This window comes from Thermococcus sp. (assembly GCF_026988555.1).
Lineage (GTDB): Archaea > Methanobacteriota_B > Thermococci > Thermococcales > Thermococcaceae > Thermococcus.
In genome coordinates, this window is sequence record NZ_JALSLB010000038.1 from 1 (window position 1) to 53,363 (window position 53,363).

At 52.3% G+C, this 53,363-nt stretch carries 60 protein-coding genes; 29 read left to right on the top strand and 31 right to left on the bottom strand.

What is annotated here, in order from left to right:
* Positions 1-535: hypothetical protein (locus MVK60_RS05485; protein ID WP_297437280.1), on the top strand; the 535-nt coding region annotated here is incomplete at its 5' end.
* Positions 536-539: 4 nt separating this feature from the next.
* Positions 540-836 (top strand): transcriptional regulator, encoded by a 297-nt coding sequence (locus tag MVK60_RS05490; RefSeq protein ID WP_297437282.1) that lies wholly within the window; start codon positions 540-542, stop codon positions 834-836.
* Positions 837-845: 9 nt separating this feature from the next.
* Here MVK60_RS05490 and MVK60_RS05495 read toward each other — a convergent pair whose 3' ends face one another.
* Both MVK60_RS05495 and pcp read right to left on the bottom strand, forming a co-directional pair.
* Positions 846-2,867, bottom strand: coding sequence for a DUF460 domain-containing protein (locus MVK60_RS05495; RefSeq protein ID WP_297437284.1), 2,022 nt, complete (start codon positions 2,865-2,867; stop codon positions 846-848).
* Positions 2,868-2,915: 48 nt separating this feature from the next.
* A complete protein-coding gene (gene pcp / locus MVK60_RS05500; RefSeq protein WP_297437287.1) occupies positions 2,916-3,518 on the bottom strand; it encodes a pyroglutamyl-peptidase I in 603 nt (200 codons plus the stop codon).
* Positions 3,519-3,578: 60 nt separating this feature from the next.
* Here pcp and MVK60_RS05505 point away from each other — a divergent pair, with 60 nt between their 5' ends.
* From MVK60_RS05505 to MVK60_RS05515, 3 genes are read left to right on the top strand one after another with little or no spacing between them, the layout of a single operon-like run.
* Positions 3,579-4,691 (top strand): NAD(P)/FAD-dependent oxidoreductase, encoded by a 1,113-nt coding sequence (locus MVK60_RS05505; protein ID WP_297437290.1) that lies wholly within the window; start codon positions 3,579-3,581, stop codon positions 4,689-4,691.
* 9 nt (positions 4,692-4,700) lie between these two features.
* A complete protein-coding gene (locus MVK60_RS05510; protein ID WP_297437292.1) occupies positions 4,701-5,066 on the top strand; it encodes an ASCH domain-containing protein in 366 nt (121 codons plus the stop codon).
* Between the two features lie 33 nt (positions 5,067-5,099).
* Entirely contained in the window at positions 5,100-6,602 is a 1,503-nt protein-coding gene (locus tag MVK60_RS05515) for a prenyltransferase/squalene oxidase repeat-containing protein (protein WP_297437294.1), read from the top strand.
* 24 nt (positions 6,603-6,626) lie between these two features.
* Here the strand turns inward: MVK60_RS05515 and MVK60_RS05520 are convergent, their stop codons facing one another.
* Positions 6,627-8,123 carry a carboxypeptidase M32 gene (locus MVK60_RS05520; protein ID WP_297437378.1) on the bottom strand — a complete coding sequence of 499 codons (1,497 nt, stop codon included), beginning with the start codon at positions 8,121-8,123 and terminating at the stop codon, positions 6,627-6,629.
* Between the two features lie 147 nt (positions 8,124-8,270).
* Between MVK60_RS05520 and MVK60_RS05525 the strand changes: the two genes are divergently transcribed.
* A complete protein-coding gene (locus MVK60_RS05525) occupies positions 8,271-9,125 on the top strand; it encodes a carbohydrate kinase family protein (protein ID WP_297437380.1) in 855 nt (284 codons plus the stop codon).
* Here MVK60_RS05525 and MVK60_RS05530 read toward each other — a convergent pair.
* From MVK60_RS05530 to MVK60_RS05550, 5 genes are read right to left on the bottom strand one after another with little or no spacing between them, the layout of a single operon-like run.
* Positions 9,100-9,531 (bottom strand): hypothetical protein, encoded by a 432-nt coding sequence (locus MVK60_RS05530; RefSeq protein ID WP_297437296.1) that lies wholly within the window; start codon positions 9,529-9,531, stop codon positions 9,100-9,102. The two genes, MVK60_RS05525 and MVK60_RS05530, sit on opposite strands and share 26 nt — an antisense overlap.
* Positions 9,528-10,763, bottom strand: coding sequence for a DUF58 domain-containing protein (locus tag MVK60_RS05535; protein ID WP_297437382.1), 1,236 nt, complete (start codon positions 10,761-10,763; stop codon positions 9,528-9,530). The genes MVK60_RS05530 and MVK60_RS05535 overlap by 4 nt, the downstream gene beginning before the upstream one ends.
* A 12-nt stretch (positions 10,764-10,775) precedes the next feature.
* The gene (locus MVK60_RS05540; protein ID WP_297437298.1) at positions 10,776-11,729 is read right to left on the bottom strand and encodes a MoxR family ATPase; all 954 of its coding nucleotides are present in this window, start codon (positions 11,727-11,729) and stop codon (positions 10,776-10,778) included.
* Entirely contained in the window at positions 11,677-12,162 is a 486-nt protein-coding gene (locus tag MVK60_RS05545; RefSeq protein WP_297437300.1) for a hypothetical protein, read from the bottom strand. The genes MVK60_RS05540 and MVK60_RS05545 overlap by 53 nt, the downstream gene beginning before the upstream one ends.
* Positions 12,146-12,997 carry a DUF4129 domain-containing protein gene (locus tag MVK60_RS05550; RefSeq protein ID WP_297437302.1) on the bottom strand — a complete coding sequence of 284 codons (852 nt, stop codon included), beginning with the start codon at positions 12,995-12,997 and terminating at the stop codon, positions 12,146-12,148. Before MVK60_RS05550 ends, MVK60_RS05545 begins: the two co-directional genes overlap by 17 nt.
* A 56-nt stretch (positions 12,998-13,053) precedes the next feature.
* On the opposite strand from MVK60_RS05550, the gene MVK60_RS05555 reads away from it, so the two are divergent.
* Positions 13,054-13,548 (top strand): DUF2118 domain-containing protein, encoded by a 495-nt coding sequence (locus MVK60_RS05555; RefSeq protein ID WP_297437304.1) that lies wholly within the window; start codon positions 13,054-13,056, stop codon positions 13,546-13,548.
* 1 nt (position 13,549) lies between these two features.
* Here MVK60_RS05555 and MVK60_RS05560 read toward each other — a convergent pair whose 3' ends face one another.
* On the bottom strand, positions 13,550-13,843 hold the full coding sequence (locus MVK60_RS05560) for a hypothetical protein (RefSeq protein ID WP_297437306.1): 294 nt from the start codon (positions 13,841-13,843) through the stop codon (positions 13,550-13,552).
* Between the two features lie 143 nt (positions 13,844-13,986).
* Between MVK60_RS05560 and MVK60_RS05565 the strand changes: the two genes are divergently transcribed.
* Positions 13,987-14,466, top strand: coding sequence for a peptidylprolyl isomerase (locus MVK60_RS05565; RefSeq protein WP_297437308.1), 480 nt, complete (start codon positions 13,987-13,989; stop codon positions 14,464-14,466).
* Here the strand turns inward: MVK60_RS05565 and MVK60_RS05570 are convergent, their stop codons facing one another.
* The 5 genes from MVK60_RS05570 to MVK60_RS05590 are packed head-to-tail and all read right to left on the bottom strand — an operon-like array spanning position 14,467 to position 20,890.
* On the bottom strand, positions 14,467-15,372 hold the full coding sequence (locus MVK60_RS05570) for a type II secretion system F family protein (protein WP_297437310.1): 906 nt from the start codon (positions 15,370-15,372) through the stop codon (positions 14,467-14,469).
* 6 nt (positions 15,373-15,378) lie between these two features.
* Positions 15,379-16,443 carry a type II secretion system F family protein gene (locus tag MVK60_RS05575; RefSeq protein WP_297437312.1) on the bottom strand — a complete coding sequence of 355 codons (1,065 nt, stop codon included), beginning with the start codon at positions 16,441-16,443 and terminating at the stop codon, positions 15,379-15,381.
* Between the two features lie 11 nt (positions 16,444-16,454).
* Positions 16,455-18,410, bottom strand: a complete 1,956-nt coding sequence (locus MVK60_RS05580; protein WP_297437384.1) for a CpaF family protein — start codon at positions 18,408-18,410, stop codon at positions 16,455-16,457.
* A 9-nt stretch (positions 18,411-18,419) separates the two neighbouring features.
* Complete coding sequence (locus MVK60_RS05585) at positions 18,420-19,418, bottom strand: hypothetical protein (RefSeq protein WP_297437314.1); 999 nt, start codon at positions 19,416-19,418, stop codon at positions 18,420-18,422.
* Positions 19,419-19,429: 11 nt separating this feature from the next.
* On the bottom strand, positions 19,430-20,890 hold the full coding sequence (locus MVK60_RS05590) for a DUF515 domain-containing protein (RefSeq protein ID WP_297437316.1): 1,461 nt from the start codon (positions 20,888-20,890) through the stop codon (positions 19,430-19,432).
* A gap of 89 nt (positions 20,891-20,979) precedes the next feature.
* Here MVK60_RS05590 and MVK60_RS05595 point away from each other — a divergent pair, with 89 nt between their 5' ends.
* The 11 genes from MVK60_RS05595 to MVK60_RS05645 all read left to right on the top strand — a co-directional run bounded on the left by MVK60_RS05595 (position 20,980) and on the right by MVK60_RS05645 (position 29,960).
* On the top strand, positions 20,980-21,312 hold the full coding sequence (locus MVK60_RS05595; protein WP_297437318.1) for a TIGR04076 family protein: 333 nt from the start codon (positions 20,980-20,982) through the stop codon (positions 21,310-21,312).
* Positions 21,269-22,342, top strand: coding sequence for a GTPase (locus tag MVK60_RS05600; RefSeq protein ID WP_297437320.1), 1,074 nt, complete (start codon positions 21,269-21,271; stop codon positions 22,340-22,342). Before MVK60_RS05595 ends, MVK60_RS05600 begins: the two co-directional genes overlap by 44 nt.
* A gap of 5 nt (positions 22,343-22,347) precedes the next feature.
* On the top strand, positions 22,348-23,445 hold the full coding sequence (gene trm14, locus MVK60_RS05605; RefSeq protein WP_297437386.1) for a tRNA (guanine(6)-N2)-methyltransferase: 1,098 nt from the start codon (positions 22,348-22,350) through the stop codon (positions 23,443-23,445).
* Positions 23,446-23,557: 112 nt separating this feature from the next.
* Complete coding sequence (gene pstS, locus MVK60_RS05610; RefSeq protein ID WP_297437322.1) at positions 23,558-24,697, top strand: phosphate ABC transporter substrate-binding protein PstS; 1,140 nt, start codon at positions 23,558-23,560, stop codon at positions 24,695-24,697.
* Positions 24,698-24,741: 44 nt separating this feature from the next.
* Complete coding sequence (locus MVK60_RS05615; RefSeq protein WP_297437324.1) at positions 24,742-25,521, top strand: sugar phosphate isomerase/epimerase; 780 nt, start codon at positions 24,742-24,744, stop codon at positions 25,519-25,521.
* Positions 25,518-26,234 carry a metallophosphoesterase gene (locus tag MVK60_RS05620; RefSeq protein WP_297437326.1) on the top strand — a complete coding sequence of 239 codons (717 nt, stop codon included), beginning with the start codon at positions 25,518-25,520 and terminating at the stop codon, positions 26,232-26,234. Before MVK60_RS05615 ends, MVK60_RS05620 begins: the two co-directional genes overlap by 4 nt.
* A gap of 1 nt (position 26,235) precedes the next feature.
* Complete coding sequence (gene pstC, locus MVK60_RS05625) at positions 26,236-27,150, top strand: phosphate ABC transporter permease subunit PstC (protein ID WP_297437328.1); 915 nt, start codon at positions 26,236-26,238, stop codon at positions 27,148-27,150.
* On the top strand, positions 27,137-27,976 hold the full coding sequence (gene pstA, locus MVK60_RS05630) for a phosphate ABC transporter permease PstA (RefSeq protein ID WP_297437330.1): 840 nt from the start codon (positions 27,137-27,139) through the stop codon (positions 27,974-27,976). Before pstC ends, pstA begins: the two co-directional genes overlap by 14 nt.
* Positions 27,973-28,749 carry a phosphate ABC transporter ATP-binding protein gene (locus tag MVK60_RS05635; RefSeq protein ID WP_297437332.1) on the top strand — a complete coding sequence of 259 codons (777 nt, stop codon included), beginning with the start codon at positions 27,973-27,975 and terminating at the stop codon, positions 28,747-28,749. Before pstA ends, MVK60_RS05635 begins: the two co-directional genes overlap by 4 nt.
* A complete protein-coding gene (locus tag MVK60_RS05640) occupies positions 28,746-29,339 on the top strand; it encodes a phosphate transporter PhoU (protein ID WP_297437334.1) in 594 nt (197 codons plus the stop codon). Before MVK60_RS05635 ends, MVK60_RS05640 begins: the two co-directional genes overlap by 4 nt.
* Before the next feature lie 18 nt (positions 29,340-29,357).
* Positions 29,358-29,960 (top strand): phosphate uptake regulator PhoU, encoded by a 603-nt coding sequence (locus MVK60_RS05645; protein WP_297437388.1) that lies wholly within the window; start codon positions 29,358-29,360, stop codon positions 29,958-29,960.
* Positions 29,961-29,979: 19 nt separating this feature from the next.
* On the opposite strand, the gene MVK60_RS05650 is transcribed toward MVK60_RS05645, so the two are convergent.
* Both MVK60_RS05650 and MVK60_RS05655 read right to left on the bottom strand, forming a co-directional pair.
* Entirely contained in the window at positions 29,980-30,663 is a 684-nt protein-coding gene (locus tag MVK60_RS05650) for a fumarylacetoacetate hydrolase family protein (protein ID WP_297437336.1), read from the bottom strand.
* 107 nt (positions 30,664-30,770) lie between these two features.
* Complete coding sequence (locus tag MVK60_RS05655) at positions 30,771-31,925, bottom strand: tryptophan--tRNA ligase (protein ID WP_297437338.1); 1,155 nt, start codon at positions 31,923-31,925, stop codon at positions 30,771-30,773.
* A gap of 169 nt (positions 31,926-32,094) precedes the next feature.
* On the opposite strand from MVK60_RS05655, the gene MVK60_RS05660 reads away from it, so the two are divergent.
* Positions 32,095-32,940 carry a DMT family transporter gene (locus tag MVK60_RS05660; protein ID WP_297437340.1) on the top strand — a complete coding sequence of 282 codons (846 nt, stop codon included), beginning with the start codon at positions 32,095-32,097 and terminating at the stop codon, positions 32,938-32,940.
* Between the two features lie 72 nt (positions 32,941-33,012).
* Here the strand turns inward: MVK60_RS05660 and MVK60_RS05665 are convergent, their stop codons facing one another.
* Positions 33,013-34,422, bottom strand: coding sequence for a CoA-binding protein (locus MVK60_RS05665; RefSeq protein ID WP_297437342.1), 1,410 nt, complete (start codon positions 34,420-34,422; stop codon positions 33,013-33,015).
* A 190-nt stretch (positions 34,423-34,612) separates the two neighbouring features.
* On the opposite strand from MVK60_RS05665, the gene MVK60_RS05670 reads away from it, so the two are divergent.
* From MVK60_RS05670 to MVK60_RS05685, 4 genes are all read left to right on the top strand, one after another.
* Positions 34,613-35,188: a winged helix-turn-helix domain-containing protein gene (locus MVK60_RS05670; RefSeq protein ID WP_297437390.1), complete on the top strand. Its 576-nt coding sequence runs from the start codon at positions 34,613-34,615 to the stop codon at positions 35,186-35,188.
* 24 nt (positions 35,189-35,212) lie between these two features.
* Positions 35,213-35,515 carry a DUF211 domain-containing protein gene (locus MVK60_RS05675; RefSeq protein WP_297437344.1) on the top strand — a complete coding sequence of 101 codons (303 nt, stop codon included), beginning with the start codon at positions 35,213-35,215 and terminating at the stop codon, positions 35,513-35,515.
* Positions 35,516-35,517: 2 nt separating this feature from the next.
* Positions 35,518-36,075: a transcriptional regulator gene (locus MVK60_RS05680; protein WP_297437346.1), complete on the top strand. Its 558-nt coding sequence runs from the start codon at positions 35,518-35,520 to the stop codon at positions 36,073-36,075.
* Between the two features lie 155 nt (positions 36,076-36,230).
* Positions 36,231-37,607 carry an alpha-amylase gene (locus tag MVK60_RS05685; RefSeq protein ID WP_297437348.1) on the top strand — a complete coding sequence of 459 codons (1,377 nt, stop codon included), beginning with the start codon at positions 36,231-36,233 and terminating at the stop codon, positions 37,605-37,607.
* 52 nt (positions 37,608-37,659) lie between these two features.
* Here the strand turns inward: MVK60_RS05685 and MVK60_RS05690 are convergent, their stop codons facing one another.
* The 3 genes from MVK60_RS05690 to MVK60_RS05700 form a co-directional block, all read right to left on the bottom strand.
* Positions 37,660-39,102, bottom strand: a complete 1,443-nt coding sequence (locus MVK60_RS05690; protein WP_297437392.1) for an NAD(P)H-hydrate dehydratase — start codon at positions 39,100-39,102, stop codon at positions 37,660-37,662.
* 187 nt (positions 39,103-39,289) lie between these two features.
* Positions 39,290-39,523 (bottom strand): hypothetical protein, encoded by a 234-nt coding sequence (locus MVK60_RS05695; RefSeq protein ID WP_297437350.1) that lies wholly within the window; start codon positions 39,521-39,523, stop codon positions 39,290-39,292.
* Between the two features lie 70 nt (positions 39,524-39,593).
* Positions 39,594-40,157: a [protein ADP-ribosylglutamate] hydrolase gene (locus MVK60_RS05700; protein WP_297437394.1), complete on the bottom strand. Its 564-nt coding sequence runs from the start codon at positions 40,155-40,157 to the stop codon at positions 39,594-39,596.
* Positions 40,158-40,268: 111 nt separating this feature from the next.
* Here MVK60_RS05700 and MVK60_RS05705 point away from each other — a divergent pair, with 111 nt between their 5' ends.
* The gene (locus MVK60_RS05705) at positions 40,269-41,099 is read left to right on the top strand and encodes a hypothetical protein (protein ID WP_297437352.1); all 831 of its coding nucleotides are present in this window, start codon (positions 40,269-40,271) and stop codon (positions 41,097-41,099) included.
* Between the two features lies 1 nt (position 41,100).
* Here MVK60_RS05705 and MVK60_RS05710 read toward each other — a convergent pair whose 3' ends face one another.
* The 9 genes from MVK60_RS05710 to MVK60_RS05750 form a co-directional block, all read right to left on the bottom strand.
* On the bottom strand, positions 41,101-42,375 hold the full coding sequence (locus MVK60_RS05710) for an amidohydrolase family protein (protein WP_297437354.1): 1,275 nt from the start codon (positions 42,373-42,375) through the stop codon (positions 41,101-41,103).
* 61 nt (positions 42,376-42,436) lie between these two features.
* A complete protein-coding gene (locus MVK60_RS05715) occupies positions 42,437-43,636 on the bottom strand; it encodes an MFS transporter (protein WP_297437356.1) in 1,200 nt (399 codons plus the stop codon).
* Positions 43,596-43,955, bottom strand: a complete 360-nt coding sequence (locus tag MVK60_RS05720) for a hypothetical protein (protein ID WP_297437358.1) — start codon at positions 43,953-43,955, stop codon at positions 43,596-43,598. The genes MVK60_RS05715 and MVK60_RS05720 overlap by 41 nt, the downstream gene beginning before the upstream one ends.
* A 287-nt stretch (positions 43,956-44,242) precedes the next feature.
* The gene (locus MVK60_RS05725) at positions 44,243-44,773 is read right to left on the bottom strand and encodes a hypothetical protein (protein ID WP_297437360.1); all 531 of its coding nucleotides are present in this window, start codon (positions 44,771-44,773) and stop codon (positions 44,243-44,245) included.
* 67 nt (positions 44,774-44,840) lie between these two features.
* Positions 44,841-45,146, bottom strand: a complete 306-nt coding sequence (locus MVK60_RS05730) for a hypothetical protein (RefSeq protein ID WP_297437362.1) — start codon at positions 45,144-45,146, stop codon at positions 44,841-44,843.
* Positions 45,147-45,152: 6 nt separating this feature from the next.
* Positions 45,153-45,932, bottom strand: coding sequence for a hypothetical protein (locus MVK60_RS05735; RefSeq protein WP_297437364.1), 780 nt, complete (start codon positions 45,930-45,932; stop codon positions 45,153-45,155).
* A 208-nt stretch (positions 45,933-46,140) separates the two neighbouring features.
* Entirely contained in the window at positions 46,141-46,914 is a 774-nt protein-coding gene (locus MVK60_RS05740) for an S-methyl-5'-thioadenosine phosphorylase (RefSeq protein ID WP_297437396.1), read from the bottom strand.
* 86 nt (positions 46,915-47,000) lie between these two features.
* The gene (locus tag MVK60_RS05745) at positions 47,001-47,372 is read right to left on the bottom strand and encodes a hypothetical protein (RefSeq protein ID WP_297437366.1); all 372 of its coding nucleotides are present in this window, start codon (positions 47,370-47,372) and stop codon (positions 47,001-47,003) included.
* Between the two features lie 13 nt (positions 47,373-47,385).
* The gene (locus tag MVK60_RS05750) at positions 47,386-48,216 is read right to left on the bottom strand and encodes a hypothetical protein (RefSeq protein WP_297437368.1); all 831 of its coding nucleotides are present in this window, start codon (positions 48,214-48,216) and stop codon (positions 47,386-47,388) included.
* Between the two features lie 227 nt (positions 48,217-48,443).
* Between MVK60_RS05750 and MVK60_RS05755 the strand changes: the two genes are divergently transcribed.
* Positions 48,444-49,172: a proteasome assembly chaperone family protein gene (locus MVK60_RS05755; RefSeq protein ID WP_297437370.1), complete on the top strand. Its 729-nt coding sequence runs from the start codon at positions 48,444-48,446 to the stop codon at positions 49,170-49,172.
* Between the two features lie 10 nt (positions 49,173-49,182).
* Positions 49,183-49,566, top strand: a complete 384-nt coding sequence (locus MVK60_RS05760; protein WP_297437398.1) for a DUF473 family protein — start codon at positions 49,183-49,185, stop codon at positions 49,564-49,566.
* Here MVK60_RS05760 and nucS read toward each other — a convergent pair.
* A complete protein-coding gene (nucS, locus tag MVK60_RS05765; protein ID WP_297437372.1) occupies positions 49,563-50,321 on the bottom strand; it encodes an endonuclease NucS in 759 nt (252 codons plus the stop codon). The genes MVK60_RS05760 and nucS overlap by 4 nt on opposite strands.
* A 30-nt stretch (positions 50,322-50,351) precedes the next feature.
* Complete coding sequence (gene radA / locus MVK60_RS05770; RefSeq protein WP_297437374.1) at positions 50,352-51,416, bottom strand: DNA repair and recombination protein RadA; 1,065 nt, start codon at positions 51,414-51,416, stop codon at positions 50,352-50,354.
* Positions 51,417-52,444: 1,028 nt separating this feature from the next.
* Here radA and MVK60_RS05775 point away from each other — a divergent pair.
* Entirely contained in the window at positions 52,445-53,077 is a 633-nt protein-coding gene (locus MVK60_RS05775; RefSeq protein WP_367270854.1) for a DNA-binding protein, read from the top strand.
* Between the two features lie 119 nt (positions 53,078-53,196).
* Positions 53,197-53,343 (top strand): hypothetical protein, encoded by a 147-nt coding sequence (locus MVK60_RS05780; RefSeq protein WP_297437376.1) that lies wholly within the window; start codon positions 53,197-53,199, stop codon positions 53,341-53,343.
* Positions 53,344-53,363 lie beyond the last annotated feature (20 nt).

Sequence of the window (53,363 nt, forward strand, 5' to 3'; positions counted from 1 at the left end):
GAACTTCGCGCTCTGGCTCTCTGTCATGGCGTTTTATTACCTGTTGAACGGTTTGGTCACGCTGAGGGGACCTGTCTCACTTGGGTACTGGATGGTTGCGATAGTTTTAGCGGTTCCTTTAACTATTAAGATCTGGAACCGGCTCAAAGGGCTTTACTCGACGTTCTACCACAACTCCCGGAGAAACGGGCGCAAGATCGCCGTCCTCGTGACGCTTCCGTGGGTTGTGGGTAGTGCTGTGGGATGGTGGTTAATACCTTCAATAACCTCAATAGGCGTCAGCGCGGACGCGAGACTCGGGGTTGGGTTTCTAAGCTTTATTGGAATCTCACTCCTCGGGCAGTGGCTGGTGATGACCCAGGACAGGTGCGAGTTTGAGATGATGCCCTCTTTCATACTGCCCCTCCTCGCAATCCCCATCGCGTGGAACATGAACAGCGGAACGATCACCTGGGTCAGCTTCGTAGTGGCCACGGGGTTCAGCCTCACGATCCTGTGGTACCTCTACTCGGCCTTCAGGGCGATAGAACGGTGATAGCATGGAGCCCCTGAAGGAGCTGGCGAAAAACCATATCCTGGGAAGCCCAATAAGGTTGGGGATAATGCTCTACCTCCTGCCCAGGGAAAAGGCTCTCTTCAAGGAGCTGTTGGACGTTCTTGAGGTCACCCCCGGAAACCTCGATTCCCACCTGAAGACCCTTGAAAAAGCCAATTACGTTGAAATCTACAAGGTCCTCGCCGACAGACCCAGAACCGCGGTGAGGATAACAGGGGAGGGGATAGAAAAGACGGGAGAGTACCTCAGAGCACTCAAAGAGGCCTTAAAGGCAGTTTAACTGCCGGGTTCAATGTTTATTCAACTCCCCCGTACCGTGACCCCGCGACTCCCGTTCCCTCCGGGCCCTCCTCCTGAGTTCCTTGACCCTCTCGATACGGTACTCCTCCACGATGTGCAGCAACCGTTTTGTCTCCCTCTCACGGTCCTCCTCCTCCCACCTGTCCAGAAGTGTCTCTACAGCCCGCTCAAGGGTCTCGCGCTCCACAACGGCGAACTCGTCAACGCGCTTAACGTCGAGTTCTTCTGCCGTGAAAAAAGGTATATGCGCCCCCCTAAGGACGTTCCTAACCGGCTCAGGGAGGGATTTTTCAGTTATGAGCGCGCGTATCTTTCTTTTTACCAGCTCCTCCGCTATTCCCCGTCCGGCCCCCGCAGGGTTGACCACAAAGAGAACGTCCCCCCGTTTTATACCAACGTCACGTCTCAGCCTGTCGAGCTCACGCCAGCTCAGAATCTCCATAACCTTCAGGGGAACCGCACTTCCACGGATCTCCACAACGTTCATCCTTTTAACCTGAACGAGGTCCCTACTGAGATGCTCAATTACGGCCTTGGCTTCACGGAGCTGTTTCTCGAGAACCTCTATGCGCTTCACCTTCGCCTCAAGCTCCCTCTCGTGGAGAACCTTCTTCCTGACCTCCTCATCGTAGTCCGCTATCCTGCGTTCAAGTTTGCCTATCGTCTGCCTCTGCTCCTTTATTATCTCCCTCAGCTCGGCGTTCTCCCTCTCAAGAAACTCTATCCTCCACTCCAGCTCACGGATGCGCTTTACGTACGGCGTAACATCGATGCTTGGTTTCTCCTCCGGCGCTTCTTTCTTGGGTCTTTCGCGCAGTGTAACCCTCTGCATGGCCTCCCCAAGGTTGTAGCCCTGTATAACGAGGGCCTTCACCTCGTCGGCCTTTCCCCTCAAACCTGCCTCGCGGAGTTTGGCCTCAACGTGCTCAAGCTTCGGCTTCAGCCGGAGATAGGCCTTGTAGGCGGCTGCCAGGGCGTCGCGCTGATGGTCGTCGTCAACGCTTATACCCAGGTTCCGGAGAAGTTCATTCTTCTCCTCAACACGGAGGCTCTCCCCGGGAACGAAAAGGTTCGCCTTGAAGGAGCGTGCTATCTTCTCAACGAACCCCGGTGCCGGGGAGACGTCGGTGGCGACCACGATGGGATGGCCGATGTCGCTTATGAACCGAAAGACCTCGCCGACCGGCATGTTCCTCTCGCTGTGGAGGGCAATCACCCTTCCGTTCAAATCTATGGCCGCTATACCGACCGTTATCCCCGGGTCTATGCCGACTATGACGCTCCTCCTCTCGCGTACCGCCTCCTCGCCCCTGAGCGGAGCGAAGCCGAGTTCAGCCCTCTCAACGGGCTGGATTCTCACCTCTACGTCCCCGCCGCGCGCGGGCCTTATCAGTCCCGCCAGCTCCTCCCTGCCCGCGTAGACCTTGAACTCCCCCTTGGCCAGGCCGTAGTCCTTCTCTTCAACTTCCAAGTCAAAGGGTATATCCGCCCTTCTGAGCCTCTCCTCTATCTCCCTCACCTTGTCGCGGACGAGGTTGTGAATCCTCTTCCTGTACCGGTCCTGACTCCAGCCACCCTTCCCGTGGCTTCTTCCGCGGGTTACCTTGATTATCACCTCGTCCTCGAAGGCAAGAACCTCATAGCCGACCCCTTTACTGGCCAGCAGGGCTGAAAGCTTGGCCTCCTCGTAGGGATCGAACCTGTCGGTTACCCTTATCCCATGCTCCTTTGCCAGGCTCTGAAGGCTTCTCCCCTCGCCCGGACGGCCGGTCACCTGGACGAGCTTCGTCCCGCTCGGAAGGGCTCGAAGAAACTTCCTGAGGTCGTCGCCGAGCTCGGTAACGCTGTCCATGGCCACTATATCCGGCCTCTTGCTCTGGATGAAGCGGATAAGGCGGTAGAGGGTGAACTCACCCTTTCTCTCAAGCCTGCCGTTGAACCAGCTCACGACGGCAAACCTCTTGGGGTTCTCGCTTATTATATCCACTCCGAGGATTAGAATAGGCCTCACCCTCTAAGGGTTCTGTGGAAAGGTTGGAGGGGCAGTTTAAAAAGCTTATCAGCCCCTCAGGGAGGTTCTGATGGCGACCTCTAAGGCCGTCCTTATCGTTTCAACGGCCATTGAGGGCCTCGGCTTTTCCAAGGCCTGTTCGTGGCTGAAGGGGACGTGGATGAAGCCAGCCTTAGTTTCCATTCCAGCGACGGCTATCGTATGGAGCGCCGTGAACATCGCGGCGTTGCAGACGTAGGTCCCGGCGGTGTTTGAAACCCCCGCGGGAATCTTCTCTCCCCTCAGGGCAGCAACGATGGCCTTTATAGGGAGTGTTGCGAAGTATGCCGCCGGGGCACCCTCAAAGACCGGCTCGTCCTCTGGAGCAAAGCCCTCATTATCAGGCATCGTCGAGTCCATGACGTTTATCGCAACGCGCTCGACGGTTATGTTCGACCTCCCGCCGGCTTGACCGGTCAAGATTACGATATCCGGCTTCCCACCGACAATCAGCCTTGGAAGAACCTTTCTGACGCCGTTGAAGGTCACCGGGAGCTGGCGTTTTATTATCCCAGCCCCTTCGATCTCATCCGGAAGTCCCGAAACGGCCTCCCAGGAGGGGTTTATCTCCTCGCCGCCGAAGGGCTCGAATCCCGTCACGAGCACTTTCATGACATCACCGAAAAGGTTAGGTTTTTAGGGTTTAAAAGCTACTCCGGATGAGGGGTGAGGATGAGGTACGACGTTCTTATCATCGGTGCCGGGCCGGTTGGCAGCTACCTCGCCAACCTGCTCGCGAAGGACCTCAGCGTTGCCGTCGTCGAGAGAAAGGGCTCCTTCGGGGGTAAGGCCTGCACTGGCATAATAGGGGCCGAGAACTATGAGAGACTGGGGCTCCCTGAGGGGGCCATACTGAACAGGTTCAGAGGGGCAACCTTTTACTCCAGGATACAGAGCTTTCAGGTGGAGCGAAAGTCCCCCCAGGCATACATCGTTGATAGGAAAACGCTCGAAAAAGAGCTGGCGAAGAGTGCCGTTAAGAAGGGGGCTGAATACTACATGACGACGAGTTTCCAGGGCTTTAAGGATGGGAGGGCCATACTCCAGCACCTTGGAGAGAGGCTGGAAATTGAGGCAGACTTCTACATTGGGGCGGATGGTATCACGAGTGCCGTTGCGAAGAACATAGGTGCGGAGACCCGCGCGGAGATGCTCCCCGGCTACGAGGTGGAGGTGGTCGGCGAGTTCAAGAAGGATTTTGTGGAGGTGTGGGTGGACAAAGAGATGAACGAGGATTTCTTCTTCTGGGTTGCTCCCCTCAGCAAGAACCTGGCCAGGGTCGGCACACTTGGAAGCATCGACGCACTCGGGAAGTTCATACGGACGCGGGGACTCAAGGCAACGTCGATAATTGAGTTCAAGTCAGGAAGCGTTGGATTTGGGTGGAGGAAACCCTGGGTGTCGGGCAACATTGCCTTGGTGGGCGACGCGGCCCTTCAGGTAAAACCAACAACCGCCGGCGGGATAGTCTACGGGATGCTCTGTGCCCATTCACTCAGGAGAGCGCTCCTGGAGGGACGCCTGAACTCGTATGAGAAGGAATGCTCCTTTGTGAGGAGGCAGATCTCCTTCGGACTCCGCTTCAGGAGGGTCTTCAAGGGGCTGAACCAGGAGGGGATAGAAAGGATCTTTGAGATTCTCGGGAGCAGAGAGGCAAGGGAAGTCATAGAAAGCCAAGCCGACTTCGACGACCACCTAAAGACAGCAAAAGCCGTGATGAGAAGACCCCGTCTCCTTGCCGCGTTGCTGAGGGTGAGCCCCTCGATAATAAGGGCCCTTGTATGAGGTGGTTCCATGGCGACGTGGAGGATGGGACTTCAGGAGGAGTACCTCAGGGCCATCGCCGAGGGCAAGAAAAGGGTGGAAGGCCGCCTCTACGATGAGAGGAGGCAGGGGATAAGGCCAGGGGACACGATAATCTTCGAGAACAGGCTGATGTGTGTTGTGAAGGATGTGAGGGTTTACTCGTCCTTCCGTGAGATGCTGGAGAAGGAGGGCCTTGAGAATGTCCTCCCTGGCGTTGAAAGCATCGAGGAAGGAGTAAGGGTTTATAGGCGCTTCTACTCCGAGGAGAAGGAGCGGAAGTACAGCGTTGCGGCGATAGAGGTCGAGCCGGTGGGGTGGATCGGGGAGCCGTTAAGTGAGGTCCCAAAAAGTTAAAGTCTCCTTTCCTATTTTAACATGGTGTGCGGTATGAGAGAGAAGCTCCCCCTCATTCTTCTGGTTTTCATCGCCGGTTCCATATTGCCGCCAGCTGGAGCCAGTTCATTAATTGGCAGAGGTGCGGAGCACTACATAAACGAATATCAGCTCAGAACCCTGAACGGTGTGTGGAACACCGGAAGCGTCTCCGGATGGTACGCATTCAGGGAGAACGAGACGTTCTACCTCACATGCCTCAAAGTTATAGCCCTTGCGAGGAGCGGCTACCCGAGGAACTCTACAGAGTTTCGGCAACTCGTTGAATGGATAGAGTCAAAGCAGAGCGAGGACGGTTCTTTTCCGGCAATAATAACCGACGACTATCCAGAGCCGGACTCGGAGTGGTTCTACTGGGAACTCTCCAGATCGGCTGGAACAGGGCTGGCGATTTTAGCCCTCCTTGAGGCGGGAGAAAGCTCCAATTCCATGGAAATACAAAAGGCAGCCCAGTTCCTTCTGAGGAACGAGAGCGGGGACCACTGGGGGAGCACGGTTTACCTGTTCTGGGAGCAGACGGGCCTTCACGAGCTCAACGAGTCGCCGAGCATCGTTGCAACCGCCTATGCAATCGCCGCCCTCTCAAGGCTCGGCCACAATGTCTCGGAAGAGTGGAGATGGCTGGAGGAAAGGCTGACGCCGGAGAGGCTCGTGGGCCCGTATCTGGACAACTTCTTCACGGACTTCCTCTTTCCCATGCCCTACCGCGATATGAGGGGAGCATACGAGAGCATAGTCCTGCCGCTGCTCTTTCTGAGGGAGGAGAAGGTGAGCCCTCCGAAGGAGACGCTTGATTTTATATCCTCTCTTCTCGAAAGGACGCAGTACCTCGGAAACGCGACGCTGAGGCTGAGCTTTAGGAGGATTACCAACTACACGGTTGAAGAGAGGGTTTATACCGTAAACGGCTGGGAAACCCTCAGAACATGGGGCGGAACCGGAAGAAGGGCCGAGATAAACGTCAGCCTGGGGCCCCCGGACCGGGAAAGCATCTTCCTGATACGCTCGGGGAGAGCCCTCCTTGAAAACGAATCCGGCTTCTTCAAGGGAAAAATGAGGCTCTATCCGGAATTTCCAAAAAACTATATACCCCTAATCGGGAGCGGGTATGCCAAAAGGACGGTTTTCCGGTTCAGGGATGGAGAAGACTACGCCGTAATAGAGCCCCCCAACCTCGACGGCTCCTGGAACCACGACGTTTACTCCACGGCGATAGCACTGATATGGCTCCACATGGCCGGTGCGAAGGGAGGGAATGTAGACGAGGCGTTGAGATTCCTTGAGCTCGCAAGCCCAAGGGAATCCATGGCCTTCGACGGCGATGCCTACGCGCTGATAGCCCTGAGCCTGTACGGGGAGAAGTGGGAAGCCAACGGATCTGAACCTGTGGAGAGTGAGTCAAACGCCCAATCCGGGATTTCATGGAGCCTGCCGGCGGTTTTTGGGATAGGGCTTTTGATCGGCGTGCTCATAGGTGCCAAAATGGGTAGAAAATGAAGTTGCCGGTGAAGAAAAAAGAAATCACAGATACCTCTCCTTCACCCACCTTATGAAGTAGTCCGGGTTCAGCTCCTCGCCGATGGACTTCTTAAGCAGCTCCTTCGGCGGGTAGATGCTTCCCCAGCGGTGTATCTTCTCCCTGAGCCAGGCCTTTATCGGCCCGAAGTCCGCATTGGTGATGTGCTCTTCCACGTTTAGGTCCCTCTTCATGTGGTAGTAGAGTTGGGCCGAGAGGAGCGTTCCGATGCTGTAGGTCGGGAAGTAGCCTATCGTTCCGTGCGCCCAGTGAATGTCCTGGAGTATTCCCTCGCGGTAGGTCTTGGGCCTTATGCCGAGGAGATTCTCCATCTCGTCGTTCCAGAGCTCCGGGAGGTCTTTGGCCTTGACGCCCTCGTTGAGCATCATCCTCTCAAGCTTGAAGCGGAGGAGTATGTGGAAGTTGTAGGTGACGACATCAGCCTCGGTCCTTATGAAGTCGGGCCTGACCATGTTGAAGTAGAGGTAGATGTCCTTGGGCGTGTAGTTGGCTATGAAGGGCAGGTTCTCCTTAAGGGTTGGATATATCAACCCGGCGAACTCCCTTGAGCGGCCGACGATGTTCTCCCAGAACCTGCTCTGGCTCTCGTGGATTCCGAGGCTTACTCCACCCGCAATCGGGCTGAACATGAACCTCTCGTCCCCCTGGAGCTCATAGAGGGCGTGTCCAAACTCATGGACTGTGCTGAGAACGGTCATCCTGAAGTCGTAGCCCTCGTAGCGCGTGGTTATTCTGACGTCCTTTATTCCAAACTCCGTCGTGAACGGGTGGGCCGAAACGTCGAGCCTGGAGCGGACGCCGAGTGGGAAGCCGAACTTCTCTAGTATCATGCGGTTGACACGCTCCATCTGAGCCTGCTCGTATGCTTCCTTCTCAAGAGGATGACTCTGCGGAACCGTCCCCTCCTCCAGGATTCTGTCAAGGATGGGCTTAAGCTCCTTCTCCAGCCGGTCAAACATCCTTGTGACGTCCCTAGTAGTTGTACCCTCCTCAAACATGTCAAGGAGAGCGTCGTAGGGCTCGTCCTCGTAGCCGAGGTAGTCAGCGGCACGCTTTGCCAGATCGATTATCCTGTCGAGCCACGGCTCGAACTTGGAGTAGTTATTGCTCTTTTTAGCTTCTTCCCAGGCCTTGGTTGCTTGGCTCGTGACCTCACTCATCTCCCTGAGGAACTCCGGCGGGAACGAGCGGCTTATCCTTATATCCCTGTCAAGAACCCTGACCACGCCACGCTCGTACTCGTTGAGACCCTCGATGCCCTTCGCCTTTTCAACCAGCTCAACGAAGTCCGGCTTGAGAAGGAACTCCTGACTGAGAACTGAGAGCTCGCCCTGGGCAACGCTCCTCTCAAGGATTCCCTCCCTGGGCATGTTGACCTCCATGTCCCAGCCTAGGACGCTCTGGGCGTGGCCGATGGCCCATATTCTTCTGTACCTGGCCAGAATCTCCTTAATAGTCTCGTTCTGGAAGACGGTCTCCATTGCCTCCACCTCCATATCCGTGTATTCCATTTCGCCCCACGCTTTTAAATCTTTTCGATGTCCATCTAAACGGGCGAGTAGAAGTCGATTACTCCAACCGGAAACCGCTTAAAGGGGTGAAGATAGTCGAAGGGGGGGATGTGAGTGATGAAACTCGACTTGGTAGTTCTCGGTCACGTCTCGATAGATCATATACGGTTTCCGGGAAGGAATGAAAAGTTACTTCCCGGCGGTGCAGCCGCAGCCGTGGCTACTTCGGCGGCTCTGGCCGGCGCGGGGGTTGGTCTGGTAACGAAAGTTGGTAGGGATTTTCCTGAAGGGTGGCTCAAAAAGCTCTCCGCGGTTCTCGACGTTAGGGGTGTTCAAATCCTGCCCGGCAGGACAATTCACATATACATGATTTACAACGAGGACGGGAGCGTTGATGCCCCCGTTGACATGGGAGTCGCTCGGAAAATGGGCGAGACTCCAATCCCTGAGGAATACATGGAGTCAAAACTGTTCCACATAGCCCCGATTCCTCCGGAGGAACAGCTCAAGGCCATTAAAAGGATTGAAAGGGAAAGGACAAGCCTAGATTTCAACCCGACCTACATGGAGGATTATGCCGGAAAAACAGGTCTCATGAAGAAAATAATCTCAAGGGTCGAGGTCCTCTTTCCAAACGAGAGGGAAGCGCTAACGATAACCAAAACCAAAACCGTGGAAGAAGCCGCCAAAACACTGCACGGATGGGGGGCGAAGCTGGTCGTTATAACGCGCGGTGAGAGGGGGGTCCTTGTTTACGATGGGGATTTCAGAGAGTTTTCGGCACCCCCTATAAACCCTGAAGAGATCGTGGATCCAACGGGAGCCGGAGACGCTTTCGCAGGCGGTTTTCTGGCGGGCTACTCAAGGGGGCAACCTGTGGAGGAATGCGTCAGACTGGGTCTTGAGAGAGCCAGAGAGGTGCTGAAAAAAGAGGGGAGCTGGAGCATCACCCCCTCCCCACGCTCCGAATGAAGAGGTACAGCGCCACCAGCATAACTGCGGCGACTGCGGTCACCTCCATTGAGGGGAGCAGCGGGGCCAAGAACACCAGGAAATAGTAGGTGGGAAGGGCCAGAAAAACGGCCAGTGTCAGGGGAACGTAGTGACGCAGGGGGGCTCGCTCCCTATCCAGGTAGGCAGTTTCAACGGTAAGGAGGGCCAGGATCATCACGATTAAACCGTAGGAGCCCCCAAACCGTGTATAGAACAAAAAAGAACCAAGGAGCACCAGAAAAACCGCGCCCATGGAATACCACTGCAGCCCGAGGAGAAGGATGGGGAGAAGGAGGAGCCCCCTTTTATCCAGATACATCATCATTACCGTTAGCAGCAGGAAGGGGATAAGTGCAAAGGGCCTTCGTTTAATCGCTGGTTTCATATGTTCACCACCTCCGCTATTGCGGCTTTGAGGGGCTTCTTAACGTCCCAATCAACGATCAGACCATAAGATGCCATCTTCTGCAGCATTACCCTCCGTTCAAGTGATAGAAGCTTAAGGGCAAGTTCCTCCTCCCTGCTTTTTGGATCGATAGCACTGTACGGGTTCGGACTTACGACAACAACGTTGTAGCCGAACTCCGACATGGTCTTAAGCGCGTTCCTGCTTTCCTCGGTTAGGAGTGGGGAGAAGTACAGAAGCTGGGCCCTGGGGGGAAATCGGCTACGGATTAGGTGCTCAACCTGGTAGGCTATCATGTTGTTCACGTCGGGTTTTGCCGTGCTCAGGAAGTCTATACATTTGAAGAAGTGCCTCTTGCCGTAATCAACGCGCACCCATAGCGGGACCTCCTCAGCCAGGAGAAGACCGAAACTGGTACCATCGTTGAGTGCGTTGAGCATCAGGGACGCCGCAGCCCGTACGAGGTCGTCGAAAACAATGAACCCAGTGTAGGATGCGTCGACTATAAAGACGACGTCAACCTTGCGCTCGCTCTCGTACTCGTTGGCCATTATCCTACCAGTCCTGGCGGTGGCCTTCCAGTTGATTATCTTGAGCGGGTCGCCGGGCTGGTACTCCCTTATTGCATGGAACTCAACGCCCTCCCCCACCCTTGGCGACGGAAGCGGTCCAACGGTTATCTTAGTTCCTCTCGTTGAATAAGGCGTTGGGACATCCTGGATGCGGGGAACACCAACCAGCTCCTGGTAGATGTTCTCGACGCGATCCACATAGAAGAGACCAAAAGGATCCTCGTAGCTCAGCAGGATACTCTCAAACGGGTGAACCCCCCTCTTTACAAGAACCCGATACCTTAGAACGCGTTCTTCCCCCTTGCTAAGGGATATAACACGGGAGTTGCTTCCCTCAACGACCTCCAGCCCCTCAGGAATCATATCCCTGATCCGGAGACTGGGGATCCTCTCGTTGGCTTTTAATCGGAGCTCGACATCGATGATCTCCCCCTCCAGCACCCGATCGTGGGGGAGTTTTCTGCTTATCTCAACGTCAAGCGTTGGCTTGAAGAAAAAGACGGCAACGAAGAGCAGCCAGAGTACGGGCAGTACAAGGTAGACCATCTCCCAGCGAAGTAGGAAAAACGCCATCAGTACCAAGACCCATAGAGCCATGAAGAGGTATTCGGCCTTCTCTGTAATCTTGAACTCCGTCATGACCATCACTCATTACTCGAATTTGGGAACGGGGACACGATCTAGAAGTTTCTCCATTATACTATCCTGGCTGACCTTTGTGTACCACAGCTCTCTCTTAAGGATAAGCCTGTGGCTAAGGGCCGGTACCGCTACGGCTTTAACATCGTCGGGGATGACGTAGTCCCTGCCCCCCAGGGCGGCGTATGCACGGGAGAGCTTAAGCAGGGCCAGGCTCCCCCTGGGGGACGCCCCGACGTCTATCTCCTTTCTGTCGTTTCTGGTGGTGGCCACTATGTCGGTTATGTACTCCAGGATAGCATCGCTCACGTAGACCTCCTCGATCGCCCTCTGCATCTCAAGGACCTCCTCTGGGGTGGTCACAGCCCTTAGGTCAACCTCCTCTTTCTTGCGGTTCATCCTCCTCCGCAGAATCTCCAGCTCCTCCCCCCGGTCCGGATAACCAACACGGAGTCTCACCAGAAAGCGGTCCAGCTGAGCCTCCGGAAGGGGGTAGGTTCCCTCCTGCTCTATAGGGTTCTGAGTTGCTATGACCACGAACGGTCTCGGCAGGCTGTACGTTGTTCCCTCAATCGTGACCTGTCTCTCCTGCATGGCTTCGAGAAGGGCCGATTGGGTCTTGGGGGGTGCGCGGTTTATCTCGTCGGCCAGCAGCACATTGGTAAAAACCGGCCCCTTTCTGAACTCGAATTCCAGCGTCTTCTGGTTAAAAACACTGACCCCGAGTATATCGCTTGGCAACAGGTCGGGCGTGAACTGAACGCGGGTAAACCGCATCCCAAGGGCCCCCGCAAAGCTCTTGGCCATCAGGGTTTTGGCCAATCCAGGAAGATCCTCTATGAGCACGTGCCCATCCGCCAGTATCGTCGTCAGCACGAGCTTCAGAACCCGGTCCTTCCCGACTATCGCCTTTTTAACCTCGTTCAGAACTTCCTTCCCTTTGAGACCCACTTCCTCCGCTTTCATCTATATCCTCCTCCACAAGCTCAAGTGATTTCTCCAGATTAGCCAAAAAGTCACCCTCCCCGTAAAGTAATCGAATCGCCTGAGTGGGCTCGGACTGAATCCTCCGGAAGGTCTGGTTGTAATCGTCAGAGGCCATTGCATACATCTCTGCTATCCTGTCGGCCACGAGTTTCCTTGCAGTTCTACCGTCCTTCGCCTTTTGTATGAGCCGCACCGCCCTTTCAAAATCAGAAAGCGGTTTCTGGTTGCGTTCCTGTTTTCCCCCCGCCAGCAGTCCACGGTAGAAAACTGAGAGGCTACCCCCGGAAAAAAGGAACAGGGCAAGTACCACCCCCAGGGCAATAACCGAAAACCACCTGACGGCGTATGAGCCCGAAAGGATCGCTATCAGTATAAAAGATACGACAAGGAGAACCTCAAACCTTCCCCTCATGCAGACCCCCCCTCATTCTTCTGTACGCCTCAAGGGCCCCCGCGGCGTCGTCCCAGGTGACCTTCTCGGGCGCGTATTTAGCCTTCTCAAAGAGCACGGTCAGTCTGGAAAACGTCTCATGCATGTACCTGACGTGACCGGCGTGCTCCCAATGGGTCCAGCTCTCCTTATAGGGCAGATTAAGGGCCTCAAGCCAGAGGACAGCGTTTTTATATATCCCTACCACAGCATCACGGGGGTTTTCAAACATGTCCAACCCCGCTTCCTCGAGCCTCTTATCAAAGAGCTTCGCCCGGCGGCGCATTTCCCTCCTCTCACGTTTTCTGAGGACCTCCCTGTAGTAAACCCAGAGGAAATAGGCGAGTACGGCCAGCACGATGAGACCTATAAAATACGGCAGGTAACCGACGTAGGGAATGGAGTGCCCACCTGCACTCTCCTTGCCATAGGTCTGAACGTTCTGTCCCAAAGAACGGTTCAAGAAAACCCCAGACGAATTAGCCGCCTTGACTCCGAGCTTGATCCTGGAGTAGGGCCCCATGACAAAGAAGAACGCAACAATCACCGCCGAGATGAGGTACAGGATGAATTGAAGGGGGGTAACGGCGTAGGTTTCTCTTCCCCTCAGCGGTATATCAAGCCAGCTTAAAAAGAGGAGGACTAAAAACAGGACCCCGATCCCGGCGAGGGCTACCATTATGAAGCCGAGGTACTCCATGGGATGTTTCCCGGTTCCGGAGCTTAGCCTAATAATCGGATGCATTAACATTGCCATCAGGAGCATTGTGAGTCCAGCGAGGGATAGACTTTTTACCTTGGTGGACATACCTACCATAGAACCTACATGCTCAGGTTTAAAAACTTTTACATGTAAGTAAAGGTGGTGAGAAGATGGAGAAGCTTCCAAGGCTCTATATTGAGTGCAATGAGGAGGAGTGTACCGATGGAAGGATCCTGAAGGAAGAGTGCGTAATAATACAGGACAACCTGGAGGTCTGGTCAAAACCAGGCGAAAACCTTCCAACGTTCATAGAAACCGAAAAAGCAACCTTCCTCAAGAAGGAGGTGTACGACAGGTTCTACCTCTACGTGGATAAAACAGAGGGAAGGCTAGAGGCAGACGCCATACTGGTCCTCCCGGACGGCAGAACCAGAATCTACCTGAAGAAGGGCGATGAACTTCTCATGCTCCCAGTAGAGGGCTACACAAAGACGTTGATAGCTAACGTTGGCAACAGGGTGAGGAGGGGGGACCCATTCGCAGCCGTGACAACCAAAAAAGGGGAAGTGCACTACCTGAAGCCCCCAAAGACCGGCACCGTCGTCTTCATTGACGATATGAGCCTCAGACCGCACTACGTTTACTACATACTGCCTGAGGAGTAGCTTATTCCTCCATACCCTTCATCATGGCGTCTATGCTCGACTTGAGGGCGAGCTTTATCCCATCCAGCGGGTCCATCCCCTTGAGTGTTCTCGTGTTGTTTGGGCTGGTTATTATCAGGGACCACCTGAAAATGCCCTCCTTCAAAGGTCTGCTCTGGAACATCGCTATGAACTTCTGCTCACCTAACGACACCTCAAGTATCTCGACATCGGTGTCGCCGAGTTTTGATGTGTACACATCTTTAACGAGGAGGTTCTCATACTCCGCCCTAAGCATGTCGGCAAGGTATCCCATATAAACACCGCTATAGGAATGGGCCACCATTCCTTATACGCCTTCTGGTTCACGTAGTTCACATAGGTGGGTACTGTTGACCAAAAACGTTATAAGGGTTCGGGGCTAGCTTGGACGACGGATCTTTTAAGTTGGTGAAGAAGATGAAGATTGAGACTGGGGATTTTGTGGTGTTTAACTACGTAGGCAGATTTGAGGATGGAGAAGTCTTTGACACGAGTTACGAGGATGTCGCCAGGGAGAACGGGATATACGTTGAGGACAGGGAATACGGTCCCCTGGGCGTGAACGTCGGCGTTGGGGAGATAATTCCAGGTCTGGACGAGGCCCTGATAGGAATGGAGACCGGCGAGAAGAGAACCGTAACCATCCCACCGGAGAAGGGCTACGGCATGCCGAATCCCGAGCTCGTAGTAGACGTGCCCCTTTCACAGTTCTCAGATGTTGGCGTTGAGCCGGTGGAGGGAATGTACGTCATGACGGACTCTGGAATAGCCAAGATCGCTTCGATAGAGGGGGACGGTGTTAAACTGGACTTCAACCATCCCCTGGCCGGGAAAACCCTCGTTTTCGACGTGGAAATCGTGGACGTTCAGAAGGGTAAAGGGGGGGAAGGGGAGTAATCACATAGAGATGTTCATGGAGGTTGCCCCCTCAAAGATCATTACTCCCATAACCAGCATCAGCAGGCCGTACTTGAGGCCTGAGGAGTACTTCCCTTCTCTTATTACCCCAATACCAAAGCCAGAGATTATCGCCTGAATGCCAACGAATATCAGGAGTATGTTCTTTATCGCGGATACGGGGAGGGAAACCGCCCCGGCACCCCCTCCCATGGAGCCCATGACTTGGGTAACGATTCCGAGGATGAGGGGCCCGATGAAGCCGCTCGTTATTATGAAAAACATGACCTGCATGCCGGTCGATGCCTTGCGCTCCTGCTTTATTCTGAGTATCTCTCTGACGTCATTGCCAACGTAGACGAGGACGTCCCCCATAGGTGCGCCCCTTTCCAGGGCCTCAATGATTATCATCATCGAACGATAGATAACGGAGGACCGCCTGTTCCTGAGTGCAAACGCCTTCAGAGCTTCGACGGTCGGGCGCCCTTTCTTTATCTCGGCCACGGTCCTCCTGAACTCGTCGGTCAGTGACCCAAAGTTCGCAGTGGTGAGCTCCTCAAGCGCCTCAGAAAACGATATTCCAGCCCTGAGGGAGCTGGCCAGATAGAAGAAAGCATCTGGTAGCATCCGCTCCATTTCGTCGGCGCGTTTTGTCACCCTCCAGTACGGGTATATGAACGCAGTCCCTACGAACACCGCCAGGAAAGCTATCAGACCGTAAAGAACGTTAAAGAGTGCAACGGCTGCACCGAATATAACCCCCAAGAGAAGGGAGATCACGAGGAACTCCAAAGCCATGAAGTTCAGGTTGGCGGAGTACACAAAGAGCTCATACCTTCTAAGCCACTTCTCCGGGATCAGGCGCTCGGTGAGGGAAATCAGTGAGGACGATAATCTCTTTGCCATGACACTTCACCTCGGCTCTCCCTTTTTGATCATGTTAACGATTATAAGTGACAGCATGGGGAACGCAAGAAGCAGTACGACGGCCAGGGTTTCGGTGGGCATTATAAGCGTCTGGGTCATCATCGAACCCGCCAGGATACCGACTACGAACATGGTGGGCATGACTATGGTCATGAACATGTAGATAAAGGCTATCCCGTTTACCCTCTGCACGTACTCCATCAGTTTCATCCTGTACTCAAAGGAGAAGTCCTCTGCAAGTTTATACAGTATGTCAGCCAGGTTCCCACCGAATTTGACGGCCCTAAGGATCTGTTTGACAACCCTGCTGATGCTGTCGGAGGCCATCTTGTCATCGAACTTCGCGAGTGCGTCCTCAAAGGAGGAACCGGTGCGCATGTCCCTTATTATGAGATCGAACTCCTCGGAGATGGCACCGTAGTCGGCTTTGGCCACGGACAGAAGGGCCTCAGAGATACCGACGCCCGCGCTCAGAAGGGACGCCATGTGCCTGAGAGCGTATGGCATGGCCCTCTCCACCTCAGCAACCCTGCGCTTCCAGACAAGTTTGGGGTACTTTCTCATGTAAAAGAAAGTCCCCACAAAACCCAGGAAACCTATCAGAAGTGAGGTTGTGACTGGCATGTAAAGAAGGTAGGCCACGAGGACAGAAAAAAGCCCCAGGAATATACTAACACCGAGCATGGTGGCGACGTACCTGTCTTTGGGTGTCGTTATGTTGGCCCTGAACAGGTCCTCATCCAGTCCCTTTAGGGAGCTCGTGAGGGACTCAACAGGCCCTTTGAAGTAATGCAGCATGGCATCGGCAAGCCTCTCGGAGAACGGTTGCTTTATCTCCTGCTTTCTCCATTCAATAAGCTCCTCAATCTCCCTCTCTCTAGGGGGTGTCTCTTCTTCCTCCGTTACCTCCCTCTGTATCTCCTTAAGGGCCCTTAGCCTCTCCTGAACGGTTTTTCCCTGCGGAAGCCTTCGAATAGGCTTTTCAGCAACTTCTGTAGTTTTCCCACCCAGCCTTTCCAGGAACGTCAGGAAACCATCGATGACCCCCATGATAATCACCCTCAGATTATACTCCTAATCTGTTTGCTGGTCTCGACACTGCCCTCCGCCTCTATCTTCTTCAGCAACGCCTCTTCATCTATGTAGAACATGCGGAGGTAGTGGCCAACTTCCTCAATGCTCCGGATACCCCTCTCAATCATCCAGTCAAGGATAATCTTCCTCTTCTCCTTTTCGAGATCAAGCTCGGTAACGCTCATTCCTGTGTGGTGAGAGAGGTCGTTTATAACTCTGCTCGGAACCCCCGTTGGAACCAGCTCATCCTTGGCCGGGTCGTATTTGTAGAGCTTGTTGAGCTGTACACTTTCCCCCTCCATCCCGGAGACCTCTGCTATCTCCGTTATTCTCCTGATGGTGCCCTTCTTCCTGCTGTGGAATCTCACCTGCATTATGATGATGTCGAGGGCGGGGATCATTATCCTGGGAACACTCATGGGGGGGCTTTCCAGCCTTACGATAGTCTCGCGGGCACTGTTGGAGTGTATCGTGCTCATACAACCGTCATGCCCCGTGTTCATGGCTGTGAACATGGTCCTCGCCTCGGCCCCACGAACCTCACCCACGATGATCCTGTCAGGGCGCATACGGAGGGTGTTCTTAACCAGGTCGTCCATGGTGATCTCCCCCTTGCCCTCGATGTTTGGCGGCCGGGTCTCAAGCCTTACCCAGTGCTCAACGGGAAGCTGAAGCTCCGCCGTATCCTCTATTGAGATGACACGCTCGCTCGGCGGGATGAACATTCCAAGGGAGTTCAGGGTTGTCGTTTTACCTGAACCCGTCCCACCGGCAACGAGGATATTCGCGGGCTTCACCCCAAGGCCATCCACAAACAGCCAGAGGAGAGCGGCTATCTCACTGTTCATGGTGCCGTATTTTATCAAGTCAATGATGGTTAAGGGATCTTTTTTGAACTTACGGATTGTTATAGTTGGCCCGTCCAGACTGATTGGGGGGATGGTGGCGTTAACACGGCTTCCGTCCGGAAGGCTGGCGTCGAGCAGCGGACTCTGCTGATCTATGCGTCTTCCTACCTGCCTCGCAATACGTTCAATTATGTTGAGGATCTCTTTATCCTCTGAGAAGGTGATGTTGGTCTTGCACATGTTAAAACGCCTGTGCCACACATACACGGGCCTGCGGCTTCCTATGACCATTATTTCCTCAAGGTTATCATCCCGGACCAGAAAATCCAGCTTTCCATAGCCTATCATGCCCTGAACTATGATCTCGGATAACACTTCCACCCTGCCCTCGGAGAAGGTCGGGGCTGCGTCCTTTATGAGCCGCCTTACGGCGTTCATAAACACACGCCTGCGTTCTTCAGGGTCGGGTATCGATGTAGGATCGATGTGGATCTCCGTTATCGCCCTGTCCCTTATCATGTTCAACAGGTCGTTCTCTTCCTTCGTCAGCTTTGGAAGGCGAATCTCATATATTGGGATGGGCTCTCCTTTAACCCTCAAGATCCTGACGTTACCGTAGGCGTCAAGAACCTCAGCACGACCGGCGTAAGCGCTCTCCTGAGAAGAAGAAGCGGATCCGAGGATATCCTGGATGGAAGAAGGGGTCCTGGGACGAGATGTTATCTTTGGTTTTTTGGGTTCCTCCTTAACCAGTATCTCATTGAGAACCTCAGCGCCAGTTGGTCTCGCCTTCATAGCCTCTTCAGGAGTCGTGGGCCTGCTCAGTATCTCGTCTAGGTCGGTCTTGCTTTCCTCACTGAGGAAGGGTATGGGAAGTTCCTCTTTCCTACTCCTCGATTGCTCCTCCTTCTCGCCTCCCCCAAGGATATCCTCCAAAGATGAACCGCCACCCGAAAATGGGAATTCTATAGCCTCTTCCTTCCCCTTGGAAGGTGTTCCCTTTTCTTTCTTAAGAACATTCTCCAGGAGGTCGTCCTCTTCGTTCAGTATCTCATCTATCCAAGAGGGGGTGCCCTTCTTTTTTTTCTCTTCCAGCACCGGTTCTCACCGCCCCTCGTTCATCCAGCTGATATGGTAGGTTATTTCAACCTCCTTCCCCATAAGGATTATCCACACAGGGAAATCAAACTCCGGCTCTGCAGGGGGCCTTGTGACGGCGGGCTCAACACTCGGACCAGTTATCAGGGTGCTCGTAAGCTGGAACATGTTGGAGGGCTGGGGCACGCTTGGAGGCTGCGGTGAAGAGGGCGCCTCAACGCCCATGTATCTCCAGATGAACGTCTTAACGTAGTCGCTGTACATCATGGTGTAGTTCGGGGTGAAGCCCGTGATGTTGGCTCCCTTGAATATCACCGGGATCGCCGCCGCAAAGAATGTCCTGAACTCCCCGTTGGAGGGGACGTTTGTGATGTTGAAGTGCACCACGCCTTCGTATTCCAGGACTTTGATGTTCCCGTCGCGGAGGGGGAAGAGGCTCTGCATGTATATTATCTCCGGAGCGTTGAGAAGCTCGGGATAGACCACCCCACAGACCATGGTTCCGATATCGTCCTTGGTGAGAATATGACCACTGGTTAGGGTCCCGTTGGTGTAGCTCAACTCCGACAGCTGATCCCCTCCACCGCAGGCGTCCCGGTAATCCTGCATCGGGATGCGGTAGGAGTAGTTCTGGTTTATAATGAAGGTGACGACAACGGCCTCGTACGGGTATATCCAGAAGCCCACGCGGTAGTTTAGGGTGTTCCGGGAGAGGGACGGGGGAAGTATGTGAACCGGCTGGGTGCCGTTCAGGTAGGAACCCATGGCCTCGGACCCGCCGAGGCGGTTGACCCTGAAGTCGTATCTGGGGTTGACTATTATGAACTTCGGAAACGGAGCCGTGTTCAGGAGCGTGACGTTGACCTCCATTGAAACGGTCCCCAGAAGGCCTATGTTATTGTAGGAGTAACCGTAGCTCGTGCTTCCCGGCAGTGTGTAGGTCGTTGCACCCACTAGAGACGAGGCTAGCAAAAGGATAAAAAGGGACACTGCAACCTTTTTCATTCTTCACCACCTCAACCGGTAACCTTGGCTAGGTAGAGGTACTGCTGGTAGCTCAGTATGTCGGGTACGAATATCGACGGGACCTTCACTATGACGAGGAACTGAGCGTTGGGATCCACGACCATAAGTCCGGAGCTCTTTTCAAGATCGATTACCTCCCAGCCGTAGTTCTCCAGCTGCTGTTCCACATTTGCCCCATTCTTGAGTTTACCTGCAGCCAGCGCCTTCAGGATCTGTGTGAGGTCAGTGCTGTAGCTGTAGACTGCCGAAACACTCTGGGAAGCACTCTGAGAGTTCGAGTAGGTGTCGGACGAACTCTGGCCGTTGCTTATGGTGGTTCCGCCGGGCTGGTACGTGGAGGACTGATCGCGCGAGTACTGGCTGGATGAGCTACTGCTTGATGAACTGCTCTGGCTCTGAGCCTCGTTCAGATTTATAAGGCCCGCCTGCTTGGGCAGGAGCACCAGTTCTATGTAACCCTGATTGACGATCTCCTGGAACCTCGCACTGCTTGAGTTCTTGGCAAATATCACAATGTGATCTCCAGGGGACAGAAAAGCCCCGTTTATCCTGTCCCTTGAGAGGACAAGGGCTATATCAACGTACTCAACCTTCTGGACGGAGTAGCGAATTATCTGCCTGTAGTCGGAGATACCCGCGAGGTAGGCCTTGGCTTCGGTCTTCGAGAGAACCTTCTTTGTTCCATCGGGCATTATCAGAACAACACTCTGGGTGGGAACACTGTCGATCCTGTAGTCATAGTAGTCCCTCCACAGTTTAAGAAGATACGGAGCGGCATTTATCCGGGCGACCCCCTCCATGCTGCTCGCGTTGTTAACGCTCTCCTCCAGGCTCTTCAGCGAGTCCACAACCTCCGCCCGGATGCTGTCCGGTAGTGGCTGGGCCAAGAGCGGCTGGAACTCAAGGGTCAGGTTCTGTATCTTCTCCCTCTTGGTCGCGTTGAGTTGCTGCTCAAACTTAATGCGCTCCTGCTCCTGCAGGTACGCCTTGTACTGCTGATAAGCCTTGGCATAAGTGCCCTTGACGTCCACAGCCTTGACCTGATCAACGGAACTGGCGGAGGAGATCTCGCTCAAAAGCTTGCTCCTGGTGTTTTTTAGAAGGTTCTGCCCGTACGTTGTGTTCATATGAAGGGAATAGGCCTTGTAGTACTGGTTCACCTCGGCTATCTTGGAGTTTTTGGCCTCCTGAAGCTGATTGGCAGCATGGCTCTGGAAATACATCAGAGCACCAACTGCGACAAGGATTATCACGGTAATCAGAACGCCTGCACCGATGAGGATCTTCTTCCTACGTTCTTTATCACGAATGCTTCCTATCCCGCGGGGTTTCCTCGGGGGTTTTCTTAGGGTAGCTTTTGGAGGCCTTGAAACAGGTTGCGATTCGGCTTCAGTACTTGCTTTACCAAGCTCTCTTAACCGGCGAATCTTCGCCTCAATATCCTCGGACACGTTGAGCACCACCATTAACCGTTATCATAAGCTTCTCCACTCAGATAGTCTTTTTGAATCTTCATCTTTATTTAGATTTCGGTGATGTTATGGAGAGAATAGAGGTTACAGTTAAGGAGATACGCGGGAAATGTCCGGTTTTCAAACCGGGCGACAGAATAACGGTAGAGGGGCCCTCAGTGAGGCTGGAAGAGACCGATGCGATTTGCACCCATGCATTTGCATCGCTACTGCCGTACATAGTTGCCCTGCGAAAGGGTATTAAGCCGAGAGAGTTAGGCTTAGGCAGGGGAGAGAAAGCTTACATCCAGTGCCTCGACCCCGGGCTGCCATACACCGATGGCGGGACTGTGATCTTCGAGATAACGGTGGTGAGAGATGAAGCAGAGGAAGGCGTGGAGAGTGGTGAGAGAGGTAGTTGAGGAGGCAGATATCATTGTTGAGGTAGTTGACGCTCGCGACCCCATCGGAACGAGAAACAGAAAGCTTGAGAGGCTCGTTCAGGAGGAGGGCAAGCCGCTCCTCATCGTTATGAACAAGGCAGATTTGGTGCCCAAGGAGTGGACAGAGGAGTACAAGAGGAGGAGCGACCTTCCGGTCGTTTTTATAAGCGCCCGTGAGAGAAAGGGGACAGGAATCTTAAGGAAAGAACTCAAAAAGCTCGCAAAATCCTTGCTGGATGAGAGGGAGAGGGTTAAGGTCGCCCTCATAGGCTACCCCAACGTTGGAAAGAGCACGATAATCAACACCCTAAAGGGCAAGAGGGCAGTCGGGACCGCTCCAATACCTGGCTACACGAAGGGGAAGCAGCTGATAAGGCTCAGCAAGAGGATATGGCTCCTCGACAGCCCGGGAGTTGTTCCCATCGATGATTTCGACGAGCTGGTGATTAAGGGCGGCTTTCCAGCCGATAAGATAGAGGAACCTGTAAAGCCGGCCCTCAAGCTCATCTCCAGAATCCTGGAAACGAGGAAGGAAGCGATAACCGAGAAGTTCGGAATAGAGGAGTTCGAGAGCGAGGAGGAAGTTCTCAGAAAGATAGGGGAGAGGAGGGGTTTGATAAAGGCCAGAGGAGAGGTTGACTTGGAGGAGACTGCGAGGTGGTTCCTGAGGGAGTGGCAGACGGGTCGCTTCACGCTCTTCACTAACGAGAAAGAGAGAAACCGGGACTTCGCGTGGGGCTTCAAGGAAATCCTCGATGGAGTTGAGAGGGAACTCCTCCTCGATCCAAGGAGAATACTCTGGCGATTTGAGGACGAGCTCTGGGAGAAGCTAGATGGCCAGAAGAAAGCGGGAATCAGGGAGATAGAGGGAGTAATCGTTGGCATAGCGACCGGGTTTAAAAAGTGCGACTCAGCGGTTAAGTTCCTCGAGGAGCTGACCGGCAAGCACGTTTTAGCGAGCGAGTGCTTCGGGAAGAAGTGGAAGGGAGTAATAGCGATAATGGAGTGATGGGTATGAGACTCCTCCTAACGACCTCACAGGGGATAGAAGACCTTGCGAGGGCCGAGGTCGAGAACCTGCTCTCGGAATTAGGAGTTCCGTTTCGGGTGGAGGAGAGGCCTTTGGGCGTCGAGGGGAGGCTTCTGGCTGAGGTCGGCGAAGCTTTCTACACCGACGAGAAGGGAAGAAAAAGGGAGCTTAGCGTTTCAACCTATCTTAACGAGCGCTCAAGGCTCCTCCACCGCGTTATAGTTGAGATAGCGAGCGAGCGTTTTGAGGGAATAGGTGAAGAAGAGCCCGAGAAGGTGTTGAGGAGGATAGAAGAGTTTGTCTCAGAGCTTCCGGTGGAGCGTTTCGTCAAGGTGAGCGAGAGCTTCGCGGTTCGCTCTTTCCGGAAGGGGGAGCACAGGATAACAAGCATCGATATATCCAAGACCGTCGGAAAGGCGATATTCGAGAGGCTTGAGCGCTTTGGCAGTCCAAAGGTGAACCTCGACCATCCTGCGGTGATTTTCAGGGCGGAACTTATAGGAGACGTCTTTTTTCTCGGGATAGATACCACCGGAGATAGCTCGCTCCACAAGAGGCCCTGGCGCGTTTACGACCACCCTGCTCACCTTAAGGCCAGCATAGCGAACGCACTCATAGAGCTGGCTAATCCGGAGGGAGGCCCATTTATGGACCCCTTCTGCGGTTCGGGAACTATTCCAATTGAGTTGGCTCTAAGAAGTTACACAGGTGAGATAACCTGCCTTGAGAAGTTCAGGAAACACCTTTACGGGGCGAAGATGAACGCCTTGGCGGCCGGAGTTAGGGATAGAATAGAGTTCCTCCTCGGCGACGCCACGAGGCTGAGCGAATACGTTGAGAGCGTTGACTTCGCGGTGAGCAACCTCCCCTACGGGTTGAAGATTGGGCGGAAGAGCTCCATTCCGCGGCTCTACATGGACTTCTTCGGTGAGCTCGCCAAGGTTTTGGGGAAGAGGGGAGTCTTCATAACCACTGAAAAGAGGGCGATAGAGAGGGCGATAACCGAGAACGGCTTTGAAATCAAGCACCACAGGCTTATCGGCCACGGCGGGCTGATGGTTCATCTATATATTATCATGTGATCTATTTGTTCTATATATCCATACCCGCACAAATATAGTTAAATATATTTAACTATATTCTATTGCGGCAATCTTTATATTTTCACCGTTTTATTCTCAAAACGGTGATACCATGAAAAAGGCCTTCGCCCTGATGGCTGTTGGAATCCTCCTGTTTGCCGTCCTTTCAAGCGGCTGCATAGGAGGCAGTACCTCGACCCAGACTCCCACGACGGTTACCCAGAAGGAGACTGTCACAGCAAAACCGGTTGTTTTGAGAACCACAGGAGCAACATTTCCGATGTACCAGATTCAGAAGTGGATTGAAGTTTACCAGAAGCTCAATCCCGATGTTAAGATCGAATATGAAGGTGGAGGCAGCGGGCACGGACAGGAGGCTTTCCTCAAGGGCTTGACCGACATCGGAAGAACAGATCCTCCCGTTAAGGAGGATGTGTGGAAGAAATTCCTAGCCACAGGAGATCAACCGCTACAGTTTCCCGAGGTTGTTGGAGCAGTTGTTGTATCGTTCAACGTTCCGGGGGTTAAAGAACTCAAACTCAGCAGGGAAGTTTTAGCTGAGATATTCCTCGGTGAAATCCAGTACTGGGATGATCCAAAAATAAAGAACCTCAATCCTGATGCAAAACTTCCGCACGAAAAAATCATAGTCGTGCACAGGAGTGATTCAAGCGGAACAACCGCCATATTCACAACTTACCTCAGCCTGATAAGCAAGGAGTGGGCTGAGAAAGTCGGTGCTGGAAAAGTAGTAAACTGGCCCGTCGATAAGATGGGCAGGGGGCTGGCAGGAAAGGGCAACCCCGGTGTCGTTGCAATTCTCAAGCAGACCAAATACAGCATAGCATACACGGAGCTCTCATATGCGATTAACGAAAACCTTCCAGTCGCTGCCCTTGAGAACAAGGCCGGCAAGTTCGTTAAACCAACGGAGGATACCATCAAGGCAGCTGTTGCAAATGTCAAAGCGTTCATACCAAGCCCCACGGAGGGCTACAAAGAAAACCTCAAGCAGCTTCTTGATGCTCCGGGTGATGAGTCCTATCCGATTGTGGCATTCACCCATATGCTGGTGTGGGAAAACAAGAACGGAAAGCACTACAGTCCGGAGAAAGCTAAGGCCATAAAGGCCTTCCTCAAATGGGTTCTCACGGAAGGCCAGAAACCGGAGAATCTCGCTCCCGGCTACGTTGGTCTCCCGAAAGAAGTTGCTGAGATAGGTCTCAAAGCAGTTGATATGATACAGGGGTGATTTTTCATTATTTCACTTTACCTTTTTGACTGGAGGGTAAAGAAATGAAAGTCGGCGTAAACTCCTTCATAATCAGGGAGATTTCAGGCCACGGCTTTTCTGTAGATGAGCTTCCGGTTGATGTAATCGAGCTGGGCTTTGATGATATGCCGGTTTTAACTCCCTCCGGAATAAACTGGGAGGTACTGCACGAGCTCCTCTCTCTCAACGTTGATTTCACGCTTCATGCTCCCTGCTCCGATGGAAAGAACATCAAACTTGATCTCGGGGTAAATTCGAGAAAAAATATCAGAATAATGGAGAACGTTTTCAGAATAGCCCAGATCCTTGATGCTGAATACGTTGTTGTTCATGGAGGAGATATCCGGAACAACTATCACAGGGCATTTATAAACACAAAGAGGCAGCTCATGGAAATAGCAACGATAGCCGAGGAATATGAAGTGAAGCTCGTCATGGAAAATCTAACTGACAACAGGATCGGGGCTTTTCCACACGAGCTACTCCCGTTCCTCGAAAAAAATGTTTCAGTATGCCTCGACATAGGACATGCATTTCTGACATCACTGAAATACAGGCTTGATATCGGGGAATACTTCCTGCTCGATGATATAGAGCATGTGCACCTTCACGACAACAGCGGTGCGAGAGATGAGCACAGGGCTATGGGTGAAGGCCGCATCGATTTCAACAATATTCTTCCGAAAATACTGTTTAGAAAGCCAAAGAACATCATCTGGGAGATCAGAGAGTATCAGAAAGCGGATAATATCATCAAAAGCATTCTATCAGTTAAAAGTCCCAAAATCCGGGTGGTTCGATGAGATTCGTACATGTAACGGATATACATACAGTATCAACGGAGAGGGAATGCCGGGAACTCTATGGTATATCACTCAATCCAAGAATGGCTCTGCTAAAGGCAGCAAAATGGATCAAAAAATTGAATCCAGAATTCGTGGTGGTCACGGGGGACATAGCGGCCATGGCAGATAAGAGCTATGCAGACCGGGTGCTGGGCTGGTATCTCACATTCAAGGAGTTTTTTGTGGGGCCCCTTGAGAGGAGAGGGATTAAGGTGTTCCTGATTCCGGGAAATCATGATGTCAACAAAGCTTTCGGGCTTGATGTTTATAAAGCCCTCTTCGGGCAGGACAGCTATTTCGTTGATATCAATGGAACGAGGCTCATCTTCATAACACCTAAGATGAGGACAAGAAAATGCAGACCAACAGATGAACTGATAAACTGGCTCAGGGAGATTGTAACCCCAAGATCCATCCTATTCTCCCATTATCCACTTTCCCAGTGGAAAAGAAAGGAGGAAATACTTGACATTATTGACGGAAATGTGATCGGATTCTTTTCGGGCCATCTTCACAGAAACGGCCTCAGGCTTGACAATGGCTTTCCGGAAGTGCAGACCTCAGCGCTCTCCGGCAGCTGGTGGAATCTGTGGGGAGATGAGGGGAGCATCAGAATAGTCCGGGTGGATCAGAGAGGAATCTCATCAAAAATAGTTTCGGCAGGTGGTTGATATGAGGGACAGACTGAAACTGATCCTGTTTCCTGCGGTAATTTTTGTTTTTGTGCTCTTTGCTCTGATGCTCGGGGTTTACTTTTACAACTCAATGCCAATATTTCACAGGGAGGGTCTTGACATATACCTGAAGAACATCTGGAACGCTGCGGAAGAGGCGGAGAAAGAGTACTACGGAATTCTGGCGGCAATCTGGGGAAGTGTCTATACATCCCTCGTGGCACTCATTATAGCTCTTCCCCTTGCAACAGCATACTCAATATTCGTCGTTGATTATTCCCCCAAAAAGCTCAAGAACATCCTCATAATACTCTCGGACGTGATGGCTGGCCTGCCAACAATTATCTACGGTATATGGGGTGTGTTTGTCCTCGCACCACTCCTGAGAAGATACATCATGCAGCCCCTCCACGACCACTTTTCGTTCATACCCTTCTTTTCGTACCCCCCTCTATCCGGCTTTTCGTACTTTTCGGCCGGAGTCCTCCTCGGAATAATGGTAACACCCTTTGCCTCTGCCATAATAAGGGAAGCATATCAGATGATACCCTTCACATACAGAGAAGCAGCCTACAGCCTCGGCACAACCAAACTTGAGGCAACAAAAATACTCCTCGGATACATACGGCCGGCAATATATTCCGGGACAATACTGGCATTCGGCAGAGCTGTCGGAGAAACGGCGGCGGTTAGCCTCATTATAGGAAACACGTTTAACCTGACACTCGCTCTGTTTGCACCGGGATATACGATATCCTCATTGATAGCAAATCAGTTCGGGAACGCCTTTATCTACAGCTACATGACATCCGCACTGTTTGCCGCAGGTCTTGCACTGTTTGTTATAGGACTTGCCGTCAATATCCTCGGAATTCACATGCTGAGGAGGTGGGAACGCAATGTCAAGCTATGATTACAGCACAAGGAAAATCAAAGAAAAGGCATTCCTGCTTATCGTCGCATTTTTGACGTTCACAATGTTCATTCCACTGTTCCATATCTTCCTCACCGTTTTCATCAGAGGATTTCCGGTTCTGGCTGAGAACGGGACAAAATTCATAACCGGCACCTTTCAGGACGGAGGAATAGGGCCGGCCATCCTCGGGACACTGATGCTCGTTGTTCTCGCATCCCTCCTGGGACTGCCGGTCGCATTGCTCGTCGGAATCTATGCCTATGAATACCCCCGGAGCAACATCGGAAAGATAACAAAAGCCATCCTCCAGATAATGCTGGAATTCCCAACAATACTCGTCGGAATCTTTGTAATGCAGATCCTCGTGTTTCCCATGGGCTCATATTCCGCCCTGGCCGGGGCTCTGTCACTGGCAATAATAATGATGCCGTATATAGCGGTGTATACAACGGAGGCACTCAGGCAGATACCCTTCACCTACAGGGAAGCCGCATTCGGTATGGGTCTGACGAGGATTAAAGTGGTTTTCAGAATTCTTATTCCCATGGCAAAGAGAGGTATCCTGACAGGTGTTCTGATAGGAATTGCAAAGGTTGCCGGAGAAACCGCACCCCTCTTATTCACCGCCGGCGGAGCATACCAGACGTACTATCAGGGCATCACAAAACCCGTGGGTGCAATTCCCCTTTTGATATACCAGCTCATCCAGAGTCCGAGCAATGAATACCACGAGATAGCATGGGGAGCTTCACTCGTGCTCCTCATAATATTCCTCGCACTGTTTATTCCGGTAAGACTGAGTCTTAAGGAGGTGAAATTATGAGCATAACCTCAGCCGACCTCGCAATTGAAACCGTCAGGCTGAAGATATGGTACGGGGATAACATGGTTATAAAGGGAATCAATCTCAAGATTCCAAAAAACGTTGTATTTGCCCTGATGGGTCCGAGCGGATGCGGAAAATCAACCCTGTTAAGGGCGTTTAACAGACTCCTCGAACTCAGAGAAAACACAAGGGTTGAGGGTGAGGTCAGACTGTTCGGGAAGAATATTTACAGGGAGGATGTGGATCCCATTGAAATAAGGAAAGACGTTGGCATGGTCTTCCAGTATCCGAATCCCTTCCCCCACCTAACGATTTACGACAACGTTGCAATTGGTGTTAAGCTCAACGGACTTGTTAAGAACAGAGAGGAGCTTGATAAAAGAGTTGAGTGGGCTCTAAAAAAAGCAGCGCTCTGGGATGAGGTGAAGGACAGGCTCAGGGATTATCCTGCAAACCTGAGCGGGGGGCAGAGGCAGAGACTCGTCATTGCACGGGCACTGGCCATGAAACCTAAAGTGCTGCTGATGGACGAACCCACAGCAAATGTTGACCCTGTCGGCACAAAGAAAATTGAAGAGCTGCTCTTTGAGCTGAAGCAGGATTACACAATAGTCCTCGTTACCCATTCACCCGCCCAAGCCGCCCGTATAAGCGATCACGTTGCATTCCTCTACCTCGGAGAGATCATTGAGGTGGGCCCAACAAGAAAGGTTTTCGAGAATCCAGAACATGAGCTAACCGAGAAGTATGTAACGGGGGCACTTGGATGAAATCACGGCTTTTCAGGGAAATCCAAAATCTCTTCGAGGAACTGGGGAATACCGCTATGGATGCACTTTGCCCTGAAACGATTGGGGATGAGGTCAGAACGGAGGAGCTTCTATGGAAAGCGGCTGATCTAAGAGAAAAGCTCAATGATAAAACCATAGAGGCCTTAATACGATATCAGCCCCTCGCAAGGGATATGCGGTTCATAAGGGCGGTTCTCGGCTCGACATATGACACATACAGGGTGGTGCGTCATGCCTCACGGATCAATGTTGTTCTGAATATCTCACCCGACGAAAAGGCTGAGCATGTCGCGCGTGATGTGTTTAACCTGATCCGCCCGTGGTTAAACCACGGAATATCCGCGATTGGCAGGGATGCCCGGATACCCGTGGATGATCTTCCCTTTTTTGAGTCTTCGTTCGAGGAACTGTGGGAGCATTTCTCGAAAACAGATGATCCAAAAATCATGGCCGTGCTCATTCATGGAGAGGGAATATTCAATCATACAAAACACATTCTAAGCTCCGCCCTGTATTATCAGCTGGGGAGGAAGGGGCTGGAAAAGTCCCCCATACTTCTGATAACCTGAAACATTAAGGTGGTGGCTATGAGAAAACTGCTTGAGATTGGTATGGAGCAGATAAGAAAGCTGCTGAGGGAAATGGGAAACCATGCACTGGAGTCCCTCAACTCGGTTGAAAAAAGCATGGATGGCAGATTTGACTCCACAGAAGAGATTGCAAGCAGACTCCATATACTTAGGGGAGAGGTTCTTGACATCGCTACAGAGCTGCTCGTCAGGTATTCCCCGATGGCGGGTGATCTGCGCTTCATACAGAGTGCAATAGATGTTAGCTATGACCTGTACAGGATATCGAGGTATGCCATGGAAATAGAACGCACCCTCAAGATTACCGGTGTCAGCTGCCCCTTTGAAAGCTCAAGGCATGCCCTCAAAATTGTGAGGGATATGGTCGAGCTGGCGGTTAATGCTTTCCTCGAAGGGGATGAGGTGGCTATTGGAAGGCTTATGGAGATGGACAGGGAAGTCGATGGGCTCTACATAAACTCGATAGAACTGCTAACAGAGGACTCAAGTCCATGTGTGGCCGTTGAGGCTCTCATAATACGGCACCTTGAGAGGATAAGCGACCATGCCAAGTATATAGGCGAGGCTACAATCTATGTAAAGGAGGGAAGAAGGATTTAGGAAAAAAGAGCTCAAAACCTCATTGATGTTTATTCCCCATTTTTTCAGCTAAGACGTCCTCCTCAAGCTTCCCAATTCCCTCTATCCATGCCTCAACCCTATCACCGTGCCTGAGCGGGCCGACTCCAGCCGGGGTCCCGGTCGCTATTATGTCGCCCGGCTCAAGGGTCATTATGGCCGAGACGTATTCGATTATCTCCTGGACTTTGAATATCATCTCGCTCGTCCTTGCAAGCTGTCTAAGCTGGCCGTTTACCTTGAGGCCGATTTCAAGGTCATCTATGCTCAGTTCGCGTTTATCAACCACCCTCGGGCCGATCGGTGCGAAGGTGTCGAAGCCCTTCGCTATCGTCCAGGGAAGGCCCCTCTCCCTTGCCTCGGCCTGAAGGTCTCTCGCGGTTATGTCAAGGATTACCGTGTAGCCCAGAACGTAGTCCATTGCCTTCTCTTTTGGAATGCGATTCGCGCGCTTCCCGATTATCACCGCAAGCTCAACCTCGTGGTCAACGCGCTTGCTCATCCCCGGCAGGATTATCGGCTCGTCCGGACCGATTAAGGCGCTCGGGGGTTTTAAGAAGAAGACGGGCTTTTTATGGACGTCGCTGTTCATCTCCTTGGCGTGCTCGGCGTAGTTCCTGGCAAGGGCCACTATCTTGCTCGGATGGAGCTCGTAGAAACCGTCCAAGTAAGGAAGCCGTACCATACCATCACCGCCTGTGATTGGGAAGGGAAAAGTTAAACCTTACTGTACGATTGATAGAGGTAATAAGTGGAAACGCCAAAGGTCAAGCGGTGGCGGGAGTTCCAGAACTAACGGAGCGGCTCCGGAATGCTCTTATCCCACTGCTCCCTCGCCAGCTCGCCGGTGTACTTGAACTTCTCGACCTTCTTCTCGGCCTCCTTGCGCTTCTTCTGGTGCTCCTCCAGGAAGTTCTGAACCTTTTCGATGAGATAGCGCTTGCACTGGCCGCAGAGGAGCTCGCCGTTTTTACATGCGTGGTAGCGTTCCATGAGCTTTTTATCATCCTTCTCGAAGAATATCTCCATCCACTTGAAGACGACACACTTCTCGGGTTCGCCGCCCTTTTCACGCTGCTCCTTCGCCGTCGCCCTCCCACCGGTGAGGGCATACTTCCATATCTTCTTGCCGGCCCCCTCCGGGTCGTCGGTGAGGTAGACGGCAGTTTCGGGCTTTGAGGCGCTCATCTTGCCCTCGAGGCCCATCAAACCGGGTACGAACTTTGAGTGAATGGCAGCGGTCTTGTAGTAGCCCAAACTTTCGGCGAAGTCCCTCTGGAGCCTCCAGTACGGGTCCTGGTCTATGGCCGCGGGGATTAAACACCTTTTCTTCTCGAAGAAGGTGGGAGCAGCCTGAATCGCAGGGTAGAATATCATTCCAATCTTGCTCTGCTCCGTGAAGCCAAAAACAGCACGGGCCATCGAGTAGTTTATCTTCTTCGCTATCGGTATCGCCATCTCGTAAATCTTCGTGAACTCGCTGTCCTGGAAGATGAAGGTTTTATCGGGGTCAAAGCCGACCGCTATGATGTCGAGGATGTTGTCGTAGGCCCATCTCTTCGTGTCCTCGAAGGTGAGCCTCTCCTTGAAGAGGAACTTCTCGTCGTCAGTTATCTGGACGTAGAGGTTGACGCCAAACTTCTCCTGGAGCCACCTGGTCGCGAAGAATGGAATGATGTGGCCTATGTGCATTGGGCCGCTCGGACCCCTCCCTGTGTAGAGGAAGAAGCCCTTCCCTCTCTCGTAATCCGCTAAGACCTTGTCGTAGTCCCTGTGGGAGAAGAAGAACCTCCTCCTGAAGTAGATGGGCAACTCGCTCTTGGTCAGTTCTGAGGTCTTCTCTATCAGCTCGTCCGTGAGCGGACTGGTTCCAAATTCCTTTATCAGCTTTGCGTAGTCCACTACACCTTCAACATCCCATGGGGTGACTTTAAACTCGTCGTCCATTCAAAACACCTCCATTTCCAGTGGAAACGAAGCCCAAGGCTAAGCCGAGACAGAAGAGGGAGGCTTCATCAAGGCCAAAAGCAATCACCGGGCATGGGAAGGAAAAGGGAATAAGGGGATTTAAAGTTTTTGGAGAAGCCCATAAAAACCCCACCGCTTAGCTGTCCTCATGAGCCGTGAAACCAAGGGGACACTCCTGGCCTTCATGGTGCTGATCCTGTTAGGGATTGAGCCCGTTGTAATCAAGGCCAACCCCGTCAATCCGCTCTCCTTCGCCTCGCTTTCGGCCTTATTCGCTTCGCTGTTCCTCTGGCCGGTTCTTATGGCAAGAGGCCACGCCCGGGAAATCCTAGAGAAGCCCGAGGAGCTAAAAAAGGCCTTCCTCACGGGCCTTTTCGCAACCGCCATAGCCTATTCCCTCTTTACCTACGGGACGAGGCTGAGTTCCGCCGTAAACTCAGCCATACTGACTCGCTTCGAGGTGTTCTATTCTTTCCTAATCTCATGGCTCCTCCTGAGGGAAAGGATAACTGGAAGGGCTGTGGTTTCGGCCCTAGCCCTAATTGTGGGTGTTTTCCTGGTCGTTGGCCAGGGGAAGAGGCCCGAGTTAATGAAGGGTGACTTTCTGCTCCTTCTAACTCCCCTCTTCTGGCAGCTCGGCCATGCAGTGGCGAAGAGAACTGCCTACAAGCCCCTAACCATAGCAACGCTAAGGAACACCTTCGGAGGGCTTATCCTCCTCGTTCCAGTCCTCTTAAAAGGTTTCGCCTTCACAGGGCTGGCCCTCGCGGAGGGCCTGATCATCGCCCTAACCCAGAGCCTCTGGTATTCCGCCATAGCGAGGATTAATCTCTCGAAGGCGACGGCGATTTTAACTCCGGCACCCGCTTTGACGGTGCTCCTCTCGATTGCAGTCCTCAGGGAGAGCGTTACCCCCCACCACATCGCGGGCTTAACCTTAATAACCGCCGGAACGCTCCTCGTAAGCAGGGAGGAAAGCGGGGTAAAGGAATAGTACCCACCAAAAAACCAACACAAAACGCCATCTTTTGAAAAGAGAAGAACATTAAACGTGATAAAGAAAAAGTCAGAGCTTCCCGTTCTCCATCAGCCACTCCCCGTAGCGGACGAGGGCGTAAACCGCGTCGACACCGTCTTCAACGGTCTCGTAGACGGGAACGCCCTTGAGCTCGATGTTCCTGGCCATCTTGTGCGGGTAAGCTCCGCCAGGGGCAACGAAAACTATTGGCTTGCCGTAGGCCCCCATTCTCTCCATGGCCTCAACGATTCCCCCGTCAAGGGCCGGGCTCTGGAAGAGCGCTATGACAGCGAGGACGTCGACGTTCGGATCTTCTAGGGCGTAGCGCATGGCTATCTCGTAGCGGCTGGATGGAGCGTCGCCTATTACATCTATCGGGTTCCTGTAGCTCATGTGGCGCGGGAGCTTGCCCTCCTCGATGTCTTTCCTAAAGCGTTCGTTGGTTTCCTCGCTCAGCTCCGCGAGTTTCATGCCCTTCTCAAGCAGGCCGTCGCTCATCATGACTCCCGCCCCACCGCCGTTGGTAACTATCGCGACCCTGTTGCCCTTCGCAGGCTTCTGCATAGCCAGGGCCTTCGCGTAGTTGAAGAGCTGGCGCATGTTCTTGGCGCTCAGAACGCCGGTCTGCTCGAAAGCGGCCTTGTATATTTTGAAGGAACCGGCGAGTGAACCTGTGTGGGAAGCGGCGGCCTTCGCTCCGGCCTCGGTCCTCCCGCTCTTGAGCACCACAACGGGCTTCTTGAGGATGACCTCCTTTGCCGTGTTGAAGAACTTCCTCCCGTCCTTGACGCCCTCTATGTAGCCGGTGATGACACCTGTCTTCGAGTCATCACCGAGGTAGGCCATGAAGTCGCTCTCGTCCAGATCGGCCATGTTGCCGAGGCTGATGAACTTGCTCATGCCTATCTTGTGGCTGGCGGCCCAGTCGAGGATTGCAGCACCGAAGGCACCGCTCTGGCTCATGAAGGCGACCTTTCCGAAGGAGGGTCTAGCCTGCCTCTCCGGCGGGTTGAAGTTACAGTCAAAGCCGTTCTCGAGGTTGGTGACACCGAGACAGTTCGGACCAACGAGCCTTATTCCCCACTTCCTGGCGCGTCTGACGAGCTCCTCCTCAAGCTCGGCCCTTCCAGCCTCCTTAAAACCGGCGGAGATGACGACCGCCGCCTTGACACCCTTTCTACCGCACTCGTCTATGACGTCGGGTACGAACCGGGCCGGGACCGCTATTACCGCAACGTCGATCTCACCGGGCACCTCCTGAACGCTCCGGTAAACCCGAAAACTCTTTCCGTGGATTTCTATCTCGCCACCCCTAACGTTGACGGCGTAGACCTTTCCATTGAAACGGAGCGTTATCGAGCGCATTATCGCGTTTCCAACCTTTCCGGGGACGTTTGACGCCCCGATGACGGCAACGCTTTTTGGATAAAACAGGAAATCGAGCTTTGGAGCCTCCATCTTGCCCACCTCCGAAGTTTTTTCGGGAGTCCGTATTTAAATCTTCCCGCACATGGACGTGCACCGAAAGATGGATATTTTATCCATACGCTGGAAGTACGAGGCTTTACTTATATAAACGTTGCGAGGGAAAGGGTTATATTGTAGAACGTTAAAAGGAGGATAGGAACGTTCAAATTGGGTGAGGAAGATGTCGAAGGTTAAGGTCGTTACCGATCCGGAAGTCATAAAATTAATGCTTGAGAGCACAAGGAGGCAGATACTCAGCCTGCTTCGTAGCAAGGAAATGACGATTTCACAGTTGAGTGAGATACTTGGTAAGACCCCACAGACTATATACCACCACATAGAGAAGCTCAAGGAGGCCGGCCTCGTAGAGGTAAAGAGAACCGAGATGAAGGGCAACCTCATCGAGAAATATTACGGAAGGACCGCAGACGCGTTCTACATAAACCTCTACCTCGGCGACGAGGAGCTCCGCTACTTCGCCCGCTCAAGGCTCAAGACCAAACTTGGAATATTCAGGGCCCTAGGGTATGAGTTCGACGATGAGAAGCTCCTGGACATCATGGACAGGCTCCTGAAGAAGGAACACGAGTACAAGACCCAGATAAGCCGGGAGATAGAAGAAAACGAGGAGAGACTCAGGGACGCCTCAGATGAGGACATAATACACGCCATAGAATGGCTCTCGATGGCCCGTATGGCGAGGGATGAGGAATTCAGAAAATTGATGGAGGAACTCGGCAAAACCCTTAAAAAGTGAGGTTTAAAGTGGAAGCGATGGGACATGGCCAGAGGCATAAGATTGTTGGTTTTGGACGTTCTTAAACCACACCAGCCGATCGTTACGGAGCTGGCGCTTGGACTCAGCGAACTTGAAGGGGTTGAGGGTGTCAACATAACTCTCGTTGAGATCGATAAAGAAACCGAGAACATCAAGATAACGATGGTCGGCGATGACCTCGACTACGACGAGATAGTAAGAACAATAGAGGAATTCGGTGGCGTTGTTCACAGCATAGATATGGTGGCCGCCGGGAAGAAGATCGTCGAAGAGGGCGAAACTCCCCAGGACAAGCTGGAGGAGTAACCGTGAGAGAGGTTCTCATCATAACAGACCCCCAGGTAGTTAAGGTGCTCTCCGAGGAAACCCGCTTTGGGATATTGAAGCTTCTGAGGGAGCACCCCATGACGGTCAACGAGCTCAGCCACGCCCTTGGAAAAGAGAGAACAACGATATACCGGCACATTAAAGCACTCGAAAACGCGGGGCTAATTGAGGAATTTGACAACCAGAGGAACGAGAAGGTTTACGCAAGAACCGCGAGGATGTTCTTGATAAAGGCAGAGCCCGACGAGAGCGTGGAGAAGTTCCGAGAGGCCTATCTGCAGGTCGAGGCCGAGAAGCTCGTCATGATACTTGAAAAAGCGGGGTTCAAAATAAGCAACAGGGCCAAGCTTGTGAAGGTTGCCAAGGAAGTCCTCAACGAAATAGAACTCAACTCACAGCCAGTTCTCAAAAGGATCTCCCAGGCGGACGTTGAACTCACCGAGATAGAGTTATTCCATCTCCTCAACATGCTGGTGTTCATGCAGAGCTGCAAACTCTGTGAACGGGCCCGGAGAACCAGAGAACTGATAGAACTATGATGTCACGCCGTTTTTGAAACTGAACGTTCCGTTTTTGGTCCGTAGATGGATGTTCTTTCATATTCTCCAATGAACATTAATGACAAAGCTTAAATATTTCACCGCGAGTGATATATTCTGGGCAGATGGCCCGTTGAGTGCACACGGTGGTTGAGATGAAGAGGGAAGTGTTCGTTCTGTTGCTTGTTCTGGTGGTTTTAACCAGCGTTTCCGCCGTCCCCGTTGGGGCCCAGAGTCTTGAGAACGGGGGAGTGATAATGCAGGCGTTCTACTGGGACGTCCCCGGCGGTGGAGTCTGGTGGAACACCATAAAGGAGAAGATACCAGAGTGGGCCAGCGATGGGATATCAGCGATATGGATTCCGCCAGCGGAGAAAGGGGCGAGCGGCGGTTATTCTATGGGATACGACCCCTACGATTTCTTCGACTTGGGGCAGTACTACCAGAAGGGGACCGTTGAGACCCGCTTCGGCTCGAAGCAGGAGCTAGTAGACATGATAAACACCGCCCACGCATATGGGATAAAGGTAATAGCGGACATAGTCATAAACCACCGCTCGGGCGGTGACAGTGAATGGAATCCATACACAAACAGTTACACCTGGACGGACTTCTCAAAAGTTGCCTCTGGCAAGTACAAGGCTCACTACATGGATTTCCATCCCGACAACTACAGCACCTCGGATGAGGGAACCTTCGGAGGTTTCCCGGACATAGATCATCTGGTTCCCTTCAACCAGTACTGGCTGTGGGCAAGCAACGAGAGCTACGCAGCGTTGCTGAGGAGTATTGGTATCGATGCCTGGCGCTTCGACTACGTCAAGGGTTACGGGGCGTGGGTAGTTAAGGACTGGCTCAACCGGTGGGGTGGCTGGGCCGTCGGCGAGTACTGGGACACCAACGTCGATGCACTCCTCAACTGGGCCTACGCGAGTGGGGCAAAGGTCTTCGACTTCCCGCTCTACTACAAGATGCACGAAGCCTTCGACAACAACGACATACCCGCCTTGGTCGATGCCATCCAGAACGGCGGAACCGTCGTCTCCCGCGATCCATTCAAAGCCGTAACCTTCGTCGCCAACCACGACACCAATATAATATGGAACAAGTACCCGGCCTACGCATTTATCCTGACCTACGAGGGGCAACCGGTCATATTCTACCGTGACTTTGAAGAGTGGCTCAACAAGGACAAACTCATCAACCTCATCTGGATACACGACCACCTCGCCGGCGGAAGCACGAAAATCCTGTACTACGACAACAACGAGCTGATATTCGAGAGAACTGGGTACGGGGACAAACCAGGTCTCGTAACATACATAAACCTCGGAAGTGACTGGGCCAACCACTGGGTGAACCTAGGTTCGAAGTTCGCGGGGGCCACGATCCACGAGTATACAGGAAACCTCGGAGGATGGGTTGACCGGAACGTCCAGTACGACGGATGGGTCGAGCTGACCGCACCACCGTACGATCCATCGAACGGATATTACGGTTACACCGTATGGAGCTACGCCGGCGTTGGATGAGCCTGTTTTATTTAAATTTTTTACTTGTCAAAAGTTATAGAAGCAGAGGAAATTAAAAATCCAGAACCCACTTCACAGCGTGCGGCACCTTCTCCGCAACCTCCAAGGCGGTGAAGTTCTCACCGAGCTCCTCCTTTACTATGCCCCCAGCGAGACCGTTAAGGAAGGCACCGGCTGAAGAGGCCCTTAGCGGTTCGTTGCCGAGCGCGAGCAGAGCGCCAACGAGGCCCGCTAAAACATCCCCGGTTCCACCGGTGGTCATTCCCCTGTTGCCGGTTTTGTTGTACTTCCAGATTTTTCCGTCGCTGATGATGTCATAGGAGCCTTTTAGGAGGATAACGCCGTCAATTTCCCTCGCCTTTTCTTTCACCACATCGGCCTTCTCCGTGAGTGAACCCTCCGGCCTCACTCCGAAGAGAACTTTGAACTCGCCAGCGTGGGGCGTCAGGACGAAGGTCTTGCCCCTAAGAACGCTTAAGTCCCCGGCTATTGCCTTTAGGCCATCGGCATCGATGACCATCGGCTTCTCACAGCGCTTGATGAATTCTCCCACAAACTCCCCGGTTTTCCCGGCGAGACCAATTCCCGGGCCGATAACGACGGCATCGGCCTTTTCTGCCAGTGTCAGAACTTCTTCAAGGTGTTCTTTTGTGAAGTTCTTTCCCCCGACGGGCCTCAAAATTAAGTCGGGATCGCTTATCCGTTTCGCCGGCTCGGAGGGCATCGCCAAGTAAACTAGATCGACAAGGTAGCCCGCGGCCTTGGAAGCGAGATATGGAGCACCGTAGTAGTCCCTGCTCCCACCGATGATGAGCAGTTTACCGTTCTGTCCCTTGTGCTCGCCCTTCTTCCTTAAAGCGAACTTTGCATCACCGGGGCCGACGAGGTGGTAAAGCTCCTTTGGATAACCTATCTTGACCACAACACGCTCGAAGCCTTCATACTCCTCCTTGTCCCACTGGAAGGTCACCGCGAAGTCGGCCTTAACGCGAACCGAGGATGGATAGCCGCTCGGCAGGTCGACGCTAACTATCTTCGCCATTCCCGCGTATTCGTTAATCTTCTCTATCGCGGAGTGTATCGGCTCCCTCGGTTCGCCCCTCGTTCCCGCCCCTAGGAGAGCGTCAACGATGACATCATAACCGCCCAGGTCGAGGGATTTTATGTAATGGGAGTCCTTGAGAACCCTGATCTTCACGAAATCAAGGCCCTTCAGGATTTCCCAGTTGTGCCTCGCTTCCTCGCTCCTTATCTTTGCCTCATCTCCTACGAGGAAGAGTGTGACGTCGTTCTCGAAGCTGAGATGCCGGGCTGCAACGAAGCCATCGCCACCGTTGTTGCCCGTTCCGGAGAAAACCGCTATCCTGAGGCCCCGTCCAAAGCGCTCCTCAACCATTCTCGCGACTCCCGCTCCGGCGTTCTCCATGAGCTGATGGGGGGTAATCCCGAGCCATTTCGCGTTTATGTCCCAGGTGTAAACGTCCTCGATTCGCATGAGTATCACCGTTTGATTCTTAGACCCAAAGTATTAAATCGTTTTCAACCCCCATCCAAGTCGACAACAAGGCCAGCAGAAACAGGAGGCCACACGGAAAGAGCCCACGACGGAGTATCGGCATCGCAGGAGAAGAGCCCCCATAAAAACCCCAGAAAAAGGGGAAAGTTTCAATGCCCACTCAGACCTAGTTATCCCCTGTTTTTTTGGAGTCTGGGGACTGTGAGCTGAGGTACAGCAGTACCGTTATTAGAACCGAACCAAGAACAAAGATCGTAACGACAGTGTCCAGGCCATACAGAGGATTCATAAAGTACAGTGAACCCGAGTAGCTGCCACAGCTCATAGAGAGACACAGGAGCTTCCGGATGGTATAATATAGTATCAAAAAACCCACCATGTAGAGGAACACGAACCCCATAGCAACCTTTTTAATTATTTCTTCACATGATGTGGCCATGATTACCACAAAAGTAAAAATACACCGGAGGTTATAATGTTTTCGCAACCCGATAAAGGGCCTCCCACGCGGTTTTGTACGATTCACCCGAGTACAGCACGAGGTAAACTTTCTCCACACTCCTCGCTTCATTGGAGAACTCTTCGACAGTCCTCCCGAGGGTCTTCACGACCCCTTCCAGCGGGCAGCCGTAGATACCGGCGCTTACCGCTGGAAACGCTATCGTCCTAGCCCCAAGCTCGTCGGCCTTTCTCAACGCGCCGAAAATTGCCTTTCTGAGCTTCTCCCTTTTGTCCTCGTCCCATATCCCGCCGCAGTAGGGCCCAACCGTGTGGAGGACATAACGGATTCCATAACGTTCAAGCTTCATCGCCGGCGTTACGACGACCTCACCGTGCTCAATGAAATCCTTCCCAAGCTGCTTCCTCATGGCTTCCCTGCTCACCTTGATGTACTCACGGGCGTTTCCAGCTGCTGCTTTGGCTATGGCGTAGGCGACGCCACCCCCGTGCTCCAGATGGCGGTTGGCGGCGTTAACTATCGCCTCGGCAGGAAAGCGGGTTATATCCCCACGGACAATCTCAAAGGAAACCATCGGACTCACCGTGATGCAATATTCCTGGGTCCTAAAACGCGTTTCCCCGGACACACGATCAGTGTCAGTAATACTTAAAAACTCTCGATACTGAAAACGAGCGGTGGTAGTATGGAAGCGTTCAATGCCATTGGAGAAGCAATTCACGCTATGTCTAAGGATTCGAGGTTATGGCGTTATCCTCTGTTAGGCTCCACGGCTGCAGCGGTCATGCTGGCCGCTGCCGGCGTTGGTAGCGACGCCAGGTTGGTGGACAACCACCCAAACGTCCCCCTTGTGGTGATCATCACCATCGCTCTCTTGGTCATTCTGATAAAAGTCAGTCTGGTGTACTACCCTGCCAAAGCCTATCAGTACCAAACAACCGAAACCGAGTTCTCCGAGACCGGACTTGCGCTGAGGTCCATCCCAAGGGGCATGATCACGGTGCTGCTCTCCATAGGATACGGAATAGTACTGGGGCTTCTGGTGCTTGTGCTCGCAATACCGTTTATAGTGCTCTACTTCATAATGAAGGGGTTATTCGGCCCAGTGGGTAGCGTGATCGGTGTGATCACCGCCCTCCCCTTAGTAGCCTGGGGGATTGGAGTAGCTGCAATTATGGTGCCGGCGTACATCCTATCTGGGGACCCAGGCGAAGGTTTCAGCATGATCGGCACGGCGTTCAACCTGAAAAAGGAATTCATGGCGTTCGGGGGCATCCTCCTCTTAATAACCCTCGCAACAATCCTCGCGGTCGACGGGATGGAGGAGATATTATCCTGGACGTTTAGGGGACTCCCTGGCGCCCTAGCAGTGGGAAGTGTAGACGGAGCGGCCACTGGTGCCGTAAGTGCCCTGAGCAGCATAGCCGGTGCCGCTATGTACAGATGTCTCTCCAGCGGGCCCGTAAGAATAAAAGAGGATGTGAAAATAGACCCGGACTGGCTGGCCAGCCTCTGAGCTAAGCCAGTTTTTCTATCGTTTTTTCTGCCCCATCAAGGATTCTCTCCTCGTCGAGCGTGAGAACCTCGCGGTCGAGCATTATGATTTTTCCGTCGACTATCGTCGTCTCGACGTCGTTTCCACTGGCAGAGTAGACGAGGTGGCTTATCACGTTGTTCACCGGCCTTAGATGTGGCCTGTTAAAGTCAATGATGATCATATCCGCCAGGTAGTCCTCCTTTATGACACCCGCGTTGAGGCGAAGAGCCCTGGCGCCGTTGATGGTGGCCATTCTAAAGACTGTCTTGGCGTCCGCCACCGTCGGGTCAAGGGTGTGGACCTTGTGGAGCAGGGCCGCTAACTTCATCTCCTCGAGCATGTCAAGGTTGTTGTTGCTCGCTGCCCCGTCCGTTCCGAGGCCGACGTTCACACCCGCGTTGAGCAGCCTCTGGAGGGGCATCACCCCGCTTGCGAGCTTCATGTTGCTGGCAGGGTTGTGGGCGACGGTGACGCCGTGCCTCGCGAGTATCTGTATGTCCCTGCTGTCGAGCCAGACGCCGTGGGCCATAATTAAATCGCTCCCAAGGAAGCCTATCTCATCGAGCAGCACAACGGGGCTCTTGCCGTAGCGCTCCTGAATCTTGCCGAGCTCCGCCATCGTTTCGCTCACGTGAATCGTTATGAGACTGTTATGCTCGTTCGCCAGCTTCCTGACCTCCTTGAGCAGGGCCAGCGAGCAGGTGTAGGGGGCGTGGGGCCCAAAGACGAAGTGAACCCTGTCAGAGTTAAGGTCTTCAATGGCCTTCCTCTCGCGAAGGGCCTCTTTTATCTCATTCCCGGTCTTCTCTGGGTCGCCGAGGTCTATCATCCCGTAGGAGAGGTAGCCCCTCAAGCCGGCTTCAAGAACTGCCTCAGCCACCGCGTCCATCTGGAAGTACATGTCGAGGAAAGCCGTTGTCCCGGTCTTTATCATCTCAAGCGCCCCGAGGTAGGCACCGGCCTTTATATGCTCCCTCGTGAGCTTCGCCTCTCTTGGCCATATGTGGTTCTGGAGCCAGTCCATCAGCGGAAGGTCGTCCGCTAAGCCACGCAGAAGGCCCATCGGGGAGTGGGTGTGCAGGTTTACGAAGCCCGGGGAAACGACCCTTCCCTTCGCATCGATGACGGTATCGGCGGCCTCGTTTATATCCTTGGAAACCTTGGCGATGCGGTTTCCCTCTATGAGAACGTCAGCCCTTATCACCTCAAAGTTCTCGCCGTAGATAACACGTCCGTTTCTTATGAGAATGCTCATGAGCACCACCCCTTTTAAAGAGCCCTGTTTCCGGTGGAAGTTAAAAAGGTGTCGGGAATAATCAAAAGCCATGACCAACCGCCCGAGTGGACTTAAGCTTGAGGAGGATCAAAATTCCAACCGGAGTCAGTGACGCTGGAATAAGAAACGTTAACCCCGGGCCGATGCCCCAGAGAAAAGTCCCAACTACAGGCCCCGGAACCGCGGAAAGTTTGGCCAGCGAAGATTTGAAACCGAGAACAAGGGCCCTGTGTTCAGGCGTCGTGTTCTCGATCAGGTACCTGCTGGAGGCGACGTTAAGTTGCTCGACGAAGGCGAGAAACCACAGAGACATAAAAGCGCCCGAGAACGGAGCGAGTGCGAAGAGAATTAGCAGGGGGATGGAAAGGAAATCCTTCAGTATTAGGGAGTTCAAACTGCCGATTCTGTCCACAACATAGCCGGCGATAAATGCTCCAACGAGGGTTACAAAGCCTATAGAAGAGTAAAGCCAAGAGATTTGAGAAACCGTGAGCGAGTAAACCTTTTGAAGGAACACAGGGACGAAGGGAGACGCTATAGAGCTGACGAAGAGCTCAAAGCAGATGTAAGCCATGAAAAGCTTCAGAAGGGGCTCTTTAAGCAGTGCCACCCCCTTAAGAGCTTCCCCAAATCTTTCAAAGGCTCCGTCGGTTTTTCTCGCTGCGGTTTCAGAAACACGGAAGTAGAGAAAAATGGAGACAGCTACAAACGGGGCCGAGAGGGTAAAAAGACGGGGATTATCGAGCCTCCCTGCCAGAGAGCCGAAGATGAAGTAACTCAGGATTCCGGAAGCACTGCTCGCCATGAAGAGAAGCGATATCGCCTTTCCCATACAGTCTATCGGTACGGACTCCGCTATGAGGGAGAACAACGCCGGGGAGGGAGCGATGAAAGATGCACTAAGCACTATCGCAGGCAAAACGAGCAATCCGCCACCCGAATCCGCCACAAGGGCGAGGGAAAGCAGGGCCAGCACCTCAAAAACCGCCGATACAAGGATTACACGCCTCCTCTCGTGTGAATCAGCCAAAGCCCCGGCAACAATTGGCAGGAAGCCTGCGAAGACGTTGCTAACCATTGCAAAGAGGCCCACAAGAGCAGGACCACCGATGGAGGCGAGGGTTATGTTCAGGTAGTAGCCGATGAGATAGGCCACCGCAAAGACGTTTATGGAGTAAGCCAAGAGCAGTGTCCTAGCGTTACCGCTCTTTAGCAGTGTCCGATAGCCGGGAGTTGCCAAGCCTAATCACCTTCACCGCAAAGCCTTTCCTCCTTGCCTCGGAGTAGAGGTCGTCAATGGTTCTTAAAAGCTCCATCTTTAGGCTTTCATCGACTTCCAGCTTCTCGATTTCAGTTTTCAGTCTTTTCCAGGCTTCGTCGTTCCTGCGTTTGGTTTTCTCATTGCTCCTCCACGTGAGAAAAGCAGCCAACACCGCAGCACCGATGAGGATGAAGACATTCCTGTGCGTCTCAGGCAGGAGTGAGGCGTAGAGTGCAAAGAGGGCTATGGCAACGACTTCTGGAATATCACCGGCGGAAAAGAGCCTCACGACAACCACCAGAAGACGTTAAAAGAGTGAATTAAAAAAGTTTTCTACATCAGAAAACGCCTCAGCAAGTGGAAGACCCAAAAAGATTAGAAAAATCAACTAACAACTCCCCTTTCGCTTACAAGCCCGGCACATTTATCCGCGCAGCAAAAGACAAACGTTAAAGAGAGTAAAGCTAAAACAAGCATGAAGATTTACTTGAGGAGAAGAGATAAAACCCGAAAGCAGAAAAAACCTTTAGGGATAAAACCCAAAAGAAGTCGATGGTTTTCCCCCATTGCCACCACCGGCCGACTTTAAGTCTTAACCCTAATCTTCTTGTACTCTACGACAATCACCAAACCATCCTGCTTTATTGTAATCCTATCTGGAAGTTTTCCATCAAGCTGAATTTCGTATGTTGGCAGTCCGGGAGTTTTTGGTCTCAGTAAGAGCGTGTTACCCTTCTTCGTGACGTTAAACGAGTCGAGGTTGTTGAGTATTGAGGCGAAAGGGTCGAGGGCGTTGACGTCCTCTATGGTGGCGTTGAGGACAAACGTTCCGTTGGAGGTTACAACCTTCTGGATGCCCTTTTCAATGATGATCTTTTGAACCATGGAGCTGTTTATGTAATCTTCTCTCGTGATTTTGTCTGGCTTTGTGAAGTTCACGTAGCTCTCAAACGTCTGGTTGCCGATTTTTATTGTTTCATGCGCCGTGAAGGAATTAATGGAGTGCCAGTAGAAGAGGACATCCTTAATCGAATTACTTGAGGAGGAGATACATCCGCCAGCTGAAACTACCATTGTCAAACAGAGGACAATAAAAGCTATGAGAATCCTATTCATTTTTCACCCCCCACTTTAGATGCTTTAATTAGCATAGAGATTTGCCAACATAGATAGCAATATCCGTTTACTGGGATTCATTCGTCTTAATCCGAAAAACTTTGAAGTATACTCCACGTTTCTTTGACTTTAGGAATGTTTTTATTTCAGTGTAGAGCTGTTCTTTCACATTGTCTTCAATATCAAGCTCTTCCATAGTTTGTCTGAGGGACGCATCCATTTCTGACTCAGCAAGTTTCCTGTTATAAAGCGTCAAGAAAGCCGCTAAAACTGCAGTTCCAAGTATTCCCCCGATATCCCGGTAGTTATCCGGAAGAATTGAAATATAAAAAGCCCAGAGGGCTATAGCTAAGATGTCAACACCCTTTCTCATGAGGCATCACCCACAGGCATGTATCATCTTACAGAACTTGGAGGCTCCCCACGTTCCACAGATGGTTCCACCCCCAAATTCTAGTGCATATTGAACAAAATCGTCACATGGTGGAATACAAGCTGCTACGCATATAACTACAATCCACGGCTCTTCAATAAATGCTGCGCAAAATATCCCACATACACCTCTGCATCCAATTTGAACAATTCTATGAACTCCAAATCCACAAGCAAAGGCAAAGAAGTATTTACATATCGTACATTTCCCAGGCAGTCCCCACTCAGGAGCAGGGATTGACTTAACTACCTTTTCAAGTTTCCCGTTTTTATAGTAGTATATTTCAACTGTTTTGTTTTTATATATAGCTATCCCAGTGGCATCGCCAAGTTCATTTCTAACATGTATTACAGTTGCACGATATTTCCCATATGCTGGGACTTTTATGATTTCAGTTGTCCCCTTTGATGAAGAAACCAGTAGAATCGTAGCATTATTGAAATCTGGAGTGAAATGAAACCCATAGAGGTTCCTTCTCAAAGCTAATGAATCCTTAACATTAAATGCTTCAAGTGCTTTAAAGTAAGCTACCGGGCCCTTCAGTTCCTGCACCTTGAGATCCTTCGGCAGGCTCACGTTCCCGGAGCAGCATGGGCATCCAACGGTTTGAGGGGTGCCCTGTGTTGACTTTGGCACAGTATCGGACGCCGCCATAGCAGAGCTGGCCGTTAGACCCCACACGAGGAACACAACTACTACAGCCAGGAACCGCTTCACGAGCATCACCAGCATTAATGAAGACAAACTCATATTTAAGCTTTACTCTTTACTATCGTGTATTTGTTTTTTTTTTCAAAGTTAGATAAAAGACTTTACTTGGAGTTTGTCCAACAACAATCCGTGGAGATTATTTAGGTTTAAAAGCGCACCAACAGGCAGTAGTAACAAAAGCAACAGAAACAACAAACAAAATAGAGGGAGAAGTACCAAAATTTCACACGAACATTGTCCTAAGCACATCGGCACAGCCACACTTCCTCTCCTCCGGAATCCCCGGGATGGCCTTCTTGAGCAACTCCTGAACCTTGTAGTTGTTCTCGGTCATAACCTTGAGAACCTCCTGTGCATCGACGGGCTTCTCGGCCCAGACGTCGTAGTCAGTGACGGTCGCTATGTTCGCGTAGCACATGCCGAGCTCTCTAGCGAGGTTTATCTCAGGCACAAGGGTCATGCCAATGATGTGGGCGTACTGGCGGAACATGAAACTCTCCGCCCTAGTTGAGAACCTCGGGCCTTCAATGCAGACGTAGGTGCCCTTCTCGTGGACGGGGAAGCCGAGCTCTTTTGCTGTTTCGTAGAATATCTTCCTCATTTCCGGGCAGAACGGGTCGGCCATCGAAACGTGGGCGACGCGCGGCCCGTTGTAGAAGGTGTAGTCCCTCTTCTTGGTGAAGTCGATGAACTGGTCTGTTATGACGATGTCCCCTGGTTTGTACTCCTCGCGGAGCGAGCCGACGGCGGTAACGCCTATGACCCTCTCAACGCCGAGCTCCTTGAGAGCCCAGATGTTTGCCCTATAAGGAACCTCGTGCGGCGGAAACTCGTGGTGCTTCCCGTGCCTTGGGATGAAGGCTACCTCAACGCCCCCGATTTCACCTATTTCCACCGGAGCAGAGGGCCTGCCGTAGGGCGTGTGAACCTTCAGGGTTTCCTTCGGCTCGAAGACGCCGTAGACTCCAGAACCACCTATGATGCTTATCCTCGGCATGGTCATCACCGTGTTAAATGATACCCCGAATCATATAAGGGTTGCCTTTCCAGTGGAAATATAACTCCCCAGGTTAACCAATGGCATTATCTTGCAGTCCCGCGGGAAGGCAGTAATAAACCCAACGACAGCAGAGAACCGTACCAGAGGACAAGCCACGGCAGAAAAACGAGGGCCGTGTGTAAGTCAACTCCACCTAGAAAAACGCTCGGAAATTCAAAGAGAAGAGCGATTGCCACGTAAACCATCAGGGGAGCCTTCAAAGGCAACCGGGAACCGGAAAAACCCAGTAGAAGCTCAAACATGGTCATAACGACGATGTAACCCAACCAAGCGAGAGCCGGCAGTTTATCGAAGATTAGGAAGTTGTACATAATCGTCAAAAAGAGTGGATAGGTAAAGGCGAAAGCTCTCAGGAAGAGCCTCAAAAAGATGAGAAAACGAAGGGAGTATCGCATATCTCACTACCTCTCACGAATAATAATGCCAGACCTTGGACATGTCAGGGTTCGTATCCACAGTGTCCATAAGAGGGTTCCACGTATTGCTAACATAAACTTCAATGGAAGAGGAATAAGGCTTAATCCCATAGCCGTGGGTGGGCGCTGGCGTTGCATATGTCTGACTTATCTCATGGCAAAGCAAATATCCACATTCTGTGTAAGTGCTAAATGTCGTTGGAAATGTTATTAGGCCATCTTTGACTTTGATGTTCTCAATGTCCTCGCAACCATAACTGCTATCCCGTCCAGGATACCTAACACAACGAATCTTATTGTATACATCATCAAGTGAAGGGTTCGGATGGTCTTCATCATAAAAATGGAGTTCATACGTTACACTTGTTGAGTCATAATAGACAACGATTTTAAAGAGGTCATTATGACCATTCACGTTGTATTGGTATCCTTTACTGTCAGTTCCTGCTCCCCCATCAATATCAACTTTCACTTGAACCCACCAGTGTATTGGGTATGGAATCGACGAGCTCATCGGAGCGTAGTAGTAATCGTAAACCTTACCGTTATTCCTAACGGAGGCAACTTTAATGGGCTTCACAACCAAAACTTTAGCGTTCTTGGGATAAAAGCTCTTCTGGAGAACAAGGCGTGTAAGTTCATCCCCAAAGTGGGGATTCTCTACAGTTCCTCTGGCTTTGTTCAGGTCACTCTTGCAGTGGACAAACATGTCAACTGCCGTCCATCCACTTACATCTGCCCGAGGCCTAAGCACTAACAAACCCTGAAAAAACAAAACAGACACCAGCACTCCAGCCAAGAGTCTTGCCCATCTCAAGGACATCACCACTAGACATTGGCATTAGACCCGTACATAGTTTTCTATTGACAATAGTTTAAAACACAAAACTCAAAATAGAAAGTATGGACGCCTTAAGGAATTTCTAATGATTTCTCGTAATATTCGACCCGTTATAATACAAGACAAATCGACCCAACATTGACTCCGGAACGATGGAGTCCAAAACTTTAATAACCTCTGGGAATTAAATATTGGCCGGAGGTGGTGGGATGGAAAATGGGAAGCCGGTAAAGGTCGTCCTACCGGAGATCAAAAAACCAATTTTCATCGAGGGCTACCCCGGGGTCGGGCTGGTTGGGCACATAGCGGCCAACTTCCTGGCCAGGGAGCTTGGAATGAAGATGATAGGCTACGTGGAGAGCCCGTTCATTCCGCCGATGAGCATCATCCTAGAAGGAAAACCCAACCCCCCGCTCCGATTCTACGGAAAGGACAACATAATCGTGGCGGTTGCGGACATCTACGTCCCGCCCACCCTGGTGAGCGAGATAGCCCGGGAGCTCGTGAGGTACCTCAAAAAAAGCAACGCCCAGAAGATAATATCGCTCGGCGGCATAGGAATAGGCCTCTTCAAGGAGGAGATGGACGTCTGGGGAGTTGGAGCCAAGGAGGAGCTGAACAGAGAGCTTGAGGACCTGGGGGTGAAACTCCTCCAGTACGGTTCAATAATGGGGATGAGCGGAAAGCTCCTCTGGGAGGCGAGCAAGGAAGAGCTCAGCACCTATGTGCTGTTGGGGGAGACCTTCGGGGACAGACCCGACCCGAGGGCCGCTGCCAACGTTGTGGAGGTTCTGAAATCGCTGACTGGAATAGACGTGTCAACAGAACCGCTTCTCAAGGAGGCTGAGGGGATAGAGGAACAGCTCAGGAAGATGCATGAACAGATGGAAGCGGCCCGCCAGAAGGCCCAGAAGCAGTACGAGAGCATCTACCTATGAGGTGATGGGGATGGAGGCAGTTGTGCTGGCGGGAATGGCAAGGCGTATCCTCGACGAACTCATGAGGAACCCGTACAGGACCGTTGAACTCAGGGGGGCTAGGAACGTACTGGCCGTTGAGGAGGCCCTGGAAAGCACCCTGCGGCTGTTCCTGACGTACGATCCGTTCAGCGATGTGAGGGTGGGTACCGAGGGGCTTCTGGTGGAGCTGCTTGGTGCAGAAAAGCTGGAGACAAGGGTTCCATGGGAAGAGAGCGACGAGAGGGAAGTAACCGTATGCAGGGCCAAGGTAAAACTGGTCGGTCTGGGAAGGGTGGTTGAGGTCGAGAACAGAAGAGGGGTGATGATCGTCCACATCCGTGAGCCAATACCGCAGGAAATGGGGATGGGCTAAAGGAGTGTTGTCTGTCTGCCCTTTCCAGCACCCGTGCGCCGTGGGGGTTCAAGCTTCCGGAACTCCAGCCCCTCTTTCTCAAGGAGGCGTCTGGCCCCGGAGGTTAAGGATGGAGCAACCAGAATGCCCCTAACGTTTCCCCCATTCTCTTCCACCAACGTTTCGACGTAGCGCTTCAGCTGACTTACGGCATGAAGCTCGGCCCTCCTGCGCTTCAGTTCGAGCACAACGAGGTTGTCCCGCGAGTCCTTCCCGAGTATATCAACTATGCCGTGCCGTATCTGTTTCTCACGGAACAGAGGTCTAAACCCGGGTTCTATCAGTTCCGGACTTCCAAATATCATCTCGGCCATCTCGGATTCACTCCCGGTAAGAGAAAGCTCCTCGTAATCCTCTGCCCGAAACGCGGAGACCATATACACGTCTTCAAGTTCAACTTCCAGGATTTCACGCGGTTTTTTACGTACAGAAACCAGAATGGGGTCCTCCCGGAGTTCAAGACGGACCCGACTTCCAGGCGGTTGCCAGTTCACGGGTTCCCGCTTCTTGGCCTGATGGATGAGAAACGAACCGTCCGGCTTTATAAGTATCACCCGGTCCCCCGAGCCAAGTTCACTCTTTGCTCGACCATCGTAGTGCACCCTGCAGCGGGCGAAGATCGTGAGCACATCCCCCTCCAAAAGGGCCGAGTCCACGATGTTCACGAGTTCTTCTGTGGAAGGGTTTGTTGAAACCAGGACTTTTTCCCCGGACATGGGGGAAAATTGGAGGGGGTGTTAAAAAGTTTAATCCTCTGCCCCCTTCTCCGTGATCCGGAATATCGCCTCGCCTTCGGGAAGATGGGGGCTGTCTATGAGCCTGGCCACGCGCTTGCCGGCCTTGCCTTTCCTCAGGTAAATCCTAAGCGTCGCGCTGTGGGCCAGGATGTGGCCGCCTACTGGCCTCGTCGGGTCGCCGAAGAAGGCATCGGGCTTGGCCTGAACCTGGTTTGTGACGAAGACCGCTATATCGTAGAGGTCCGCTATCCTGTGCAGGTCCGAGAGGTGTTTGGCCAGCTTCTGCTGCCGCTCTGCAAGGGTTCCCCTGCCGACATACTCGCTCCTGAAGTGGGCCATGAGAGAATCCACTATTAGGAGTTTAACCGGCCTATCGGTCTCGGCCTTCTCTTTGATTATCTCCTCAGCCCTCTCGATGAGGAGCATCTGGTGGTTGCTGTTGAAGGCTCTGGCAACGTAGATGTTCTTGAGCACCTCGTCCGGGTCGAGACCACGGTTCTCGGCGATCTGTCTTATTCTTTCGGGTCGGAAGGTGTTTTCGGTGTCTATCCAAACGACAGAGCCGTGAAGACCACCTTCCTCGTGCGGGAGCTGAACCATCACCGCCAGGGTATGAGCGAGCTGAGTCTTTCCGGAGCCGAACTCTCCGAATACCTCCGTTATGGCCTGGGTCTCGACTCCGCCGCCGATGAGTTTGTCAAGGCTCTTGCTTCCTGTGGAGACCTTGCCTATGATGCTCCGCTTTGCCATGTACTCATCGGCACGCATGAATGTCCCGATGTTTGCCGCTTCCCTCGCGGCTTGGATTATCTTGAGGGCGGCACCCTCACTTATGCCGGCTATCTCCTTGAGCTCCATTGGGGAGGCAACTGCAATGGCCTCGATGCTATCGTAGCCAGCATCCCGAAGTTTCTCGGCGGTGGCGGGGCCCACCCCAGGCAGGTCCTCAAGGTTTTTAGCGGTGGAGGCCGCTTTACTCTTAGTTGAACTGGAGGAGGTCTCTTCCACAACATCGAGCTCTTCAAATTCATCAAGCTCTTTTATTTCATCTTTGGCACTCTTTTTCTTAGCCATGAAGTCTCACCCACCGAAACTACCTTTGGTGGGGGTAAAGATTGGAAGGTTATATACTTTTCTTTTTATAGGACCCGACGGGGGAGAAGCGGCACGCGAACCAATCACCACAACACGAGCTGCAGGTTCCCAGTGGTGGTGCTGAGGAAGAGAGAATGCCTGTTTCAGGGGAAAAGAACAGCATAGGAACTCGTTTCCCAGAAAAAGCCGAGGATTTTATCACTATCAGCCCAGCACCATGGGGTGCTCCCATCGAGGTCCGGGCTGAGCACGGGGCATCCGTGTAGTAACCGAGCAGGAAAGGGTCTGTCCAGGTTGAAGCTTCCTAAGAACGTCAAGGTACGTGAGCCCCAGGGAGCAACGGGATCAAGGTGTTCAATACGGGCCGGCTCTTAAAAATGCATCACAACGTGTCCAGTGTGCAACGTGAATGGTTCCAGTGGAAGGAAAGGTCCTTTTCGATGGTCGTCTCATATGGGCCCCAGAGTTTCATTTCCACTGGAACTGGGGTTTGGAGAATGGACGGTTTCACAACGGCGAAAAATGTAAATAAGGGATTTATATCCAAAGCTACCAACGTCAACCAGTATAGTGTTCATAATATCACCTTAAAATCGCTGAAAATTAGTTAACTTAAAATAAAAAATCGTATATTTATGAACATTGTTCATAGGAATATATAAATATCATCAGTTCTAGAAAGTTGGGATAGCTTAATTAGGAAGAAAACGTAGTTTAAAGTAGCTTTACAAAGCCTGCCTCCACAGGAAATGAAACTCCCTGGGATTACAGATGTGCTTTTATATTTAAAATCCTTAAGCGGTTTTGTTTTCTCATATTGTACTTAAATAGGCTTCAGTGTATATTCTATGATGCACTTTTATAATCATTCTTCTTTCAGTGGAAGTCTCATCGGCCCCCACCCGATCTTTACACATGAAAACTTTCAATATCCATTTGCGGTCAGTATCGAGTGTTGTTTCCCCTGGAAACGATACGGTTATTAACTCCTGAGGCTATTTCGCCTGGTGGTTCCAGTGGAGGATATTGAGGAGACCATACTGAGGTGGCTCAGGGAGGGTGAGGATAGTGCTAAAGACATCGTTGACCTCCCCTGGGTCGTGAACCCGGTTCGTGATCATGTGTACCTGGCGGAACACCCTCGACTGCCGTTTACTCTTCTGCTGGTTTTTTCCGATGAGTTCGTTCAGCTGGTGGTTCCACTTGGACTGGAGACGCTGTCAATGAACACTGAGGACCGGCTTAGGATTTACCATGCTCTCCTAAAGCTCAACGACGGCATCAACCTGCTCAAGTACACCCTCTCAAGCATGAACGATGAGGTCACCCTCCGGGTGGATCTTGATAAGAAAACCCTCGGTAAATCCGAGTTCAATGACGCGCTCACCGTTCTCTTGGTGGGTCTTCAGGCCGCGGTCACCAATCTCGGGCTTGAGGAAGAATTTTCCAACGAGATCTTCGAACGCCTCGTTGGTATGGTTGTCTCAAGGCTTGAGAAGGGTGCCACAAAGGAGGAACTCATGCAGTTTCTGGTTCAGAAGGTCGGGATGCCTGGGAAGGACTCCAGAGAACTGCTTGCTATGGTCTTGAAAGCGCATAAGGAAGCCTCCTCCAGGACTCAGGATGTTGGGTATTTCTGACCATCCTGTTCGTCTCGGACCCTTCTTTTTACATTCTCCTGTCCAGCAAGGCATATAAACCCCTGACTGCTACTTATCCCTGCTTCCACTGTATCCAGTGCGTCCTGTGGAGTGTGTGTTTGATATCCAACTTGTTTAAAAATAAATTGCCATATATCCCAAATAATATTAAAAATATGGAAAAAAAAGAGGATGAATTTAATGCTTCATGTCAAATAAACATGGCTGAGTATGATTTCCAGTGGAGTGGTGGTGAGCATGGATGATACTTACCTGGGTTCGGTGT

Bases quoted from the DNA above. Each gene is read 5' to 3' on its own strand.
- MVK60_RS05755 (WP_297437370.1), top strand. From the start codon at position 48,444: ATGGAAAATGGGAAGCCGGTAAAGGTCGTCCTACCGGAGATCAAAAAA.
- MVK60_RS05685 (WP_297437348.1), top strand. From the start codon at position 36,231: ATGAAGAGGGAAGTGTTCGTTCTGTTGCTTGTTCTGGTGGTTTTAACC.
- nucS (WP_297437372.1), bottom strand. From the start codon at position 50,321: ATGTCCGGGGAAAAAGTCCTGGTTTCAACAAACCCTTCCACAGAAGAA.
- MVK60_RS05550 (WP_297437302.1), bottom strand. From the start codon at position 12,997: ATGGTAGGTATGTCCACCAAGGTAAAAAGTCTATCCCTCGCTGGACTC.
- MVK60_RS05490 (WP_297437282.1), top strand. From the start codon at position 540: ATGGAGCCCCTGAAGGAGCTGGCGAAAAACCATATCCTGGGAAGCCCA.
- MVK60_RS05690 (WP_297437392.1), bottom strand. From the start codon at position 39,102: ATGCGAATCGAGGACGTTTACACCTGGGACATAAACGCGAAATGGCTC.
- MVK60_RS05670 (WP_297437390.1), top strand. From the start codon at position 34,613: ATGTCGAAGGTTAAGGTCGTTACCGATCCGGAAGTCATAAAATTAATG.
- MVK60_RS05540 (WP_297437298.1), bottom strand. From the start codon at position 11,729: ATGAAAGCGGAGGAAGTGGGTCTCAAAGGGAAGGAAGTTCTGAACGAG.
- MVK60_RS05620 (WP_297437326.1), top strand. From the start codon at position 25,518: ATGAGATTCGTACATGTAACGGATATACATACAGTATCAACGGAGAGG.
- MVK60_RS05510 (WP_297437292.1), top strand. From the start codon at position 4,701: ATGGCGACGTGGAGGATGGGACTTCAGGAGGAGTACCTCAGGGCCATC.
- radA (WP_297437374.1), bottom strand. From the start codon at position 51,416: ATGGCTAAGAAAAAGAGTGCCAAAGATGAAATAAAAGAGCTTGATGAA.
- MVK60_RS05655 (WP_297437338.1), bottom strand. From the start codon at position 31,925: ATGGACGACGAGTTTAAAGTCACCCCATGGGATGTTGAAGGTGTAGTG.
- MVK60_RS05730 (WP_297437362.1), bottom strand. From the start codon at position 45,146: ATGAGAAAGGGTGTTGACATCTTAGCTATAGCCCTCTGGGCTTTTTAT.
- MVK60_RS05700 (WP_297437394.1), bottom strand. From the start codon at position 40,157: ATGGTTTCCTTTGAGATTGTCCGTGGGGATATAACCCGCTTTCCTGCC.
- MVK60_RS05570 (WP_297437310.1), bottom strand. From the start codon at position 15,372: ATGGCAAAGAGATTATCGTCCTCACTGATTTCCCTCACCGAGCGCCTG.
- MVK60_RS05505 (WP_297437290.1), top strand. From the start codon at position 3,579: ATGAGGTACGACGTTCTTATCATCGGTGCCGGGCCGGTTGGCAGCTAC.
- MVK60_RS05710 (WP_297437354.1), bottom strand. From the start codon at position 42,375: ATGAGCATTCTCATAAGAAACGGACGTGTTATCTACGGCGAGAACTTT.
- MVK60_RS05525 (WP_297437380.1), top strand. From the start codon at position 8,271: ATGAAACTCGACTTGGTAGTTCTCGGTCACGTCTCGATAGATCATATA.
- MVK60_RS05565 (WP_297437308.1), top strand. From the start codon at position 13,987: ATGAAGATTGAGACTGGGGATTTTGTGGTGTTTAACTACGTAGGCAGA.
- MVK60_RS05560 (WP_297437306.1), bottom strand. From the start codon at position 13,843: ATGGGATACCTTGCCGACATGCTTAGGGCGGAGTATGAGAACCTCCTC.
- MVK60_RS05725 (WP_297437360.1), bottom strand. From the start codon at position 44,773: ATGAATAGGATTCTCATAGCTTTTATTGTCCTCTGTTTGACAATGGTA.
- MVK60_RS05515 (WP_297437294.1), top strand. From the start codon at position 5,100: ATGAGAGAGAAGCTCCCCCTCATTCTTCTGGTTTTCATCGCCGGTTCC.
- trm14 (WP_297437386.1), top strand. From the start codon at position 22,348: ATGAGACTCCTCCTAACGACCTCACAGGGGATAGAAGACCTTGCGAGG.
- MVK60_RS05575 (WP_297437312.1), bottom strand. From the start codon at position 16,443: ATGGGGGTCATCGATGGTTTCCTGACGTTCCTGGAAAGGCTGGGTGGG.
- MVK60_RS05530 (WP_297437296.1), bottom strand. From the start codon at position 9,531: ATGAAACCAGCGATTAAACGAAGGCCCTTTGCACTTATCCCCTTCCTG.
- MVK60_RS05660 (WP_297437340.1), top strand. From the start codon at position 32,095: ATGAGCCGTGAAACCAAGGGGACACTCCTGGCCTTCATGGTGCTGATC.
- MVK60_RS05695 (WP_297437350.1), bottom strand. From the start codon at position 39,523: ATGGGGTTCGTGTTCCTCTACATGGTGGGTTTTTTGATACTATATTAT.
- MVK60_RS05675 (WP_297437344.1), top strand. From the start codon at position 35,213: ATGGCCAGAGGCATAAGATTGTTGGTTTTGGACGTTCTTAAACCACAC.
- MVK60_RS05750 (WP_297437368.1), bottom strand. From the start codon at position 48,216: ATGTCCTTGAGATGGGCAAGACTCTTGGCTGGAGTGCTGGTGTCTGTT.
- MVK60_RS05545 (WP_297437300.1), bottom strand. From the start codon at position 12,162: ATGAGGGGAAGGTTTGAGGTTCTCCTTGTCGTATCTTTTATACTGATA.
- MVK60_RS05650 (WP_297437336.1), bottom strand. From the start codon at position 30,663: ATGGTACGGCTTCCTTACTTGGACGGTTTCTACGAGCTCCATCCGAGC.
- MVK60_RS05535 (WP_297437382.1), bottom strand. From the start codon at position 10,763: ATGACGGAGTTCAAGATTACAGAGAAGGCCGAATACCTCTTCATGGCT.
- MVK60_RS05665 (WP_297437342.1), bottom strand. From the start codon at position 34,422: ATGGAGGCTCCAAAGCTCGATTTCCTGTTTTATCCAAAAAGCGTTGCC.
- pstA (WP_297437330.1), top strand. From the start codon at position 27,137: ATGTCAAGCTATGATTACAGCACAAGGAAAATCAAAGAAAAGGCATTC.
- MVK60_RS05520 (WP_297437378.1), bottom strand. From the start codon at position 8,123: ATGGAGACCGTCTTCCAGAACGAGACTATTAAGGAGATTCTGGCCAGG.
- MVK60_RS05705 (WP_297437352.1), top strand. From the start codon at position 40,269: ATGGAAGCGTTCAATGCCATTGGAGAAGCAATTCACGCTATGTCTAAG.
- pstC (WP_297437328.1), top strand. From the start codon at position 26,236: ATGAGGGACAGACTGAAACTGATCCTGTTTCCTGCGGTAATTTTTGTT.
- MVK60_RS05760 (WP_297437398.1), top strand. From the start codon at position 49,183: ATGGAGGCAGTTGTGCTGGCGGGAATGGCAAGGCGTATCCTCGACGAA.
- MVK60_RS05640 (WP_297437334.1), top strand. From the start codon at position 28,746: ATGAAATCACGGCTTTTCAGGGAAATCCAAAATCTCTTCGAGGAACTG.
- MVK60_RS05645 (WP_297437388.1), top strand. From the start codon at position 29,358: ATGAGAAAACTGCTTGAGATTGGTATGGAGCAGATAAGAAAGCTGCTG.
- MVK60_RS05600 (WP_297437320.1), top strand. From the start codon at position 21,269: ATGAAGCAGAGGAAGGCGTGGAGAGTGGTGAGAGAGGTAGTTGAGGAG.
- MVK60_RS05635 (WP_297437332.1), top strand. From the start codon at position 27,973: ATGAGCATAACCTCAGCCGACCTCGCAATTGAAACCGTCAGGCTGAAG.
- MVK60_RS05740 (WP_297437396.1), bottom strand. From the start codon at position 46,914: ATGCCGAGGATAAGCATCATAGGTGGTTCTGGAGTCTACGGCGTCTTC.
- MVK60_RS05615 (WP_297437324.1), top strand. From the start codon at position 24,742: ATGAAAGTCGGCGTAAACTCCTTCATAATCAGGGAGATTTCAGGCCAC.
- MVK60_RS05555 (WP_297437304.1), top strand. From the start codon at position 13,054: ATGGAGAAGCTTCCAAGGCTCTATATTGAGTGCAATGAGGAGGAGTGT.
- pcp (WP_297437287.1), bottom strand. From the start codon at position 3,518: ATGAAAGTGCTCGTGACGGGATTCGAGCCCTTCGGCGGCGAGGAGATA.
- MVK60_RS05595 (WP_297437318.1), top strand. From the start codon at position 20,980: ATGGAGAGAATAGAGGTTACAGTTAAGGAGATACGCGGGAAATGTCCG.
- MVK60_RS05745 (WP_297437366.1), bottom strand. From the start codon at position 47,372: ATGCGATACTCCCTTCGTTTTCTCATCTTTTTGAGGCTCTTCCTGAGA.
- pstS (WP_297437322.1), top strand. From the start codon at position 23,558: ATGAAAAAGGCCTTCGCCCTGATGGCTGTTGGAATCCTCCTGTTTGCC.
- MVK60_RS05585 (WP_297437314.1), bottom strand. From the start codon at position 19,418: ATGAAAAAGGTTGCAGTGTCCCTTTTTATCCTTTTGCTAGCCTCGTCT.